This window comes from Aquimarina longa SW024, assembly GCF_001401755.1.
Classification (GTDB): domain Bacteria; phylum Bacteroidota; class Bacteroidia; order Flavobacteriales; family Flavobacteriaceae; genus Aquimarina; species Aquimarina longa.
The window spans coordinates 173015-230685 of sequence record NZ_AVQK01000018.1 but is presented as its reverse complement, the minus strand read 5'-3'; the positions used below and the strand labels follow the sequence as shown (position 1 = coordinate 230685).

At 33.8% G+C, this 57671-nt stretch carries 52 protein-coding genes and 2 tRNA genes (2 of these 54 running past the window's edge); 37 read left to right on the top strand and 17 right to left on the bottom strand.

Features of this window, described 5'->3' with window-relative positions; genetic code table 11:
* Both N456_RS04735 and N456_RS04730 read right to left on the bottom strand, forming a co-directional pair.
* Positions 1–1674 carry part of the coding region annotated (locus N456_RS04735; RefSeq protein ID WP_062054422.1) for a choice-of-anchor L domain-containing protein on the bottom strand (this coding region is incomplete at its 3' end). The annotated region extends 1894 nt beyond the left edge of the window, so 1674 of the 3568 annotated nt are shown.
* A gap of 227 nt (positions 1675–1901) precedes the next feature.
* Positions 1902–1974: transfer RNA gene (locus tag N456_RS04730), tRNA-Phe, on the bottom strand.
* A 97-nt stretch (positions 1975–2071) separates the two neighbouring features.
* Between N456_RS04730 and N456_RS04725 the strand changes: the two genes are divergently transcribed.
* From N456_RS04725 to N456_RS04695, 7 genes are all read left to right on the top strand, one after another.
* Positions 2072–2803: a type III pantothenate kinase gene (locus tag N456_RS04725; protein ID WP_062054420.1), complete on the top strand. Its 732-nt coding sequence runs from the start codon at positions 2072–2074 to the stop codon at positions 2801–2803.
* Entirely contained in the window at positions 2800–4044 is a 1245-nt protein-coding gene (gene bamG / locus N456_RS04720; protein WP_062054418.1) for a BamG family beta-barrel-assembly machinery protein, read from the top strand. Before N456_RS04725 ends, bamG begins: the two co-directional genes overlap by 4 nt.
* A gap of 21 nt (positions 4045–4065) precedes the next feature.
* The gene (locus N456_RS04715; protein ID WP_062054416.1) at positions 4066–5436 is read left to right on the top strand and encodes a tetratricopeptide repeat protein; all 1371 of its coding nucleotides are present in this window, start codon (positions 4066–4068) and stop codon (positions 5434–5436) included.
* Positions 5436–5993, top strand: a complete 558-nt coding sequence (gene lptC, locus N456_RS04710) for an LPS export ABC transporter periplasmic protein LptC (protein ID WP_082422430.1) — start codon at positions 5436–5438, stop codon at positions 5991–5993. The genes N456_RS04715 and lptC overlap by 1 nt, the downstream gene beginning before the upstream one ends.
* A gap of 16 nt (positions 5994–6009) precedes the next feature.
* Entirely contained in the window at positions 6010–6204 is a 195-nt protein-coding gene (locus N456_RS04705) for a hypothetical protein (protein WP_082422429.1), read from the top strand.
* A gap of 3 nt (positions 6205–6207) precedes the next feature.
* Positions 6208–7476: a hemolysin family protein gene (locus tag N456_RS04700; RefSeq protein WP_062054410.1), complete on the top strand. Its 1269-nt coding sequence runs from the start codon at positions 6208–6210 to the stop codon at positions 7474–7476.
* Between the two features lie 230 nt (positions 7477–7706).
* Positions 7707–9833, top strand: coding sequence for a peptidylprolyl isomerase (locus N456_RS04695; protein WP_062054408.1), 2127 nt, complete (start codon positions 7707–7709; stop codon positions 9831–9833).
* A 205-nt stretch (positions 9834–10038) separates the two neighbouring features.
* On the opposite strand, the gene galE is transcribed toward N456_RS04695, so the two are convergent.
* Positions 10039–11055, bottom strand: a complete 1017-nt coding sequence (gene galE / locus N456_RS04690) for a UDP-glucose 4-epimerase GalE (RefSeq protein WP_062054406.1) — start codon at positions 11053–11055, stop codon at positions 10039–10041.
* A gap of 42 nt (positions 11056–11097) precedes the next feature.
* Positions 11098–11553 (bottom strand): GAF domain-containing protein, encoded by a 456-nt coding sequence (locus N456_RS04685; protein WP_062054451.1) that lies wholly within the window; start codon positions 11551–11553, stop codon positions 11098–11100.
* A 243-nt stretch (positions 11554–11796) separates the two neighbouring features.
* Here N456_RS04685 and N456_RS04680 point away from each other — a divergent pair, with 243 nt between their 5' ends.
* Together N456_RS04680 and N456_RS04675 are read left to right on the top strand one after the other, a co-directional pair.
* On the top strand, positions 11797–12342 hold the full coding sequence (locus tag N456_RS04680) for a DUF3347 domain-containing protein (RefSeq protein ID WP_082422428.1): 546 nt from the start codon (positions 11797–11799) through the stop codon (positions 12340–12342).
* Between the two features lie 186 nt (positions 12343–12528).
* Positions 12529–13296, top strand: a complete 768-nt coding sequence (locus tag N456_RS04675) for a M15 family metallopeptidase (protein ID WP_062054402.1) — start codon at positions 12529–12531, stop codon at positions 13294–13296.
* Between the two features lie 99 nt (positions 13297–13395).
* Here N456_RS04675 and aceA read toward each other — a convergent pair whose 3' ends face one another.
* A complete protein-coding gene (gene aceA / locus N456_RS04670) occupies positions 13396–14673 on the bottom strand; it encodes an isocitrate lyase (protein WP_062054400.1) in 1278 nt (425 codons plus the stop codon).
* Between the two features lie 83 nt (positions 14674–14756).
* On the bottom strand, positions 14757–16355 hold the full coding sequence (aceB, locus tag N456_RS04665; RefSeq protein ID WP_062054398.1) for a malate synthase A: 1599 nt from the start codon (positions 16353–16355) through the stop codon (positions 14757–14759).
* 211 nt (positions 16356–16566) lie between these two features.
* Here aceB and N456_RS04660 point away from each other — a divergent pair, with 211 nt between their 5' ends.
* Both N456_RS04660 and N456_RS04655 read left to right on the top strand, forming a co-directional pair.
* Complete coding sequence (locus tag N456_RS04660; protein ID WP_062054449.1) at positions 16567–18057, top strand: helix-turn-helix domain-containing protein; 1491 nt, start codon at positions 16567–16569, stop codon at positions 18055–18057.
* A gap of 277 nt (positions 18058–18334) precedes the next feature.
* Entirely contained in the window at positions 18335–20002 is a 1668-nt protein-coding gene (locus tag N456_RS04655; protein WP_062054396.1) for an autotransporter outer membrane beta-barrel domain-containing protein, read from the top strand.
* A gap of 152 nt (positions 20003–20154) precedes the next feature.
* Here N456_RS04655 and groL read toward each other — a convergent pair whose 3' ends face one another.
* From groL to miaB, 7 genes are all read right to left on the bottom strand, one after another.
* Positions 20155–21795, bottom strand: a complete 1641-nt coding sequence (groL, locus tag N456_RS04650; RefSeq protein ID WP_062054394.1) for a chaperonin GroEL — start codon at positions 21793–21795, stop codon at positions 20155–20157.
* Positions 21796–21917: 122 nt separating this feature from the next.
* The gene (locus N456_RS04645; protein WP_062054392.1) at positions 21918–22193 is read right to left on the bottom strand and encodes a co-chaperone GroES; all 276 of its coding nucleotides are present in this window, start codon (positions 22191–22193) and stop codon (positions 21918–21920) included.
* 152 nt (positions 22194–22345) lie between these two features.
* The gene (gene secG / locus N456_RS04640) at positions 22346–22675 is read right to left on the bottom strand and encodes a preprotein translocase subunit SecG (protein WP_062054390.1); all 330 of its coding nucleotides are present in this window, start codon (positions 22673–22675) and stop codon (positions 22346–22348) included.
* Between the two features lie 10 nt (positions 22676–22685).
* A complete protein-coding gene (locus N456_RS04635) occupies positions 22686–23573 on the bottom strand; it encodes a hypothetical protein (protein ID WP_062054388.1) in 888 nt (295 codons plus the stop codon).
* Positions 23574–23719: 146 nt separating this feature from the next.
* The gene (locus N456_RS04630; protein WP_062054447.1) at positions 23720–24226 is read right to left on the bottom strand and encodes an LptE family protein; all 507 of its coding nucleotides are present in this window, start codon (positions 24224–24226) and stop codon (positions 23720–23722) included.
* Between the two features lie 60 nt (positions 24227–24286).
* Positions 24287–25546, bottom strand: coding sequence for a sigma-54 interaction domain-containing protein (locus tag N456_RS04625; RefSeq protein ID WP_062054386.1), 1260 nt, complete (start codon positions 25544–25546; stop codon positions 24287–24289).
* Positions 25547–25600: 54 nt separating this feature from the next.
* A complete protein-coding gene (gene miaB / locus N456_RS04620) occupies positions 25601–27046 on the bottom strand; it encodes a tRNA (N6-isopentenyl adenosine(37)-C2)-methylthiotransferase MiaB (protein ID WP_062054384.1) in 1446 nt (481 codons plus the stop codon).
* 129 nt (positions 27047–27175) lie between these two features.
* Here miaB and N456_RS04615 point away from each other — a divergent pair, with 129 nt between their 5' ends.
* The 8 genes from N456_RS04615 to N456_RS04580 all read left to right on the top strand — a co-directional run bounded on the left by N456_RS04615 (position 27176) and on the right by N456_RS04580 (position 37559).
* The gene (locus N456_RS04615; RefSeq protein WP_062054445.1) at positions 27176–27958 is read left to right on the top strand and encodes a hypothetical protein; all 783 of its coding nucleotides are present in this window, start codon (positions 27176–27178) and stop codon (positions 27956–27958) included.
* A gap of 106 nt (positions 27959–28064) precedes the next feature.
* Positions 28065–30566 carry a type I DNA topoisomerase gene (gene topA / locus N456_RS04610; protein WP_062054382.1) on the top strand — a complete coding sequence of 834 codons (2502 nt, stop codon included), beginning with the start codon at positions 28065–28067 and terminating at the stop codon, positions 30564–30566.
* 4 nt (positions 30567–30570) lie between these two features.
* Complete coding sequence (locus N456_RS04605; protein WP_062054380.1) at positions 30571–31734, top strand: formimidoylglutamase; 1164 nt, start codon at positions 30571–30573, stop codon at positions 31732–31734.
* A 110-nt stretch (positions 31735–31844) separates the two neighbouring features.
* Positions 31845–33218 (top strand): T9SS ring complex lipoprotein PorK/GldK, encoded by a 1374-nt coding sequence (porK, locus tag N456_RS04600; RefSeq protein WP_062054377.1) that lies wholly within the window; start codon positions 31845–31847, stop codon positions 33216–33218.
* 76 nt (positions 33219–33294) lie between these two features.
* Positions 33295–33930: a type IX secretion system motor protein PorL/GldL gene (porL, locus tag N456_RS04595; protein WP_062054375.1), complete on the top strand. Its 636-nt coding sequence runs from the start codon at positions 33295–33297 to the stop codon at positions 33928–33930.
* A 51-nt stretch (positions 33931–33981) separates the two neighbouring features.
* The gene (gene porM / locus N456_RS04590) at positions 33982–35529 is read left to right on the top strand and encodes a type IX secretion system motor protein PorM/GldM (RefSeq protein ID WP_062054373.1); all 1548 of its coding nucleotides are present in this window, start codon (positions 33982–33984) and stop codon (positions 35527–35529) included.
* 19 nt (positions 35530–35548) lie between these two features.
* The gene (porN, locus tag N456_RS04585) at positions 35549–36439 is read left to right on the top strand and encodes a type IX secretion system ring subunit PorN/GldN (RefSeq protein ID WP_062054372.1); all 891 of its coding nucleotides are present in this window, start codon (positions 35549–35551) and stop codon (positions 36437–36439) included.
* 73 nt (positions 36440–36512) lie between these two features.
* A complete protein-coding gene (locus tag N456_RS04580; RefSeq protein WP_062054371.1) occupies positions 36513–37559 on the top strand; it encodes an NAD(P)/FAD-dependent oxidoreductase in 1047 nt (348 codons plus the stop codon).
* Here N456_RS04580 and N456_RS04575 read toward each other — a convergent pair.
* Entirely contained in the window at positions 37554–37940 is a 387-nt protein-coding gene (locus N456_RS04575) for a DUF983 domain-containing protein (RefSeq protein ID WP_062054369.1), read from the bottom strand. The two genes, N456_RS04580 and N456_RS04575, sit on opposite strands and share 6 nt — an antisense overlap.
* A 57-nt stretch (positions 37941–37997) precedes the next feature.
* Between N456_RS04575 and N456_RS04570 the strand changes: the two genes are divergently transcribed.
* From N456_RS04570 to N456_RS04540, 7 genes are all read left to right on the top strand, one after another.
* Complete coding sequence (locus tag N456_RS04570; protein WP_062054367.1) at positions 37998–39917, top strand: ABC-F family ATP-binding cassette domain-containing protein; 1920 nt, start codon at positions 37998–38000, stop codon at positions 39915–39917.
* Between the two features lie 139 nt (positions 39918–40056).
* Positions 40057–40515, top strand: a complete 459-nt coding sequence (locus N456_RS04565; RefSeq protein ID WP_062054365.1) for a MarR family winged helix-turn-helix transcriptional regulator — start codon at positions 40057–40059, stop codon at positions 40513–40515.
* 147 nt (positions 40516–40662) lie between these two features.
* Complete coding sequence (locus N456_RS04560) at positions 40663–41829, top strand: efflux RND transporter periplasmic adaptor subunit (RefSeq protein WP_062054443.1); 1167 nt, start codon at positions 40663–40665, stop codon at positions 41827–41829.
* Positions 41830–41831: 2 nt separating this feature from the next.
* Complete coding sequence (locus N456_RS04555; RefSeq protein ID WP_062054441.1) at positions 41832–45041, top strand: efflux RND transporter permease subunit; 3210 nt, start codon at positions 41832–41834, stop codon at positions 45039–45041.
* Positions 45031–46404, top strand: a complete 1374-nt coding sequence (locus tag N456_RS04550) for a TolC family protein (RefSeq protein WP_240315482.1) — start codon at positions 45031–45033, stop codon at positions 46402–46404. Before N456_RS04555 ends, N456_RS04550 begins: the two co-directional genes overlap by 11 nt.
* A 61-nt stretch (positions 46405–46465) precedes the next feature.
* On the top strand, positions 46466–46648 hold the full coding sequence (locus tag N456_RS04545; protein WP_062054361.1) for a CPXCG motif-containing cysteine-rich protein: 183 nt from the start codon (positions 46466–46468) through the stop codon (positions 46646–46648).
* Positions 46649–46830: 182 nt separating this feature from the next.
* Positions 46831–46903 (top strand) — tRNA-Met (locus tag N456_RS04540).
* Positions 46904–46991: 88 nt separating this feature from the next.
* Here the strand turns inward: N456_RS04540 and N456_RS04535 are convergent.
* Entirely contained in the window at positions 46992–47438 is a 447-nt protein-coding gene (locus N456_RS04535; protein ID WP_062054359.1) for a hypothetical protein, read from the bottom strand.
* Positions 47439–47477: 39 nt separating this feature from the next.
* Here N456_RS04535 and N456_RS04530 point away from each other — a divergent pair, with 39 nt between their 5' ends.
* From N456_RS04530 to N456_RS04505, 6 genes are all read left to right on the top strand, one after another.
* Positions 47478–48464: a toprim domain-containing protein gene (locus tag N456_RS04530; protein WP_062054357.1), complete on the top strand. Its 987-nt coding sequence runs from the start codon at positions 47478–47480 to the stop codon at positions 48462–48464.
* Between the two features lie 82 nt (positions 48465–48546).
* Positions 48547–48801 (top strand): type II toxin-antitoxin system ParD family antitoxin, encoded by a 255-nt coding sequence (locus N456_RS04525; protein ID WP_062054355.1) that lies wholly within the window; start codon positions 48547–48549, stop codon positions 48799–48801.
* Positions 48794–49084, top strand: a complete 291-nt coding sequence (locus tag N456_RS04520; RefSeq protein ID WP_062054353.1) for a type II toxin-antitoxin system RelE/ParE family toxin — start codon at positions 48794–48796, stop codon at positions 49082–49084. Before N456_RS04525 ends, N456_RS04520 begins: the two co-directional genes overlap by 8 nt.
* A gap of 16 nt (positions 49085–49100) precedes the next feature.
* Complete coding sequence (locus N456_RS04515) at positions 49101–49661, top strand: hypothetical protein (RefSeq protein ID WP_062054351.1); 561 nt, start codon at positions 49101–49103, stop codon at positions 49659–49661.
* A gap of 400 nt (positions 49662–50061) precedes the next feature.
* Positions 50062–50409: a plasmid mobilization protein gene (locus N456_RS04510; protein ID WP_158447824.1), complete on the top strand. Its 348-nt coding sequence runs from the start codon at positions 50062–50064 to the stop codon at positions 50407–50409.
* Complete coding sequence (locus tag N456_RS04505; RefSeq protein ID WP_062054347.1) at positions 50393–52489, top strand: relaxase/mobilization nuclease domain-containing protein; 2097 nt, start codon at positions 50393–50395, stop codon at positions 52487–52489. The genes N456_RS04510 and N456_RS04505 overlap by 17 nt, the downstream gene beginning before the upstream one ends.
* 3 nt (positions 52490–52492) lie before the next feature.
* Here N456_RS04505 and N456_RS04500 read toward each other — a convergent pair whose 3' ends face one another.
* A complete protein-coding gene (locus tag N456_RS04500) occupies positions 52493–53116 on the bottom strand; it encodes a recombinase family protein (RefSeq protein ID WP_062054345.1) in 624 nt (207 codons plus the stop codon).
* A 180-nt stretch (positions 53117–53296) separates the two neighbouring features.
* Between N456_RS04500 and N456_RS04495 the strand changes: the two genes are divergently transcribed.
* Genes N456_RS04495 through N456_RS04485 form a run of 3 tightly spaced genes read left to right on the top strand, consistent with a single transcriptional unit; the run spans position 53297 to position 56338 of the window.
* Positions 53297–53872: an SEL1-like repeat protein gene (locus N456_RS04495; RefSeq protein WP_062054343.1), complete on the top strand. Its 576-nt coding sequence runs from the start codon at positions 53297–53299 to the stop codon at positions 53870–53872.
* A 56-nt stretch (positions 53873–53928) separates the two neighbouring features.
* On the top strand, positions 53929–54177 hold the full coding sequence (locus N456_RS24000; RefSeq protein ID WP_062054341.1) for a hypothetical protein: 249 nt from the start codon (positions 53929–53931) through the stop codon (positions 54175–54177).
* A gap of 19 nt (positions 54178–54196) precedes the next feature.
* Positions 54197–56338 (top strand): type IV secretory system conjugative DNA transfer family protein, encoded by a 2142-nt coding sequence (locus N456_RS04485; RefSeq protein WP_062054339.1) that lies wholly within the window; start codon positions 54197–54199, stop codon positions 56336–56338.
* Between the two features lie 46 nt (positions 56339–56384).
* Here the strand turns inward: N456_RS04485 and N456_RS04480 are convergent, their stop codons facing one another.
* Positions 56385–56636, bottom strand: a complete 252-nt coding sequence (locus N456_RS04480) for a helix-turn-helix domain-containing protein (protein ID WP_062054337.1) — start codon at positions 56634–56636, stop codon at positions 56385–56387.
* A 130-nt stretch (positions 56637–56766) separates the two neighbouring features.
* Here N456_RS04480 and N456_RS04475 point away from each other — a divergent pair, with 130 nt between their 5' ends.
* A complete protein-coding gene (locus N456_RS04475; protein WP_062054335.1) occupies positions 56767–57255 on the top strand; it encodes a hypothetical protein in 489 nt (162 codons plus the stop codon).
* Between the two features lie 162 nt (positions 57256–57417).
* Positions 57418–57671, top strand: partial view of a PAAR domain-containing protein gene (locus N456_RS23620; protein ID WP_082422426.1) — the 5' portion only. 223 nt of this gene lie beyond the right edge of the window; 254 of the gene's 477 nt are visible here — the first part of the coding sequence; its start codon is at positions 57418–57420; its stop codon lies off the right edge, out of view.

Genomic DNA, 57671 nt, shown 5'->3' with positions numbered 1-57671 from the left:
AGGATCTGTTACATCAGGATCACCATCATTATCAGTATCAACTTGTACAGTAATATTTACTGTTGCATCATCACAAACAATAGGAGTAACTCCTGCATTACATACTTGGTAATTTATAGCCACAATATTTCCTTCCTCACCTGGGGCAGGAGTATATTCCATAACTCCTGTAGTTCCATTAAAACTTACTGTTCCTGTAGCAGTTCCTGAATTTAAATTTGTAATTGTTGTATTAGCACTTGGAATAAAATCATCGTTAGTAAGTATATTAATTGTTCCTGTGGTACCTTCTACGATGTCTATTGAGTCATTTAATGCTGTTGGAGTTACGTCATTAGGATCTGTTACATCGGGGTTTCCATCATTGTCATCATCTGGGTCACAACCATTAAGGTTAGCATCATTATCGGTATTGGGACCTACCTCAAGAAAATCTACTGTAGAATTACTATCGGTATCTTCGGGACTTGTGTAGGGAGCTCCAATAACTCTACCATCTGCAGTAGTTGAAGGAGGGTTTCCTGTTCCGTAATATCCATTTCCATCTGTATCAGCTGTTTCTAAGTTGTAAGCTTCATTTGCATCAGGACAATTATCGCCATCAGAATCACTATCTAAATGATTGGCAATCCCATCACCATCGGCATCAAATGCAGCCTCTACAGCATTGTCGGTATCTCCAATACTATTGTCATTATCATTGTTATCTAAATATAAAGGAACATTATCTCCATCGTTATCAGTATCAGGATCTACTCCTCCTGATTCTACAGTGTCCAAAATACCATCATTGTCATCATCTATATCATTTACAGCATCAAATTTACCATCTCCATCGGTATCATAAGCTGCACGAAATACTTTTATAAATACACCAGAATCCCATTGTGAATCTCCAACATCTGCCATTGCCATTTTCATAGTATAGGTTACACCAGAAGTAAGAGGTAAAGTAGCAAAAAGTTTTACACTAATACCATCATATTCTATAAAAACAGAGCCTGCGGAACCATCATTGTTATCGATGTGCAATGTTGATTGAGAAAAATCACAACTAGTTCCATCTGCATTAGAACCCGATGTTCCATTATTAATAGTGTTAACTGATACTACAGCATTATTAGGTAATAATGCTATGTTTTGTGTTGCAGGTAAGTCTCCACCTGATACAAAAAAACCAAAGGCATCATTAAACCTAGAGCAAACATATTCGGGGTATTCATCTGATGCAAATTGATATTCTATCACTACACCATCTCCATCTGTTGTAAACTCAAATTGATAGGCTGCCGTATCAAAATCGGCAGTACTATCTATTAAGTTAAGGTCAGGATCTGGACCTTCATCTACTTGATTAATTGTTGTATTAGTTTCGTTGTTGGATGTAAAAGCTGTTGTAACATTTCCTGTGGTAAGAATAATTCCACTTTCTAATTGTAAGTTGGCACCAGTTACTCCATTTTCAAAAGTTCCGAATTGATCATTTGCACCATATAAGATTTGCTGGTTAGATACAGAAACACCTATTCCTAAAATTTGGTTACGAAGATCATTCGCATCAGCAGAATTGTTTGTGACAGTCGCTTGGCTATAAGAGATTCCGTGATAAAATAAATAAATTACAAAAAAAAGTAACTTATTCCTGTATGACTTTAAAAGTGTTGGGGTTATCATAAGGCGTGGGGGTTATGTAAGACTTAGTGTTTCTCTATATTAAAGTGTAAATATATTTAATTAACATGTATTTAACAGTTATTTTGTATTAAATATACACAATAATCAGATTAAATGCATTTTTTAACGATTAAAAACACATTTATATTAATTAAAATACTTTTTATCTTGTAAGAAACAAAAAAACCGTAATTATTTTCTAATGAAAATATTACGGTTTTTAAAGGTGGTGCCTCCAGGAATCGAACCAGGGACACAAGGATTTTCAGTCCTTTGCTCTACCAACTGAGCTAAGGCACCTTGTTGTAAGCGGATGCAAATATATAAACCTTTTTTGAATACACAAAATAAAAAATAAAAAAAATCATTTTGTATTTTTACAAAATACAAATAAGATATGAACCTTGTTATTGATGTCGGGAATACATATACGAAACTTGGAGTTTTTGAATTCTCAAAAATTATTTATAAGAATAGTATAAAACAATATGAATTTAAAGAGGCAATACAACTAATTAAAGAAGAATATCCTTTGATTACTAATGCTGTAATTTCTTCTGTGTCTAATCTGAATAATGATCAGATAGGATATGTTAAAACTCTTTTTGAAACACTTGTAGTAAATTTTTTAGTTAAAATGCCATTTAAGAATATGTATGAAACACCAACTACGCTTGGAATCGATAGATTAGGGCTAGTTGCAGCTGCTGTAGGTCAATATCCAAATAAAAATGTATTGGTTATAGATGCAGGTACGTGTGTGACATATGATTTTAAAAATCAAAAAGAGGAATATCTTGGAGGGGCAATATCACCAGGGATAAGACTACGATATGAAAGTCTTAATAATTATACAGCAAAATTACCTTTATTAGAAATAGAGGATCCAGAAAATTATATAGGAAAAAGTACAGAGCAAGCAATACATTCAGGAATAATTTTTGGTATTTTATATGAAATTGACGGTGTAATTGACCAATATTGCAACATTTATCCTGATTTAACAGTTATTTTAACCGGAGGAGATGCACATTTTTTGTCTAAAAGATTAAAAAATAGCATATTTGCCACTTCTAATTTTTTGTTGGAAGGATTAAACTACATTTTAGCTTTTAATAATAATAAATGATAAAGAAGATTTTAGTGATTATATTGGCACATGTTGCCATAACATCTTACGCTCAGGAAGGTACTTCTTCTCCATATTCTTTTTATGGAATAGGGATACCTAAGTTCAAGGGAACAGTAGAAAACAGGTCGATGGGGGGATTGAGTGTACTTGGAGATAGTATTCATTTAAATCTTCAGAATCCAGCATCTTATGGAGATTTAAAATTGACAACATATGCAGTAGGAACATCATACCGCAGTTTTAAGATAAGTAATGCCAATAAGTCATCTTCTGGTGATAATGCATCTTTGGATTACTTAGCAATAGGTATTCCTGCAGGAAAATTTGCTTTTGCTTTTGGGATTGCACCTCTTACCTCTGTAGGGTATAAACTTAATGCTATTGAGAGCGATAATAGAGAATCTCAATTTATAGGAAAAGGAGGATTGAATAAAGTTTTTTTAGCTACAGGAGCTAAGATTTATAAGGGTTTAAGTATAGGTTTAGATTTAAATTATAACTTTGGGAGTATTGAGAACAAAGCAATATTAAAAAGACCAAGCCTTCAGTTTGATACAAGAGAAATAACGAATTCAGATTTGTCATCTTTTACAATGTCTTTTGGATTAATGTATAAAACCATGATAACCGAAAAATTAGAATTAGTTGCATCTGCAGTATCTACTCCCTCTTTTAAATTAAAATCAAATGGAACCAGAGAATTTGCTACCATAGTAATTTCTAATAGCGGTCGAGAGAATGTGGTAGGAAGAAAAGAAATTAAAATAGATGATCAAGGAATAAAATTACCATCAGAGTTTAAATTTGGAGGAGGAATTGGTCAACCTAGAAAATGGTTTATGGGAGCAGAGTATGCGCATATGAATGCTGAAAACTTTACTAATGTATTACCAGGGCAGACTGATGCTGTATATAAAAATGCATCGAAGTATAAGGTAGGAGGATATTATATCCCAAGGTATAATTCATTAACAAGCTATTTAAGTAGGGTGGTATACCGTGCTGGATTTCGTTATGAAGAAACAGGATTGACTATAAAAGGAAACTCTATTGACGAGTTTGGCATGTCTTTTGGAGTAGGCTTACCAGTTGGAAGATTATTCTCTAATGTTAATATCGGTTTTGAGTATGGTCAGCGGGGAACGACGGATATGGGATTAGTTAAAGAAGAGTTCTTTAATGTTTCTTTAAGTTTGTCAATGAATGACAAATGGTTTAGACAACTAAAATTTAATTAAATACAAATAATTACTACAGTTATGAATACTAAAGTTTTATTTACGATAGCAACAGGGTTAGTTTTAAGTACTGGAAATTTAAGTGCTCAGGCTACAGATTGTGCTACTACGGCTTCTATAGCCTATGAGCATGCTAAAGTAAAAAATTATGACTCTGCAGAAGAGCCATTATGGAAAGTGAGAAAAGAATGTCCTACATATAGTGTTGCTACATATCAATTTGGACAAAAACTATTAGAAGCAAAGTATAAAAAAGCTCCTGCTGCAGAAAAAACAGCTCTTGCAAAAGAAATAATTGCTTTATGGAAAGAGCGCCTACAATATTTTCCTGCAAAAACTAAAATTGGGGATATGTATTCCCATATAGGTCAGTTGATGTATGATAATAAAATGGGAACTAAAGATAGTCAGTTTGCAGAATTTAATAAAGCATACACAAAAGATAAAGATAACTTTAAGCGACCTAAAAAACTATATACGTATTTTTCTCTTTTTGTAGATCTTCATGGTGAAGGGAAAAAAGAACTTCAAGAAGTTTTTGACTTATATGATGATATCACGGAAAAAATCGAAGATGAAGAAAGTAGGTTAGCAAAAATAATTGCAGGATATACAGAAAAAGAAGAAGCTGGAACGACATTATCATCAAAAGAAAAAAGAAAACTGAAAAATGCAGGAATCAATTTGACTGCTTTTAGTAAAGTAAAAGCTGGAATCAACCAGAAACTAGGAGAATTGGCAGATTGTAAAAATCTTATTCCTTTATATAACGGCCAGTTTGAAGCTAAAAAATCAGATGCTAATTGGTTAAAAAGTGCTGCAGGGAGAATTTCTTCAAAAGATTGTACAGATGATCCATTGTTCTTTAAACTTGTAGAGGCATTACATAAAGTAGAACCTTCTTCAAAGTCAGCTTATTACTTAGGAATCTTAGCTTTAAAAGATAAAAAGACTTCAGTAGCATTAAAGTATTTTAATCAGTCTGCAGAATTAGAAACTAAAGCTAGTGATAAAGCTAAAGTATATTTTAAGATAGGAGAAGTAATGAAGAAACAAGGAAGTTATGGAAAAGCAAGATCATATTATAAAAAGACACTTGCTCAGAAACCTTCTATGGGAGTTTGTTACCTTAGAATAGCAAGCATGATAGCAAGTAGTGCGAATAACTGCGGAGCTGATGTATTTAGTAAAAGAGCTGTATATTGGTTAGCAGAAAATTATGCTCGAAAAGCAGGGAAAGTAGATCCAAGTTTAAGGTCTACTGCAGCTAAAACGGCCGCTAGTTATAAAGGTAGAGCTCCTTCAAAAACAGATATATTTAATAATCCAGGGATAAAATCTGTAAACGTTGGATGTTGGATAGGAGAAACCGTTAGAGTTCCAAAATTATAATGCGGAATAAAAATAAATATATACTAACAAACATTGTCATAGCATTTGCTGTGACAATGTTTTTTTCATGCCAATCAATACAAAAGAATACTAAAAAAGGGCTTGTTGATAAAAGTATGCCTATTGCAGAAGCTTTTAATGTAAATCTAAAATATACAGATTCTGGAAAGCTTACGGCAATCCTCAAGACTTCAAGAATATTAGACTATTCTAATGAATCTTTTGCGTATCATGAGTTTCCAGAAGGTATTGTTTTGGATATTATTGATAAAGAAGGTAAAATAAGTGTAGTTACATCAGATTATGCTATTTCTTACCAAGAAACAGGTTTGATTGATATGAGAGGTAATGTGGATATACAAACAGCAGACAGTACTCATATACAAGCAAAGCAATTGTATTGGGATCATAAAATTAATTGGGTTTTTACAGATCAAGATTATAAAAGTTATTTACCAGATGGTTCAATTAATGAAGCAGATGGTTTTGATGCTAATCAAGATTTGACTATCTTCAATTCAAGAATTAATGACGGAGTAATGTTTATAAAAGAATAATCCACGATAGTATGTTATGATGAAAGTATTTAGATTTTTTGAATATGCCTATTTAGCTATAATGTGTTTTTTTATATATCAGGCATACATAGAGTGGAATCAAGAAGGAGGGAAGAGTATCCTCTATCTTTTTTTTGCGGGAGCTGCAATTTTTATGTTTTTCTTTAAAAGAAATTTCCGAAAACGTTTTGATGCCAATAAGAAAGACTAATTAATGGAATTGCATATCACTGTTATTGTATTTTCTCTAATTCTTTCGGCTTTTTTTTCTGGAATGGAAATAGCCTATGTCTCTTCTAATAAAATTCATATAGAGATAGAAAAAAAACAAGGAGGCTTTATCTCTAACATTCTTGCTCGTTTAACAAAAAAACCTTCTAAGTTTATCGCTACAATGTTAGTTGGTAATAATATATCCCTAGTAGTGTATGGGTTTTATATGGGAGAAGTATTGATGAGGATTATCGAAGGGTATTTTCCTGAAATGGTAGGTAGTGTTAATTTGTTATTGCAAACAATTATTTCTACTTTAATCATCTTAATTACTGCAGAATTTTTACCTAAAGTCTTTTTTCAAATATATTCGAATACACTGCTTAAAGCATTTTCATTTCCTGCTTATGTTTTTTATCTTTTTTTCTCCCCTATATCCTCATTTGTAATTTGGGTTTCAGATTTTGTATTAAAAACATTTTTAAAAACTGATGGAGATAAAGTTCAGTTAGCTTTTAGTAAAACAGAATTGGGAGATTATATAAATGAACAAATGGAAACCGTAGAAGAAGATGATGAAATTGATAGTGAAATTCAGATTTTTCAGAATGCTTTAGATTTTTCGGATGTAAAGTCACGAGAAGTGATGATTCCAAGGACAGAAATAGTAGCTATAGAGAAATTACAATCTATAGAAGAGGTAAGTAAGTTGTTTATAGATACCGGGTTGTCAAAAATAATTGTATATAATATTACGATAGATGATATTATAGGGTATGTGCATTCTTTTGAATTGTTTAAAAAGCCAGAATCCTTAAGAGCAATACTTATTCCTGTAGTTTTTGTTCCAGAAACTATGTTTGTTAAAGATGTTCTTAATCTTTTAATGAAGAAGCATAAAAGTATGGCAGTAGTAATTGATGAATATGGAGGAACTAGTGGAATCATTACAGTAGAAGATATCGTAGAGGAGCTTTTTGGCGAAATCGAAGATGAGCACGACTCTATAGCACTTATAGAAGAGCAATTATCAGAAGATAACTATCGGTTTTCTGCCCGAATAGAGGTTGATTATATAAACGAAGTATATAAATTAAACCTTCCTGAAGACGAAAATTATGAAACCCTAGGTGGTATGATTGTTAATCATACAGAAGAAATTCCACAACAAGAAGATGAAGTGAAAATAGGAGTTTTTAAGATTAAAATTATAGAAACTTCTAATACTAAAATTGAAATCATTGAACTACAGGTAGTTCCTGAAGATTGAGGAAAAAAGAGTCATTGAGATAATTATTTATAGATGTAAATATGTTTTATTACGGTTTGTAAGTAAGAAAACAACGGGCATTACATAATTTTATAGTTGTAGTAGTAATACAATTCTTCATTAAACATAGAAAGCATAAGAACGTCATAAGACTTTCAGGTTTTTTAATTGGTATTATTACAATAAAATGGTACTTTCGCGGACTGTATTTGAACAAATTATAACATACCATGGCAGTTTTAAATAAAATCAGACAACGTTCAGTGTTTTTAATTGTAATTATAGCACTAGCACTTTTTTCTTTTGTATTAGCAGATTTGATCCGTAATGGAGGAGCTATTTCTCAGAAAGCTGAAAATACGATAGCATCAATAAACGGAAAAGAAATTGATAGAACCGATTTTGCTAAAAAAGTAGAATTAGCATCAAGAAGTTTTGGAGGAGGAGCATCTAGTATCCAAGCGGTGAACTATGTATGGAATCAAGAAGTGAGAGAAAAAGTTTTTGAAGAGCAGTTGGATAAATTGGGTGTTATAGTAGGAGAAGATCAGGTAAACCAACTATTAGAAGAATCATTAGCGAGTAACCCAACTTTTCTAAACGAAGCAGGAGTTTTTGATAAAGCCAAAATGCAAGAGTATGTAGCCAATGTAAAAGCAACCTCTCCACAAGCGTACCAACAATGGTTAGATTTTGAAGCATCTGTAAGTAAAGGAGCAAGAGAAAAGGCTTATCTTAATATGATAAAAGCAGGTGTAGGATCTACATTAAAAGAAGGTGAGTTAGTTTATAAAATGGAAAATGATAATGTAGATATTAAATATGTGCAACTCCCTTTTTCTGCAATTGAAGATACAGAAGTTACAATAACAGATGCAGAAATTAAAGCATATATTAATTCCCATTCTGACCAATATAAAGCAGAACCTTCTAGAAGTATACGTTATGTGATATTTAATGAAGTTCCTAGTGAGGAAGATGAAAATCAAGTAAAAACAGAAGTTGCATCATTATTAAATGATAAAGTAGAATTTAATAAAGCAACAGAAAAAACAGATTCTGTTTTAGGGTTTAGAAGTATTGATGTAAAAGATGCAGAAGATTTTGTAAAGCAAAATTCTGCGATAAAATTCGATGCTAACTTTAAATTTAAAAAAGACTTACCAGCTGCTGTGGCGGATACACTTTATAATCTTGAAATAGGAGGAGTGTACGGTCCTTATAAAGATGGAGATCATATTAAAATATCAAAAGTAGTTTCGCAAAAGCAGATGCCTGATTCAGTAAAAGTAAGTCATATATTGGTTTCTTGGGAAGGACTTGGTACGGCAGGTGATATAAAACGTACTAAAGAAGCAGCAAAAGAATTAGCTGATAGTATCGTTAATGTGACCAAAAGAGATAAGACTAAATTTTCTGCTCTTGCGGCAAAGTTCTCTGCAGATAACTCTAACAAAGATAAAGGAGGAGATTTAGGATATTTTTCACCAGGTAGAATGGTTCCTGCATTTAATGATTATTGCTTTAATAATAAAACAGGAGATCAAGGAGTTGTAGAAACACAATTTGGATATCATGTTATTAGTATAGAAGATCAAAAGAATGAGCAAAAAGCAATAAAAGTTGCTACAGTAGCTCATAAAATTGAACCAAGTGAAAAGACAATCAATACTATTTTTACTGAAACAACTAAATTTCAAATTGCAGCAAAAGATAAAGATTTTGAAGAGGTTTCTAAAGAGAATAAATTAACAGTACGACCAGTAAATAAAATTAAGGAATTAGATGAAAATATTCCTGGATTAGGAGCAAAAAGAACAATCGTACAATGGGCTTTTAAGGAAGAGTCTAAAATAGGAGAGATAAAGCGTTTTGATATTCCGGAAGGATATGCAGTGGTTCAGATAACTGCAAAATCAGATCAAGGATTGATGAAAGTTGAAGATGCTAGTGCTACTGTAAAACCAATACTAATTAAAGAAAAGAAAGCAGAGAAATTAAAAAGTAAAATCTCTGGAACGACATTAGATGCAATCGCTCAGAGCCAAAACCAAACTGTAAAAGTTTCTTCGGCTTTAAATATGAAAACACCAACTATAAGTGGAGCAGGGACAGAGCCAAAAGTTGTGGGAACTGCATTTGCTCTAGAAGAAGGAGAAATATCTAGTCCTATTATTGGTAATAATGGAGTATATGTTATAGAGGTAACAAAGAAAACCCCTGCTAGCGGTTTAGATACGTATATGAGTTATGCATCACAGGCTTCTAAGACTCAGGCAGGAGCAGTTGATACGAAAGTCTTTGAAGCGTTAAAAGAAGCTGCTGAAATTGAAGATAAAAGATCTAAATTTTACTAAAAACAGATAATTAACAATTATAATATAGTAAAAAATCCTGAAGAACTTCTTCAGGATTTTTTTATGACTAATTATTTACCTTAAAATTGAGGATTAATACTGAACCAATTCTTAACTATATATGAAAAAAGGGTCCAACTCTAAAAAAGTCAAACCCTCGGTATTTTAAGTTGCACACTTAATGAAACGGCGGTATCCTTATTTTTTAGTTTCTAACTTTCTGTTCCCATTTCCAAGCAGAACTAAGTGAATTATCTAAGCTACTTTGTGCTTTCCATCCTAGATCATTATTAGCTTTAGAAGTGTCTGCATAAGCTGCAGTAATATCACCTTCTCTTCGATCTACTATTTTGTAATTTAACTTTTTGCCAGATACTTTTTCAAAGGATTGTATAACTTCTAATACAGTACTCCCTGTTCCTGTTCCGACATTAAATACTTCGTAGTTAGAGGTGTTTTTACTTTCTAGTAATCGTTGTAATGCAACTACATGAGCCTTAGCAAGGTCTACTACATGTATGTAATCTCTTATGCAAGTTCCATCAGAGGTAGGGTAGTCATCACCAAATACTGATAATTGCTCTCTTAATCCAATTGCTGTTTGCGTAATGAATGGTATTAAGTTCTGAGGTACTCCAATAGGTAGTTCTCCAATTTCTGCTGTAGGGTGGGCTCCGATAGGATTAAAATATCGTAGCGCAATAGCTTTTAGAGAAGGAGTTACTCTACAAGTATCTCTTATGATTTCTTCTCCAATCTGTTTTGTATTTCCATAAGGAGATTCTGCTTCTTTAACAGGTGCATCCTCAGTAATAGGTAATTCATCTGCTTGTCCATAAACGGTACAAGAAGAACTGAAAATAAAATGAGAGGAAGCTTTGTTGGTTAATTCTTGAAGAAGATATACTAGTGTAGATAGATTATTTTCATAATATAGCAAAGGGTTTTCTACACTCTCCCCAACAGCTTTTGAAGCAGCAAAATGAATTACCCCTTCGATATCATTATGACGAGAAAAGAATTCTTTAACCTTTTCTTTTTCTCTAAGATCAAATTTTTCAAAAATAGGAGATTTTCCTGTTACTGATATAATTCCTTTAATAACTTCTGGAGAAGAATTAGAGCAATTATCGATAATAACGACATCGTATCCTTTATTTTGTAATTCTACGACAGTATGAGACCCTATGAACCCCAATCCTCCCGTGACTAAGATTTTCATATGCAAAATGATTTAGTATTTGTGCTAACGAAGGAACAATAATTAAAGGATTTTAGCAACTTCTTGATTTACAAATTCTAGAAATCTTTCATCTTTTTCTGTAAAAGGGTCTGGAGTCTCAGAATCAATATCAATCTGGCCTATGTTTTCTCCATCTTTAAATAATGGAATCACTATTTCTGATTTAACAGTAAGGCTACAAGCAATATAATTATCTTGTGCTTGCACGTCAGGAACCACAAAATTTTGGTTAGAAACAGCGACTTGACCACAGATTCCTTTTCCAAAAGGAATAATAACATGATCTGTTTCTTCCCCGACATAGGTACTAAGCTTTAATTCTTCTTTATCACCATTTTTAAAATAAAAACCAACCCAGTTATAATAGTCAATAGAATCATTGAGTAATTTACAGATCAGATGTAGTCTGTCTGTAACAGATTGGTCATTGTTATTAAGTATTTGATACACTTTTGGTTTTAACTCTTCGAATAACATTTTTTGCATTTTTTACAAAAATATCTAAAATATTTAGAAAAAATGGACAATCATTATTGAATACCTCTATCATATGATAAGCTTAAGAGTTCGTTATCTGTTTCTGGTGTTTTTGTCAAATATGAAGTACTTTTGTTTTTTTTTAGCTATATTTTAGAATGCATTAGGACTAAAATTTTGATCAAAAATGTGAAGCTTATTTTAGGTTTAATATAATTTAATAGAAATAAAAATTAGAAATTGATGAAGCTATTCTTTAAGGCAATGATACTAATATTAGTGGTAATTACTTCTTGTAAAACGGATAAAAAACCAGAACCATATTCTGAGGAAGAACTCAATAATGAAGCTATAGATTTAGATACTACTGATTCTAGGTCAGAGGTTAAATTTTCTGACATAAAAGATCAAGAGGTATATGATTTATATCTTTCTATAAAAAAAGCTTTAGTGAATTCTAAAAGTAAAGAAGTACAAGTAGTAGCAAAAAAAATAGAAATTGTTTTAGGAGATACGGAAGAGGATAAACAGCTAAAAGCAACAAGTAAACTGATCTCAATAACAAAAGATATTAAAAAACAACGAGATTTTTTTGTTTCATTAACAAATGAGGTTGAAAAAAGAATCAATAAATCTAACATCATATCAGGAGAGATATATAAACAATTTTGCCCTATGGCTTTTGGTGGAGAGGGTGGCTATTGGTTATCTGATTCTAAGGAGATTAGAAACCCTTATTTTGGGAATAAAATGCTTGTTTGTGGTCGTGTAGAAAAAATAGTAAAATAATTTAATATCCTGTTTTTTAGACGATTAAACAGGTGAGTGTTTCAATAATTAAAATGTAAGAAAAAACCTATTATAAAATATTAATTATATTTAAAAAAATCAAGTGGATGATTAGCTTAATTTTGAGGGAGATTTGGCTATAAAGTACCTTGAGTAATTTTTTAATTGGAATAAAACGGAAACAATATGATTGCAGGAAAATTAACTTTGATAATTTTTTCGATGCTGTTTTTTTCCTGTACTGAAGAAAAGATAGCTTTTGAACCTACAGCTAAGACTAGGGTTCTTATAGAAAGATCTAAAGCATTGCAGTTACGGGATAAAGAAGTAGAACAAAGTTTACTTAGAAAAAAGGATTCTATAGAAATGCTTCAAGGCACTTCGGATATAATTAAAGGAAGTGTAAATGAGGAAGATTTTGTAAATATAGAGGATATATCCAGTGATTTTATTTTGGATATGAAGTATGCCACTTCTGATAATTTTTTAAAAGAAAAGGTATATTCCTGTGCAAAATGCTATGTTAGAAAAAAAGTGGCAGAAGCACTTGTAAAAGCAAATAATGATTTGCTTAATCAAGGATATAGGATAAAACTATTTGATTGTTATCGCCCATATAGTGTGCAAAAAAAAATGTGGAAGATTTTTCCTAATCCAGGCTATGTGGCAGATCCTAAAGGTGGATCTATACATAATAGAGGGGCAGCGGTTGATATTACACTAGTAAGATCAGCAGGTGGACATGTTGATATGGGAACAGACTTTGACTATTTTGGGAAAGAAGCACATCATTCCTATAATAAATTCTCAAAAACGGTACTTGGTAATCGTAAGTTATTACGAGAAACGATGGAAAAACATGGTTTCAAAATTATAAGAACAGAATGGTGGCATTATAATTTTAAAAGTAAGACACGATTTAAAATATCAGATTTTAGATGGGAGTGTGAGTGATATTTTTTCTAGTGGAATGATCAAAATAAAAACGACATTCACCTTGATGAATGTCGTTTGAAACATAATTATAAAGAATCGGAAAAATTATGCTTTTTTCTAAAATTGTTCTACCTCTGTACTGCCTTTCATAGCAACAGTAGAAGATCTTCCTGATGTAACGGTGTTTTGTACTGCATCAAAATAAGAAGTTCCTACAAACCCTTGATGCTTTACGGCTCTAAAACCATATTTTTGTAGTGCAAACTCTCTTTCTTGTAATTCAGAATATCCCGCCATTCCTCTTTCTTTATATGCTTTAGATAATTCAAACATACTAGTATTTAATGCATGGAATCCTGCTAATGTTATAAACTGAAATTTATATCCCATAGCTGCTAGTTCCTCTCTAAAGGTTTCCATTTCTTTAACAGAAAGTTTTGTTGCCCAGTTAAAAGAAGGTGAGCAATTATATGCAAGCATTTGATCTGGATATTGAGCATGTATAGCTTCAGCAAATCTACGTGCTTGTTCTAGATCAGGGTTACTAGTTTCCATCCAGATTAGGTCTGCATACGGAGCATATGATAAGCCTCTGTCGATACCTTGTTCGATCCCATTATTTACATGAAAAAATCCTTCGGCGGTACGTACTCCTGTTATAAATTTTCTATCTCGTTCATCTACATCACTAGTAATTAGATTAGCAGCGTCAGCATCGGTACGAGCTATAATTATTGATGGGACTCTCATTACATCTGCTGCAAGGCGAGCAGCTACTAGTTTATTAATAGCTTCTTGGGTTGGTACTAATACTTTTCCACCTAAATGACCACATTTTTTAGCAGAGCTTAGTTGATCTTCAAAGTGAACTCCACTGGCACCAGCTTCAATCATCGCTTTCATTAATTCAAACGCATTTAAATTCCCTCCAAAACCTGCTTCTGCGTCGGCAACAATTGGCACTAAATATTCCTTTTTGTTTTCTTCTTCATTAACAGTTTGGATTTGATCAGAACGCAATAATGCGTTATTGATTCTTTTTACTACTTGTGGAACACTATTTACAGGATATAGAGACTGATCCGGATACATTTGTCCAGCAAGATTAGCATCGGCAGCAACTTGCCATCCACTTAGATAAATAGCTTCTAGCCCAGCTTCTACCTCTTGTATAGCCTGATTGCCTGTTAGTGCACCTAGTCCTGCTACAAACCCTTGTGTTTTTAGTTTTATCCATAATCTTTCTGAACCTAATTTTGCAATACTATGTTCAATAGTATAAGATCCTTGTAATTTTATTACTTCTTCTGCGCTATAAGGTCTTTTAATATTTTTCCATCTTGGATTTGTAGTCCAATCGATAATCAACTCTTCTATTCTTTGTTCTGTATTCATGACTTAATTATTTACATATTATTAGTATTTGATTTAAGATTCAGGAAATAGATTTTTGTGTATTCTATGATATTGAATCTTTTTTATAAGTATTGATATGCCTTATTCGTAAGGAATTCTTCAAATTTTTCTGTGGTTACTAATTTGTGAAAAATTTCAATGGCATTTTGATAGTTTGTTCCTTCGAATAAGGTGTCGCCTACTTGTTTTTTAATTACTAGTAGTTCATCTTTAAAAAGAGTTTCAAATAAGGTAACATCAAATATTCGCTTATCTTCTAATACAACCTCACTTTTTAGCCATTGCCATATCTGGGTTCTGCTAATTTCTGCTGTAGCAGCATCTTCCATAAGATGATATAAGGCTACAGCACCATTCCCTCCTAGCCAAGAAGCGATATAATGGATACCTACATTAATGTTTTTTTGTATCCCTTTTTCAGTTATGATTCCTTTTGGAATTACTAATAAATCACTTTCGGTGATTTTTATATCATTTCGTTTTACATCTATCTGATTAGGACTAGGCATATAAGTGTTAAATACTTGCATTGCTAATTCTACCATTCCTGGATGAGCTACCCATGTGCCATCATGGCCATTTTTTACCTCACGTTCTTTATCTGCTTTTACTTTGGTAAAAGCTATTGTATTGCTTTTTTTATCATTTTTAATAGGTATCTGTGCGGCCATACCCCCAATAGCTAAGATGTTTCTTTTATGACATCTTTGAATTACCAACTTGCTATATGCATCCATGAATGGGCTTGCCATGGTAACCTGAGAACGATTGGGAACTATAAAATTTTTATGATTTCTTAATTTTTTAATATAGCTAAAGATGTAATCCCATCTTCCGCAATTCAATCCTACAATGTGATCTTTTAATGCATAAATGATTTCATCTAGTTGAAAACTCGCTGTAATAGTTTCTATTAATACGGTAACTTTTGTGGTGCCTTGCTCGATTCCTAGATATTCTTCAGAAAAATCAATTACATCATTCCACCAAATAGCTTCAGTAAAATGCTCTAATTTTGGGATGTAATAGTATGGTCCTGTGCCATTTTTTTTAAGCTGCTGATGATTATGAAAAAGATATAACCCAAAATCAAATACAGAAGCAGATATTTCTTGATTATGTATTAAGAGATGTTTTTCATTAAGGTGTAAGCCTCTAGGTCTTATAATTAGAACTGCAATTTCTTCTTTGAGCTGATATGTTTTGTCTTTTTTTGAATCATAGAATGAAATAGTTCTATTGATAGCATCTTTAAGGTTTTGCTGACCTTGTAGACAGTTTGTCCAAGTTGGAGCATTGCTATCTTCAAAGTCAGCCATAAATGTTTTGGCTCCAGAGTTTAGGGCATTGATAACCATTTTTCTGTCTACAGGACCAGTGATCTCTACTCGACGATCTTGTAAATCCGTTGGAATTGAGTTGGCTGTCCATTCACTGTTACGAATCTCTTTAGTGTTTTCTGGAAAAGAAGGGTGTGTCCCTAAATCATACAACTGTTGTTGATGTTCACGATTTTTTAAAAGGACCAATCGTCTTTCATTAAAACGATTTTGTAACGCTTCTAAAAAGATTAGTGCCTCATCAGTTAAAATTTCTGAATGATAATTTTTAACCTCTTTAGTGAAGCTAATTTTCTGACTAAGATTTGTTTGAATTTCCATCTGTTTAAAAGTTTAAATGACTGGTTAATCCATTGATGTGATGCGCCTGCCAATGATGATTTTTCTTAAATGCCCATTATGAGCTTCCATAACTATTATCGTTTGAGATAACAATAGTATAAAAAAGTTTTTTATAAAACAAGCGAACGTTCGCTAAATGCGAACATTTATTTTTTTCATTGTTTACGCAAAAAATGGTATTTTTGATCTTATGGCAATAGCAGAAGAATATATAAGACTTATTTTTGGACTAAAAATCAAGCAGATACGGACAGAAAAAGATTTGTCTCTTTTTGGTTTGTCTAAGTTGTGTGGACTTTCTAAATCATATCTAAATGAAATAGAGAAAGGAAAAAAATACCCTAAAACAGACAAGATTATTAAACTGGCAGCTGCATTAGAGGTGTCTTATGATCATCTAGTCTCTCTAAAACTGGATAAAAACCTAGCTCCAATAGGTGAGATTTTACAGTCAGGAATATTAGATGAGATACCATTAGAATTATTTGGAATACAACAAAGCGATTTAATTGATATCATTGCTAATGCGCCTTCTAAGGTTAATGCGTTTATTAGTACTATTATCGAAATCGCACAGCATTATAATATGAGCCGCGAAGGTTTTTATCTTGCTTCTTTGCGATCTTATCAAGAAGCACATAATAACTTTTTTAAAGATCTTGAAGATAAAGTCATAAAATTTGCTAATTCTTATCAATTGGATTTTACAGGAAAAATTACTTCTGTAGAGTTAGAAGAAATTCTGAAAGAGGAATATGGCTATATCATTAATGAAGCTGGTATTCCAAAACAAGAAGAGTTGGATAATTTGAGATCTGTTTTTGTACCATCTACTAAAACATTATTATTATCTGATCGAGTAGATGAAGCTCAGAAAACTTTTATTTATGCTAAAGAATTAGGATATCAATACTTAGAAATTGTAGAGAGGCCTTACACCTTTTCATGGATCAAATATGATAATTTTGAAGAAGTATTGCATAATTTTTACGCATCGTATTTTGCAGGAGCATTAATTATTCCTAGAAATCATTTAAAAGAACACCTTAAAGAGTTGTTTTCTATGAAACGGTTTTCTGAGAAAGCTTTTCATAAAATAATGGGATTGTATAATGCTTCTCCAGAGTCTTTTTATCAACGACTAACTAATATATTACCTAAAGATTTTGGAATGCAAAATGTGTTTTTTCTTAGGTTTACCCATAAGTTAGGAGCAGAGAAGTTTAACTTGGTTAAAGAGTTACATATTACGCATCAGCAACAACCTCATGCTAATGAGGTTAATGAGCATTATTGTAGGCGATGGATGGCTATAAAAATTTTACAACGTGTAGCTAACGAAGAGTTGAATTATGCATTTAATATCCAGATCTCTGATTATGCAGATACAGATCAACAATATTTGGTGTTTACCTCAGCGACAAAGGACCCTTTTAAGAAGGAGTATTATCGTAGTATCGGTATTGGATTTTTGAAATCTTCTACTCTAGAAAAAAAGATTAGTTTTGTAAATGATACAAAAATATTAAAAGAAAAAGTAGGGGTTACCTGCGAGTCTTGCTCATTAGATGATTGTAAGTCGAGAATGGCTCCCCCTAAGCGTTTATTAGTTAAAGAGAAGCATGAAAAGACAGCTATATTAGTCGAAAATATCATGAAAAAATATTCTAGAGTACCATGAGTATTAAAGGGGCATATAATATTGCTATTAAACCGTCATTCGTTTTTTTTGAATGGATTACATTTTTTTTTACTTTTTATAGACATTTTTATTAATAATTGTCTGGTTTAAATAGGGACAGAAATAGGAATTTATATCGCTAGTGATAATATACATTTATGGTCACATTTTTTAGTCTCCTCTCTTCAAGTTATGATTTACTAATCGTATTATAGGTTGTGCCAGCTAAATTGTAGTTTTTGAATATGATTATAAAGAATTTCAACCAAGTTAAGTTATGGCAAAACGAAGATTTTTAATAAAAAGAGGTAAAGGAACTATTGGTATAGGAGCAAGACAAATAGTTAAAAATGAGATAATCCCAATTTATGAAAATCACTCTGAGTCGCTTTTAAATATTCAGAGTAATTATTATAATTTGGAGCAGAAGACAAGTGCAATTCGCCAATTTACTACATATAGTACGTTTATATATACAGATCAATTACCTGATGATTTTTCTGGAGCTAATCTATATTTTAACCCTAATACTTATTTAGTTTCAAAAAATACAAAAGGAGAATATTTTTTTGGAATTGATAGAAGTAAAAGAAATTCTAGATTAGACCCTAAAGGAATTTTTGGTCAGATTATGGATAATGATGAGTTTCAGAATTCAAAAGGGAATTTTTACTGTGACAAAAATGAAAACCCAACTTTTGAACAAGGCTCTATAATTTTTTATAAAATCACGGCTAATCTTTCTCTATCTAACTTTAAAAGTTATTTCTTTTCTGTTACTAGAGAAGGTATTATTGTCTCAGATATAGGGACTATTGCTTTGACAATAGATGATTTAAAAGATGCACAATCTGATGATTCTAATATTCTGTTAGGAACTAAAGAGGTTCCGGATTCAACAGGAGAAACCAGAGGAGCTAGAAACGTTGTAGTAGGTAAAGAAACTATACTAGATGGTGTGGGTAATGATAATGTTATTATAGGTCAGGCTGCGCTTTCTGGATTGGGAACAAATGGAAATAATAATTCAAATAATAATGTTGTAATTGGTGCTAAGGCAGCTACAAGTAGAGTTCTCGGAGAGAATAATGTTTATGTAGGAGGAAATACGGTTTCAGGTAATGGAAGTGGGAGTAATAATATTGTATTAGGAGCGAATCTAGATATAGGAGGGCATAGTGTAAACAATGTATTAAATATTGGAAATACGATAATAGGGAATCTGATTTCAAAACTAGTAACCTTTGTGAAAATAAAGTTAACAGGTCTTGCTAATGGAAGTTTTAATGACAGTGTATTGATGATTAATTCAAGTAATGAAGTTGAAAAGTTAGCTTTACAAAATTTTGTAAATATTAAAGTTTATAGTTATAATATTAACCCACAATTAAATTTATCAGCTTTAATAACACAAGAGACATCATATGATGGAGGAAATGGGATAATTGGTGCTTTTAATAATGCTGGAGCAAGTAGATTAACAGTAGCAGGAAAGTATATCACTTTTTTTCATGCAACGACAGGGTCACAGAATCCAACATCTGTACGATATGAATATAGAATGAAAATTAATAATGGCTTTTTTTCTACTTCTGCGAGTGGAGCAAATCCAGTAGATTCAGTTCTAATAATAGCTCGTGAAGATTTGACTATTGATGGTATAATTGACGAGTCTACATTTATAGAAACACAATTATTTCCATCGGGAGAAGTATTTAGTTTTACAAAAATTGAGAATATTTTTGGAGTAGAGACAAAGACTACTACGGGATTTTTTTTAAGAGATATAGCTAATACAGGAATACTTAATGCAGTAGATGCTAATATTTCTGTAATGGTAAAGATCATAAAAACATATGCAGATGCAACAAACACAAATGGAGATAATAATAATGTTTCTTTACGTAGAGATAATATAACTACATTTATTGAAAGAGTAAGATAACTTAAAGTTTTTTTATAGAAATATTAATAATAACAAAAACCATCTCGAGTTAATGAGATGGTTTTTGTTATTTTCAGGTGATATAAATAATTTAATTGCATATGATTTTGATCCATAAACCAACTAAATAAAAAGCCTGCGGTGGCTCACCGCTACATCATTCCTGGCATACCTCCGCCCATTGGTGGCATTCCACCTCCAGAAGCAGGATTATCTTCTTTGATGTCTATTAATGCACATTCTGTAGTAAGAATCATACCAGATACAGAAGCAGCATTTTCTAGAGCAATACGAGTTACTTTTTTAGGATCGATGATACCAGCTTTAAGCATATCAACATATGTTTCAGATTTAGCATCATATCCAAAATCGTCTTTTCCTTCAAGAACTTTAGAAATTACTACAGACCCTTCGCCTCCAGCATTTTCTACAATAGTTCTAAGCGGAGATTCAATAGCACGGTTTACGATTTGTACTCCTGTAGCCTCGTCTGTGTTTTCAGTTTTTACATTATCTAATACAGATTTAGCTCTAACCAATGCAACACCTCCACCAGCAACGATACCTTCTTCTACTGCAGCACGAGTTGCATGAAGTGCATCATCTACACGATCTTTCTTTTCTTTCATTTCTACTTCAGAAGCAGCACCTACGTATAATACAGCAACACCTCCAGCGAGTTTAGCTAAACGTTCTTGTAGTTTTTCTTTATCATAATCAGAAGTAGTTGTCTCAATCTGAGCTTTGATCTGATTTACCCTATTTTTGATTAAATCTTCTCCTCCAGCGCCATTAACTACAGTAGTATTGTCTTTATCGATAGCTACTTTTTCTGCGGTACCTAAATGTTCTATTGTAGTGTTTTCTAAAGTGAATCCACGCTCTTCAGAAATTACTGTACCACCAGTTAAGATTGCGATATCTTCTAACATAGCTTTACGTCTGTCACCAAAACCAGGAGCTTTTACAGCTGCGATTTTAAGTGCTCCACGTAATTTATTTACTACTAATGTCGCTAGTGCTTCACCATCTACATCTTCAGCGATGATTAAAAGCGGTTTTCCAGTTTGAGCAACAGGTTCTAAAACAGGAAGTAAATCTTTCATAGCAGAAATCTTTTTGTCATATAATAAGATATATGGACTTTCTAGATCTGCTGTCATTTTTTCACTATTGGTTACAAAGTATGGAGAAAGGTATCCTCTATCAAATTGCATACCTTCTACGATATCTACCGTAGTGTCTGTACCTTTTGCCTCTTCTACAGTGATAACACCTTCTTTACCAACTTTTTCAAACGCTTGAGCGATAAGGTCACCGATAGTTTCGTCATTATTAGCAGAAATAGCTGCTACTTGTTTAATCTTATCAGAAGAATCACCAACTTCTTTTGTTTGTTTGGCAAGATCTTCAGTAATTGCTATTACAGCTTTATCAATACCACGTTTAAGATCCATTGGATTAGCGCCAGCAGCTACATTTTTAAGGCCTTCTTTTACGATGGCTTGTGCTAATACAGTTGCGGTAGTAGTACCATCCCCTGCAAGGTCATTAGTTTTAGAAGCCACTTCTTTTACCATTTGAGCTCCCATATTTTCAAGAGCATCTTCAAGTTCTACTTCTTTTGCTACAGAAACACCATCTTTGGTAACTGTAGGAGCTCCAAAAGATTTACTAATGATTACATTACGACCTTTAGGACCTAAAGTTACTTTTACAGCATTGGCTAATGCATCTACACCACGCTTGATACCATCACGTGCTTCTATGTCAAATTTTATATCTTTTGCCATAATTATTTTTTAAAAAATTAAACTTCGAATTATACTATTCTAATTCCAAAATATTTTAGTGAAACTAATTAAATACTATAATCTTAGGATTTGTTTTTTGTGATTATTGAATTGAGATTTTCTTATACGATAGCAAGGATATCATCCTCACGCATGATTATATAATCATTTCCATCTAATTTTAATTCGGTACCTGCATATTTACCGTAAAGTACAGTGTCACCAACTTTAACTGTCATATCGTGATCTTTTTTACCGCTACCTACAGCAGCTACTTTACCTTTTTGTTGTTTTTCCTGAGCTGAGTCAGGAATAAATAATCCTGATGCTGTTTGCGTCTCTGCAGGAAGTGGCTCTACAACCACACGGTCTGAAAGAGGTTTAATGTTTACTCCCATTATGAATTGTTTTTTTTGTTAAAATTAAAATGAAATCTTTGAAGACTACTATTTCAGAAATTATGCCAGTGGGATGATACTGACAAATTGAAACAAAAAATGCCGACTATATGACAAGTCGACATTTTTGTAATTATTTAAAAAAAGAGAGATTACTCTTTGTCATCATTTTTTGATGGAGTAGGAGTTACCGGAGCTTCAATTTGAATATCTTCGGTATTTACTTTTGATTCTTGGATAGAACTACCTCCCATTATATCGATATTAGATAATAATATTAGAACCAATAATAATGTAGCTAAGATCCATGTACTTTTATCTAAAAAGTCAGTGGTCTTTTTTACACCACCTAATTGTTGTGTTCCACCTCCTCCAAAAGAAGAAGATAATCCACCTCCTTTAGGGTTTTGTACCATGATTACTATTACTAGTAAGAAAGATACGATAACGATTAGTATTAAAAAGATTGAGAACGTTGTCATTAGTATATTTTTATTTATTTTCTTGTAATTTCTTTATTGCTCGAATTTGGTCTGCAAAGAAACCACTTTTTTTGGGATTTTTCAAAATTAATATATTGTATGCTTGTATCGCTTTTTTGTAATTTTTTTGAGCAAGATATACCCGAGCTAAAGTTTCGGTCATTAATTCATCTTCAGTAATGGGGTTTTCTTTAGCAATATTACGTGTAGGAGCATTTTTTGCAGCAGGCTGTATTTTGGGATTATTAGCTATAAATTCATCAATTAAATTGAATTTATCTTTTTTATCTAATAATTTATTTAAATTTCCCTCATTATTTTCTGTTCTCTCTTGATCAATATTTCTGTCTACCGGAGTTAAGGAGGTTAGTTTCATCCATTCTGTAAAAGAATGGGTTTCTTTTTTATTAAAATCCAGAGGTCTATCAATTTTTAATATCTCTTCAGGAGTTTTAGTTTTTTTGATTTCAGACTGTTTTAGAGTATTATCCTCTTTTTTTGTAGAGAATAAATAAGGGTCAAGAACATCTTCTGCCTCTGTTATTTTCATCCTTACAGCATCATCCATGTCCATTCTTGGAAGTGCTCTAATCTCTTCTGGATCAATAACTTTTATGTCAGACGTATGTTTCTTTTCTTCTTTAGAATTTACATTTTTTTTAAAAAGATCAGAAGTAATAAAGTCAAATAAAACACTACGATCCGTGGTGTATGCTGCCGTAGTTTTTAATTCTTGATTGTATCTAAAACTTTCTTGATCTTTTAAAGATTTTAATAACAATGCGCGTACTGATTGAAAATAAGGAAATGTTAGAATGATTTTTTCCAAAGCAGTTGCTTGCTCTTTATTTAGTATAGCAGGATTCTGAAGTAGATATGAAAGCTCTTTAGTATTCAAATTTTGTTAATTATTATAGTATATTATCGAGAACTGATTTCAAAAATACATAAAACTCTGAATTTTAGAATTTTTCATATTGATTTCTATAGAAGCTTTTTATGTGATTAAAAACGATGTACAGCCCTTACATTAGAATAGCAAAATTACCACCTAGCAAGTGTTGCATTAAACATATCTTGCGTAATTCTTTCGAAAATAATATCAAGTGCTTGATCTCTTATGGTGTTTTCTGATTGAGAAGCAGGATAGTCAAAGAAAAATGAAAATTGTTGATCTAGATCTTGTTCAGGGTCTTTTGAGTCATAAAATCGCATTTTTATAGCAATAGTTAATCTGTTTTGTGCAGCTTTTAGATCTGATGTTGCTGTGTTAGGAGAAACATAGTCTTGTACGATTTCTCCTTCATATATGATATCTCCTCCAGATGTTGTTAAACTAAGATTTGTTTGATTAAGGATTAAATCCTGTAACTGATTAGTAAATAATTGATCAGCTCCTGGAAAGACTCTAGGAGACTGATTTTGAAAAAAATTAACCTGAAATGTTTTTGTGTCAGGAGAAATATTTGTTCCTGTAAATGAATATGCACCACATCCTTGCAACAGGACTAATGTAATTAATCCTGCTATACTATATTTTAATTTTTTCATTAGTTTTTTGGTATGCTTACTTTTAAAATTCATGATTCTGCATTCTGAATTTATAATTACTTAGAGGTCGTATTGTTTGATTTTTCTATATAATGTACGTTCACTAATTCCTAACTCTTCTGCAGCAGCTTTACGCTTGCCTCTATGGCGTTCTAAAGATTTTTTAATTAATTCTAGTTCTTTATCATGTAAAGATAAAGTTTCCTCTTCTTCAATTTCTTCTGCAAAATGATACTTGTCATCCTCTTTTATAGGAGTTTGAGGAGCAGGTATTTGTAATACTTCAGTTGTAGTAGGTTTTGGTTTTTCAAAATGTATTTTTTCTTCCTCTTCTTCTCTATATATTTTTTGAATCAGTCCTTCATTATCTTTTTGCACTTGTTGATTATTGCCATTTTGCATTAACTCCATAGTTAATTTTTTGAGATCATTAAGGTCGCTTTTCATATCAAAAAGTACTTTATATAAGATCTCTCTTTCATTGCTAAAATCACTTTCTTTTTTATCTGCAGAAATTACTGCTGGCAAATTGCTACCCATATTAGGTAAATATCCATGTAATGTAGCTCCTGATATAGTTCTGTTTTGTTCAAGGACTGAAATTTGCTCCGCAATGTTGCGTAATTGTCTGATATTACCACTCCAATGATATTTTTCTAATAATAAAACGGCATCATCACTTAATCGGATTGTTGGCATCTTATACTTCATAGCAAAGTCAGAAGCAAATTTTCTAAATAATAGATGGATATCTTCTTTGCGATTTCTCAACGGTGGAAGAAGAATTTCTATAGTACTAAGACGGTAATATAGATCTTCTCTAAATTTCCCTTTCTTAATAGCTTCAAACATATTCACATTAGTAGCTGCCACAATGCGAACATCTGTTTTTTGTACTTTTGAAGATCCTACTTTTATGAATTCACCGTTTTCTAGTACTCTTAACAGGCGTACTTGGGTGGTAAGAGGTAATTCTCCTACTTCATCAAGAAAAATAGTTCCTCCATTAGCAACTTCAAAATATCCATTTCGAGTTTGTGTAGCTCCTGTAAAAGCTCCTTTTTCGTGTCCAAAAAGCTCACTATCTATAGTTCCTTCAGGGATTGCACCACAGTTCACAGCAATATACTTACCATGTTTGCGATGAGATAAGGAATGTATTATTTTAGGAATACTTTCTTTACCTACACCACTTTCCCCAGTCACTAAAACTGAGATATCAGTAGGAGCAACCTGAATAGCTTTCTCTACCGAGCGGTTTAGTTTGGGTTCATTTCCTATGATTCCGAATCGTTGCTTTATGGCTTGAACTGATTCCATTTATGTAAACGTATTAGTTTTTTTGTTCTTTATATAGTATAGCAAAAGACATAGTTAATTATTGTCAGAATATCCAATAGCGTGACCAAGTAAAGTAGCGCTAGTACATTCATCAATACGAACCATTATAAAGTCTCCAATCTTGTAATCTTCTTTAGGAAATATTGCTACAATATTTTTTGTAGTTCTTCCACTCCAATGTGCATCTGATTTCTTAGATTCTTTTTCTATTAGTACCTCAAAAGTTTTTCCGATATAGGTTTGATGTCTGTATGCACTATGTCTACGTTGTGATTTTATAACCTCGGCTAATCTTCTTTTTTTTGTTTCTTCTGGTACATCATCTTCCAGTTTGCGTTCAGCTAATGTGCCAGGTCTTTCGGAATACGCATACATGTACCCATGTTCATATTTTATATGTTCTAATAGTGATAGTGTATCTTGGTGGTCTTTTTCTGTTTCAGTAGGAAAACCAATAATCATATCCTGAGTTATAGCGCAATCAGGGATCAGTTTTTTAATATTATCGACTAAATCAATATATTCTTGCCTAGTATGTAAGCGATTCATTTCAGAAAGAATACGGTCACTTCCACTTTGGATAGGGAGATGAATATGCTTGCATATATTTTTATGTTTAGCCATAATCTTGATGACATCTAACGTCATATCTTGAGGGTTTGATGTAGAAAACCGAATGCGTAGTTTTGGATATCTTTCGGCTGTCATATCTAAAAGTTTTGAAAAATTTACTGCAGTAGCTTTTTCAAAATCAGTAGCTTTTTCAAAATCTTTTTTCAGTCCACCACCATACCATAAATAACTATCTACATTTTGACCTAATAGTGTAATCTCTTTATATTTATTAGCAACTAAGTTGTCTATTTCTTCAAGAATACTTTGGGGATCACGACTACGTTCTCTTCCTCTGGTAAAAGGTACTACGCAGAACGTACACATATTATCACACCCTCTAGTTATAGAAACGAAAGCAGATACCCCATTACTTTGTAAGCGAACAGGGGAGATATCTCCATAGGTCTCTTCTTTAGAAAGGACTACATTCACAGCATTACGTCCTGCATCAACTTCTTCAATCAGATTAGGAAGATCTTTATAAGCATCTGGTCCTACAACAAGATCAACTATCTTTTCTTCTTCCAAAAACTTACTTTTTAAACGCTCTGCCATACAGCCTAAAACTCCAACTTTCATTTTTGGATTGATTCTCTTTACAGCATTGTATTTTTCTAATCTTTTTCTAACGGTTTGCTCTGCTTTTTCTCTTATAGAACAAGTGTTAACCAAAACCAAATCTGCATCTTCTAGGTTTTGCGTAGTATTAAAACCTTCTTTAGCCAAGATAGAAGCGACAATTTCACTATCACTAAAATTCATTTGGCAGCCGTAACTTTCTATAAAAAGCTTACGTTGGTTTTCTTTGTTGTGACCAAGGACAAGGGATTGTCCCTGTTTACTTTCGTCAATAATCTTCTCCATATAAAAAATAATTCCTTAGCAATTGGGCGTTAAATAGTGTACAAAGATACTTTTTAATACGACTTATGACAAAGTGTCATGGGTTTATTTTTAAAAAAATCTATATTTGACTTTTTTAATTTGATATATATGACAACAAATAAACTCTTTGAGAGAATAGAGAACAGTAAAGCTATAGATTTTGGAGATATTTTTAGTAAAAGTATAGAACTTTTTAAAAAAGTATGGCTTCAAGGATTTGTACACTTGCTTATTACATTTTTAATTATGATTCCTTTGTTTATTGTGATGTATATCCCAATTTTTGCACTTGCTGGAATCTCTGGGTATGAAAATACTTATGGTGATTATGGGACTGTTAGTGATGGATTATCAGTTGGATTGATGGTTTTGTTTGGGGTGTTAGTTTTGGTGATTATAATGCTTGCTTCAGGACTTCAATTTGGTATTACAGCTCACTTTTATAGGGTATGTAAACAAGTTGATCTAGGTTTGCCAGAAACATCCTCATATTTTATGTTTCTTAAAAAAGCATATCTAAGTAAAGTATTTGTATTAGCAATAGCAACATTTGGGATTATGATTTTGGCAATGATGCTATGCTATCTTCCTATTTTATATGTAATGGTTCCATTGCAATTATTGGGAGTTATATTCGCCTTTAATCCAGATGTTAGTTCTTCTGATTTAATAAAAGCTAGTTTTAAATTAGGAAATAAGATATGGGGGGTTACATTAGGTTTAATATTGGTGGCTTCGATATTATCTCAGTTAGTAGGAATGATGATGTGTTTTATTGGGATATTTTTTACAGCTTCTTTTATTTATATGCCTATCTACTTTATATATAAAGAGGCATTAGGATTTGAGGAAGATGAACCAGAAGGTAAAGATGTATTATTTGTAAAGTAAAAACGTAAAACCTACTAATCAGTAGGTTTTTTTTAAACTAATTTTTTGATAAAGAATCTTGATATCAAAAAATTGATATACTTTTGTTGACACAATTTAAAGGATTATGGCTAAGAATTTAGTGATTGTAGAGTCACCTGCTAAGGCAAAAACGATAGAGAAATTTCTAGGTAAAGAATATACGGTTGCATCCAGTTTTGGGCATATTGCGGATTTGCCTTCTAAAGAATTGGGGGTTGATGTAGATGGAGATTTTAAACCTAAATATATTGTTTCTAAGGATAAAAAAGATGTGGTTAAGAAGCTAAAAGATCTTTCTAAGAAAGCGGAGATGGTATGGCTAGCTAGTGATGAGGATCGAGAAGGAGAGGCTATTGCGTGGCATCTTGCAGAAACTCTTCAGTTAGATAAAGAAAAGACAAGACGTATAGTTTTTCATGAGATTACAAAAAATGCTATTCTTAAGGCTATAGATAACCCTCGTAGTATTGACTATAATCTGGTAAATGCACAACAAGCAAGACGTGTTTTAGATCGTTTAGTAGGATATGAGTTGTCTCCTGTTTTATGGCGAAAAGTAAAAGGTGGCTTGTCTGCAGGACGAGTACAGTCAGTTTCGGTGCGTTTAATTGTAGAACGTGAACGTGATATATTAGGTTTTAAACCAGAAGCTTCATATCGGGTAGATGCAGAGTTTTCTAATCAAAAAGGAAAGTCTTTTAAAGCGAAACTTCCTAAGAATTTTAAAACAAGAGAAGAAGCGGAATTGTTTTTGAAAAAAAATATTGGAGCATCATTTAAAGTAGCGGATCTTTCTACAAAACCAGCTAAGAAGTCTCCGGCACCACCATTTACAACATCTACTCTACAGCAAGAGGCTGCAAGAAAATTGTATTTCTCTGTTAGTAAGACAATGACTATGGCTCAGCGGTTGTATGAAGCAGGGTTGATTACATATATGAGAACGGATAGTGTTAATCTATCTGTAGAAGCTCAAAATGGAGCAAAAACAGAAATTGATTCAGCTTATGGTGATGAGTATAGTAATCCTAGACAGTATAAAGGGAAGTCTAAAGGAGCACAAGAAGCTCACGAAGCGATACGACCTACGGATTTTTCTAGACATACTGTAAACGTTGATTATGATCAGCAACGGCTATACGAATTAATATGGAAAAGAGCTATAGCTTCCCAAATGAGTGATGCCAGATTAGAAAGAACTAATGTAAAGATTAATGCAAACACTCATAAAGAACAATTTACAGCGAATGGAGAGGTTATAAAATTTGAAGGCTTTCTAAAAGTATATTTAGAAGGAAATGATGATGAAGATGAGGAGCAAAAAGGGATTTTGCCAGCGATGAAAGTGCAAGAAAGTTTGTTGAATAAGTATATTTCGGCAACAGAAAGATTTACAAGACCGCCGGGAAGATATACAGAGGCATCATTGGTAAAAAAACTAGAAGAGTTAGGTATAGGACGACCATCAACATATGCGCCTACAATATCTACGATTCAAAACAGGAATTATGTAGAAAAAGGTGCTAAAGAAGGAGAAGAACGTAATTATATACAGATGACACTTTCTGGAGATACTGTCAATGAAAAAAAATTGTTAGAAAAAATCGGAAGTGATAAAGGTAAATTAATTCCTACTGATGTTGGAATGGTGGTTAATGATTTTTTAGTAAATCATTTTGCTGCAATTCTTGATTATAATTTTACAGCAAAAGTAGAACAGGATTTTGATGAGATAGCGGATGGTCAAGAAGATTGGACTGAAGTAATGAAAGAGTTTTATCAAGAGTTTCATCCAAGAGTAGAAGATGTTTCTCAGAATGCAGAGCGAGAAGTCGGTGAGCGTATTTTAGGAGAAGATCCCGATACAGGTAAGGTTGTTAGTGTACGATTAGGTAAATTTGGGCCAATGGTTCAGATAGGGACTGCTGATGATGAAGATAAACCTAGATTTGCGAGTTTGGCACCTAGCCAAACATTAAGTAGTATTACTTATGAAGAAGCAATGGATTTATTTCAATTGCCAAAAGAATTAGGGACGTATAAAGATGAAATCATAGTTGTTAATAACGGTCGTTTTGGTCCTTATGTTCGTTTTGGAGAAAAATTTGTTTCATTAGAAAAAGGAGAAGACCCATTAAGTACTTCCTTGGATAGAGCTATTGAGTTAATAGATGCAAAAGAAAAGGCTGATGCTCCAATATATGAATATGAAAATCTTCCTGTTCAAAAAGGTAAAGGTCGATTCGGACCCTTTATAAAATGGAATGGAATGTTTATTAATGTGAATAAGAAATATGATTTCGATAATTTATCAGACCAAGATATTATAACTCTTATTGAAGATAAGAAACAAAAAGAAATTGATAAAGTTATTCATAATTGGGAAGAAGAAGGTATTAGAGTAGAAAAAGCCAGATGGGGACGTAGTAATATTATAAAAGGTAAAGTTAAAATCGAATTACCTAAAACTGTTGATGCTTCAAAACTAACCTTAGATGAAGTTAAAGGGATTATTGAAAAGAATGCTCCTAAGAAAAAAGCTCCGGCAAAAAAGAAGGCTGTAAAAAAGACTACTAAAAAGAAATAATCATATGTCTTTCGAATTTCTTGTACCTGTTAGTGAATTGATTGTGTCACAAATCGAGTTGCTTTCTGATCATGCATTAGGAAAACAAATTAAAGTTCATACGCTTGATAATGGAGTTCCAGACCTTCAAAAAGTAGATATTGCTATTCTTGGTATTCGAGAAAATAGAAAAGGAGTTGATGTTTTAAAAGAAACGCTAAGTTTTGATTCGATACGTAAAGAACTTTATGAGCTCTATCCAGGGAACTGGAGTGCTACTATAGTAGATCTTGGGGATATTACCCCAGGTAATGAAATCAGTGACACCTATTATTTAGTCCAAGAAGTACTGTCTGTATTGTTACAAAAAAATATAATTCCCATACTTCTAGGAGGTAGCCAAGACTTAGTATATGCACAGTATCGGTCGTTTGATATTTTAGAACGAATGGTGAACCTAGTTAATGTTGACAGTAAGTTCGATATAGGAGATTCTTCATTATCTATGACTAATACATCGTTCGTAAGTAAAATCATAATAGAACAACCTTATAATTTGTTTAATTATAGTAACATAGGATATCAGACTTATTTTAATGCTCAAGAAGAAATTGATTTAATAGAAAAGTTGTATTTTGACGCATATCGTTTAGGAGAAGTTATATCAGATGTCACCATTGTAGAGCCTGTTATGCGAGATGCGGATATCGTTTCTATTGATTTAGGAGTCATGAACTCTGCTAGCTTAGGTGGTTGTACGAATTCTCCTAATGGATTCGATGGTCGTGAAATCTGTGCAATTTCGAGATATGCAGGGATTAGTGACAAAGTTAAGAGTTTTGGGGTTTATGAATTTATGAATTTTAAAAACGAAGAAACTACAGCATTGTTAATTGCCCAGATTATATGGTATTTTGTAGAAGGGTTTAATTATAGATCTAATGAATTGGACATCAGGAATAAGAAAAGTACATTGCATTATAGTGTACCAATAGAGAGTGAGGTTTTGTCTTTCTATAAGAGTGTTATAACCGGAAGGTGGTGGATAGAAATACCTTTTATTTCTTCTGGGAATAATAAATTAAAAAGACATACGTTATTACCTTGCACATATAGTGATTATGAGCGTGCTTGTAATCAAGAAATACCTGAAAGATGGTATAAGGCAAAACAAAAAAACGAAATTTAACATTTTTAAGAGGTAGATTTAAGGTTTTTTTTGGAAAAAAATTGTTTTTCTGGAAATAAATAAATAGGTTTACGTCCTTAAATCTAGAAGATCTTAACCTAAAACACGTTATGAAGAAATTTGTATCAATCTTTGCTATTTTAGCAATGCTCTACAGTTGCGGTGGTGGAAACCGAGGAGAACTGGTAGGAGCACAAGGGAAAAAATGGCACCCGCAAAAACCATATGGTATGGCTCTCATCCCCGGAGGATCATTCATTATGGGGAAGTCGGATGATGACAAAGCTGCAATAGCAAATGCCCCTACAAGAATGGTTACTGTTCGTTCATTCTATATGGATGAAACAGAAATTACTAATAGTGAGTACCGACAGTTTGTAAGTTGGGTTCGTGATTCTGTAGTTAAAATGAGGTTAGCTATAATGGCAGATGAACTAGGCAAAAAACCTGGTGATGATGGTATTGGAGAATATGCGTTTTTGGATGCTGATACCGAGAATATGTCTGTTTATGAAAAGTATATGTATGACAACTATAGTGGTACAGGAGAAACAGGCTACGAAGGTCGAAAACTCAATAAAGATATCGATATTGAGTGGAATATAGAGGATTATCCTGATGAGTTTTATGCAGAAGTAATGGACACAATGTATATACCATTAGAAGAATCTTATAATGGTAGACGTACATTAGATGTAAGTAAGTTTGAATTTAGATTTACTTGGATGGATATACAGGCTGCAGCTCGAGCAAAAAAAGGAGGAAGAAAAGACTTTGTTAAAGAAGAAGTAATAGAAGTATATCCTGATACTACAGTGTGGATTAAAGATTTTAACTATTCTTATAACGAACCTATGCATAATGATTACTTCTGGCATAGTGCATACGATGATTATCCAGTAGTTGGTGTCTCTTGGGAGCAAGCTAAAGCTTTTTGCCGTTGGAGAACCATAGAAAAAAATACTTTCCAAAAGAAGAAAGGTAAAGAATTTGTGAATTATTTCAGATTGCCTACAGAGGCAGAATGGGAATATGCAGCAAGAGGAGGTCTAGAATCAGCTACGTATCCATGGGGAGGTCCATATGCGTTAAATGATAGAGGTTGTTTCTTAGCAAACTTTAAACCTCTTAGAGGAAACTATGCAGCAGATAACTTTTTATATACTGTAGAAGCTAAAACATTTGATCCAAATGATTATAACCTATATAATATGGCGGGTAATGTTTCAGAGTGGGTACAGTCATCCTATGATCCCGCAGCTTACGAATATGTATCATCAATGAACCCAAATGTTAATGATGATGAGAATAAGCGTAAAGTTGTTCGTGGAGGATCCTGGAAAGATGTTGCTTATTTCCTACAGGTAAGCACCAGAGATTATGAATACGCTGATTCTGCGAGAAGTTATATTGGATTTAGAACCGTTCAGGACTATATGGGTACTGACGTGACTGGAGAAGATAATGCTAAGAATCAAGAATAAGTCCCAAAATTTTCTATCAACTTAATTACTAACCCTTTTTTAAAATTTAGATTTAAAAAAAACAAACAAATTTATTATGGCAAATTCAAAAGCAAGCAAGAAGTTAATGAATATGGTATACGGTCTGGGAGCAGCCGTTGTAATATTAGGAGCATTATTTAAAATTATGCACTGGCCATTTGGTAACGAGATGCTTATTGTAGGTCTGGTTACAGAAGCATTAGTATTTACTGTTTCTGCATTCGAACCTGTAGATAACGATTTAGATTGGTCTCTTGTATATCCTGAATTAGCAGGAGGAGGCAAAAGAGAAAAGAAAGAAAAAGAAAAAGAAGCAACTCCTGAAGGTTTATTATCTAAAAAATTAGATGATATGCTAAAAGAGGCTAGACTAGATTCTAACCTTATGAGTAGTCTTGGAGAAAGTATTCGTAATTTTGAAGGAGCTGCAAAAGGTATTGCTCCTACAGTAGATTCTATCCAAGGACAGCAAAAGTACAGCCAAGAAATTACTCAAGCTGCAGCTCAGATGGAATCTCTAAATAGCTTATATAAAGTTCAATTAGAATCTTCTGCTCGTCAGGCTGAAGCTAATGAGAAAATTGCTCAAAACGCACAAGCCCTTGAAAAACAAATGGCAAGTTTGTCTAGTAACCTTTCTTCTCTTAATGGAGTGTATGGTGGTATGTTAACTGCAATGAATAGAAGTTAACATTTTTTAATTTAAAATATTTATAAATAACTACCAAAATCTAATAAGAATATGGCAGGAGGAAAATTATCCCCAAGGCAGAAGATGATTAACCTGATGTACTTGGTTTTCATCGCGATGATGGCATTAAATATGTCTAAAGAAGTATTGACTGCATTTGGTCTGATGACCGAAAAGCTTACTGAATCTAATGAATTAGCAGCAAAACGTAATAGCGGTTTTATGGCTGGTCTTGCTGAGAAAGTTTCAGAACAACCAGAAAAATACACACCATTAAAAGAAAAAGCAGATCAGATAAGTGCACTTTCTAATGAATTTAATACATACTTAGATCAGATAAAAGCAGAGTTGATAGAAGGTAGAGATGATCCTACAGACTACGAAACTATGGATAGACCTGATATGTTAGATCAAAAGTTTTTTAAAGGAGGTAAAACAACAGCTGCAGCTGATGAGTTCCTTGCTAATATATCAAAGTATAGAGACGGTGTTTCTGCTGCTATTAAAGAGGTAAAAGAAGTTGATGCTTCAATTGCTGATGACGTAGTAAAAACATTCTCTACAGAAGATGTAAAAGATAGATCTGGAGTTACTAAAAAATGGTTAAACTATAGTTTTGAAGGATATCCGTTAGTTGCTTCTTTAACAAAGCTTACTCAGATGCAAGCAGATGTTAAAACAACAGAAAGTAAAGTGCTTTCTGCATTATTAGCAGGACAACAAGCTTCGGAACTTTCATTTAGTAATTACGAAGCAATTGTAGTTGCTGATAAAACAGCTTTCTTTAGTGGAGAGAGTTTTAAAGGTAGAATTGTTCTTGGTCGTTTTGATGCTACACTTAAGCCAACTAAGGTTATGGTTAATGGTAAAGAACAAACCAAAGTAAACAATGGTCAGATTATGTTAGATTTCCCAGCAGGGAATGTAGGAGAAAGAGATATAGAAGGTATTCTAGAATTTAAAGAAGGTGACTCTATAGTTCCTATTCCAATAAAAAGTTCTTATACAGTAATTCCTAGACCGAATTCTGCCGTAATATCTGCGGATAAAATGAATGTAGTATATCGTGGAGTAAACAACCCAATGACAATTTCTATCCCAGGAGTTCCAGCTGTTAATGCTTCTGCTCCAGGATTAAAGAAAGTAGGTGGAGCTGGTAAATACATGATGAATGTTACTACAGTAAAAGCGCGTGAAGTAAAGATTAAAGTTAGTGGTAAACTAGCAAATGGTACTACAGTGAGCGATAGTAAAAAATTCAGAATTAGAGATATACCAAGACCAGTTGGAACGGTAAGAGGAGAAGATGGAGCAATAAAAATGGCTAGAAATGCGTTAGGAATTTCATCCGTTGGTGCAATTTTACCAGATTTTGAATTTGATATTAAATTAAAAGTTACAAGCTTTAAATTTAAAGTAGAAGGACAGCCAACTGCAACTGTTTCTGGAGGTAGACTTAATTCTAAAGCTAAATCAGCTTTGAAAAGAGCTAAAAGAGGTTCTGCAGTTCAAATTTTTGATATTAAAGCACAGTTAGCTACAAATTCAGGATATAAATTGAAAAAAATATCTCCAGTTATCATTGAGTTAACGAATTAAAAAATAAACTTAAGTAGTTATGAATTTGAGAAATTTTATAGTAACCGTTTTTGGTGTGTTGATTTCTTCTTTTTCTTTTGGACAAGCAAATGTTTTAAATGCTAATAATCCAGATGAAATAGGGAAAAAAACACAAGAACAGATTTTATATGATAATGATCGCCCATTAGAATATGGGTATGTTGATAAACGTGATGTGTTATGGGCTAAGACTACTTGGGAAACTATTGATCTAGATGAACGAATAAATTTTCCATTATATTATCCTGTAGATACATTTAATATTGGTGCGAATCGTCGTTCTTTATATGATGTATTAGTAACTAATATCAAGAATGGTAAGATAAAAACTATCTACTCAGATTCATATTTTACTGAGACTCGTACATTTGAAGATCTTAAATCTACCATGTCTAAAATTGATACAACAGATTTAGGATATGAGCAGTTTAATGCAGGAGAAGAAGTAGATCCTCAATATATCAATAGACAAGATATTGCATCTCATCATATTGAAGAGTATAAAATTAGAGGATATTGGTATTTTGATAAAAGATTGGGAGAGTTAAGGTATCGATTGTTAGGTATAGCACCTGTCGCTCCTGATGTTAACTTTATTGATGATGATGAGCCGGATAAAGTAGCTTTATTTTGGGTATGGTATCCAGATGCAAGAGAAATTTTGCACAATGCTAAGGCATTTAATAGGAAGAATACCTCTATGCCATTTACCTATGATCATATTTTAAATGCCAGACGTTTTAATTCTGTAATCTATAAAGAAGATAATATTCAGGGTGACCGCGAAATTAAAGATTATATCGTGGATAATGCCTTAATGCAACTTCTCGAAAGTGAAAGAATTAAAGAGAGTATTCGTAACTTCGAAATGGATATGTGGAGTTATTAGTAACTATTACACTATTTAGTAAATAATACAAGAAACGCCTAACTATAGTTAGGCGTTTCCTTATTTTTGATCTATGTTAGATTATATTATTGTAGGGTTCGGATTATCAGGATTGTCATTTGTAGAGCAATTAGAGGATAATAATAAGTCGTATATAGTGTATGAGGATTTCTCTCAAAAGTCATCTAGAGTAGCTGGAGGACTCTATAATCCAGTAATTTTAAAACGCTTTACATTAGCTTGGCAAGCCTTTGAACAACTAAAAGTAGCAATTCCTTTTTATCAAAATATCCAAAAAAAACTTCAGCAACCGTTAATTTCAGATCTTCCGGTTATGAGACGATTTAACTCTGTAGAGGAGCAGAATAGCTGGTTTGAAGCCTGTGATAAACCAATATTGGGCCAATTATTATCACCAGAATTGATTCATAATACTACTGAAGGTTTAGATATTCCATTTCATTATGGAGAGGTAAAGTGTACAGGGAAAATAGATATTTATACAATGCTATCTTCATATATAGAATATCTTAAAAAAAAAGATGCTGTAATCAATGAATCTTTTGAGTATAGTAAGATGCTTGTAAAGGATAAGTTTGTTGAATATAAAGGGATTAAGAGTAAGCGTGTGTTGTTTGCTGAGGGATACGGGATGATTAATAACCCGTTTTTTAATCACCTACCAATATATGGTAATAAGGGAGAGTATATTATTATTAAATGTGAGGCACTAAAATTACAGAAAGCTATAAAATCTTCTGTATTTATTATTCCATTAGGAGATGATTTGTATAAAGTTGGAGCTACCTATGCTAATGATGATAAAACTCCAGAAGTCACTACTGCAGCAAGAGAAGAATTACAGAGAAAACTGAATCAATTTTTGACTATACCCTATAAGGTTGTAGATCAGGTTGCAGGAATACGTCCTACAGTTAGAGATCGTAGACCTTTAATAGGTACACATACAGATTATCAAAACATTCATGTTTTAAATGGCTTAGGAAGCAGAGGGATATTAATAGGACCTACTATAGCCAAAAGGCTTTATAATCATATAGAAAAAGGAGCTTCTTTGAATCAGGAGGTAGATATTAAACGTTTTGATGCTAACCTATGATGAATGTTCTTCTTTTTTATAAGACATAAAAAAATTGATCCAGATATTTCTAGATATTCTCATAATAACTGGTAAGAAGGCGATCATTGTTCCGGCAATAATAAAAAAGGAAACAATTAAGTTTAATTTAAGAATAAGGTTACTGATTACAAACGCTGCAACAGCAAAAGCAATTCCTACAGGGTAACTAACATACATAGCACCATAGAAAAAAGAAGGCTCTATTTTATATTTCGTTCCGCAATGACTACAACGTTCTTCCATTTTTAATGTTTGACTTAGTTTATAAGGATTAGATTCCTTATACATACTCTCTTTTTGACATACAGGGCAACTCCCTGTTATGATGCTATAAACTTTTGTTCCTTGTAAGATATTCATGGGCGTTTTTATTGTAACACAAAATTAATCATCTTTGCACAAAAAAATCAAAAGCTGATGTTAAACATACATAACTTATCGATTTCTTTTGGAGGAGAATATCTTTTTGAAGAAATAAGTTTCAGATTAAGTGCAGGAGATCGAGTAGGGTTGATTGGTAAGAATGGGGCAGGAAAGTCTACTATGCTTAAAATTTTATCTAAAGAGCAAGAACCAGATTCTGGACAAATTGCTATGGATAAAGAAGTAAGAATTGGTTTTCTAAAACAGGATATAGATTTTGTATTAGGTCGTACAGTTTTAGATGAAGCTTATGAAGCCTTTATAGAAATAAAAAAAATAGAACGAGATATTGATAAGATCAATATTCAATTAGCAGAACGTACAGATTATGAGAGTGAGAGCTATAATCAGCTTATTACTGATTTAAGCGACCTAACACATCATTATGAGGTTTTGGGAGGGTATAATTACCAAGGAGAGACAGAACGCGTATTACAAGGACTTGGATTTGCTAGAGAAGATTTTAATAAATTAACAGATACTTTTTCTGGAGGATGGCGCATGAGGATAGAATTAGCAAAGCTATTATTGCAGAACAATGATATTTTATTGTTAGATGAGCCAACCAATCACTTAGATATAGAGTCGATTATTTGGTTAGAGAGTTTTTTAAAAGGATATACAGGAGTTGTTGTGATTGTTTCTCATGATAAAATGTTTTTGGATAATGTTACTAATAGAACGATAGAGATATCTTTAGGGCGTATATATGATTATAATAAGCCATATTCAAAATATTTAGTATTGCGTAAAGAAATGCGAGAACAACAACTTGCAACCCAGAAAAACCAATCTAAGCAGATAGAGCAGACAGAAAAACTTATTGAAAAGTTTAGAGCAAAAGCATCAAAAGCATCGATGGCGCAATCTCTTATCAAAAAATTAGATAAAATAGAACGTATTGAGGTAGATGAAGATGATAATGCAGTAATGAATGTTAGTTTTCCTATAAGCAAACAGCCAGGTAAAGTAGTAATTGAAGCAGATTCAATAGGAAAAACATATGGAGAAAAGCAAATTCTAAAAGATATTGATTTATTAGTAGAACGTGGAGCTAAAATAGCTTTTGTAGGACAGAATGGACAGGGTAAATCAACATTTGCAAAGATTATTATTGATGAGATTACTCATGATGGAGAGCTTAAACTTGGTCACAATGTAGAGATTGGATATTTTGCTCAAAATCAATCAGAATATCTAGATGGAGAGATAACAGTGCATGAAACAATGATCAATGCTGCTAATGAAAAAAACCGAAGCAAAGTTAGAGATATGTTAGGTTCATTTTTGTTTAGAGGAGATGAAGTAGATAAAAAAGTGAAAGTACTCTCAGGAGGAGAACGTAATCGGTTAGCACTTTGTAAACTTCTTCTAGAGCCGTTTAATATATTGGTGATGGATGAACCAACAAACCACTTGGATATTAAATCTAAAAATGTGCTTAAAGAAGCTTTAAAAAGTTTTGAAGGGACATTAATCTTGGTATCACATGATAGAGATTTTCTTCAGGGATTAACCAATACAGTTTATGAGTTTAAGAATAAGCAAATCAAAGAATATCTTGGAGATATAGATTTCTATTTAGAAGAACGAAGAATTAATGATCTAAGAGATATTGAAAAGAAAGATAAGCATGAAAAAACAATTTCTAATGCTAAAGAAACAGCTAAACAATCTTATCAAGATCAAAAGAAACTAAAATCTCTAAATAATAAGTTAAGTAATGTAGAATCAAAAATCAATAAACTCGAAAGAGAGATTAAAGAAATTGATATAGAGTTAGCTGTAAACTATGATGAAACCATTGCAAAACCTAACTTTTTTGATGGATATCAAAAAAAGAAAGATTTTTTAGCTTCTTTGATGGAAGATTGGGAAGTGCTACAAGAAGAAATAGAATTGTTAAGCCAATAAAGTTTAGTTGTAAACTAAGTTTTGTTATCATAAAGTTAACTGAACTGAGTTATGTTATTTTTACAATATTTTTTTAGTTGGTTGCAGTTACAACTAGATTATTATAAATATTTTTGCACTTAATTAAAAAATAGTATTTATGAATGATACAAAGGCAATAGATTTAAATGCTCATGCATTATCTTGGGTAGGTAAAATTCATTATGATTTTGGATTTTTGGTTCAGAAAGCATTTAGAGATAATGGAATAGATTTATCTAAAGAACAATGGAGTGTATTAAAACGTTTGCATGTAAATGATGGACAACCACAAAATGATTTAGCTTTTATTACACATCGGGATAAAACATCGATGACAAGACTAGTTAATACTATGGAAAGCAAGGATTTAGTTGTTCGTAAGAATGATGAAAATGATAGAAGAGTGAATCGTATTTTCCTTACAATCTATGGCAAACAAGTTATCGAAAAAGTACAGCCTATAATGTATGATCTTATTCCTGCAGTTCAAGAGAGTTTGAGTGAAGAAGAAATAGAAATTCTAATTACTGCAATGAAAAAAGTAAAAACTAAGATAGCAGAGATAGCAGAGAGATAATAGTTTAGAAATAGTATATATAAGGAAAGGTGTTCAAATATGAATGCCTTTTCTTATATACAAAACCTTAGATTCTAACTTTTATGAGTTCTTTAACGGCATTGCAATGCTGTGGATGATAGTTTTGTAGGTGATCTACAATATACTATGAGGAAAATTATACTTTCAATTCTTGGAGTGCTCTTAATTATTGCTTCTATTTTTGGTGCCAGAAAAATAATAGATACTAAAAAAAGAGCTAAACCCAGAATAGCAAAAATTGTAAAAACAGTTTTTGTTGATACAGTCAAAAACAAAACTATTCCTATTCGAATTACAGCAAACGGTAATCTTACAGCAAAAAGAAGATTAGAGGTATATGCAGAAGTTCAAGGGATTTTTAAAGAAGGAGCTAAACTTTTTAGAACAGGTCAAAAATATAAGCGAGGACATGCATTGATAAGAATAGATGCATCAGAATATTATGCCAGTGTACAATCAGCCAAAAGCAATTTATATAATCTGGTTACTTCTATTATGCCAGATTTACGATTAGATTACCCAGAGATTTATGAGAAGTGGCAAGAGTATCTCAATACCTTTGATATGCGCAAAGCAACTCCAAAACTTCCCGAGATTACTTCAGAAAAAGAAAAATACTTTATAACAGGAAGAAATATATATACGACCTATTATAATGTCAAAAATCTAGAGCAGCGATTAGCAAAATATACAATTTCAGCCCCTTTTGATGGGGTACTTACCGAAGCTTTAGTAACCGAAGGAACTTTAATTCGTCAAGGACAAAAACTAGGAGAATATATTGATACAAGTACCTATGAAATGCAAGTGGCTATAGGTAAAGAGTATGGCGATTTACTTAGAGAAGGGGAGTCTGTCGAGCTCTCTACGCTTAATAAAACAAAAACATTTACAGGTACTGTATCCAGAATTAATGGTAGTGTTGATCAGGCAACCCAGACTATTACTACTTTTATAGAAGTAGTAGCACCTACACTAAAAGAAGGGATGTATCTAGAAGCAAATCTTGATGCCAAGAAAGAAGAAAATGCTATCGAAATAGATAGAAACCTGCTTCAGGAAAGAAATAAAATATTTGTCGTAAAAGATAGTGTTCTAGATGTGATTGATGTAAAACCAATATATTTTTCTGATAAAAAAGTAGTACTTAAAGGGGTTCCTGATGAAACTGTAATTTTATCAAAAAATGTTCTTGGAGCGTATGCTGGGATGTTGATTAGGGTATATCAAGATAAGAAGCAGCATAGTAATGTAACGAGTGATACTGTGGATAGTACAACTAAAAAACAATAATGATGCGTAAAATTATTGCTTTTTTTATTAGGTATCACGTTGCGGTAAATGTTATTGTACTTGCATTTTTTGCATTTGGAATTGTAGGAGCACTCTCTCTAAAATCTTCATTTTTCCCCTTAATTGATTCTAAAAACGTTACTATAGATATTACCTACCCAGGAGCTTCCCCTCTAGAGGTAGAAGAAGGAATTGTTCTTAAGATAGAAGATAATCTTAAGGGGTTGGATGGAGTAGAACGCGTAACTTCTACATCTAGAGAAAATAGAGGAACAATAAATATTGAAATAGAAAAAGGAAAGAATATCGATTTTATGCTATTAGAGGTAAAAAATGCAGTAGATCGAGTACCTTCATTTCCTACAGGGATGGAGCCTTTAATAGTTGCAAAACAAGAAGCTATCCGTCCAACTATTAATTTTTCTATAAGCGGAAATGATATACCTCTTAAAACACTTAAAGAGATTGCACGTCAAATAGAAAATGACCTTCGCGGAATAAATGGAATTTCTCAGATAACTATAAGTGGTTATCCTGCAGAAGAAATTGAGATAGCGATAAATGAAAAAAACTTATTAGCTTATAATTTGAGTTTTAATGAAGTTGCACAAGCAGTGAGTCGAGCTAATATTTTGACTACTGGAGGGACTATTAAAACTGATGCTGAAGAATACCTTATTAGAGCAAATAATCGCTCATATTATGGTAATGAACTATCTAATTTAATTGTACGTGCCAATGCTACAGGGAATGTTATACGACTTATAGATGTAGCAGAGATACGAGATCGTTTTTCAGAAACACCTAATACCACTTATTTTAATGGTGATTTAGCGGTGAATGTACAGATAACAAGCACAAATACAGAAGATCTTATTTCATCAGCAGAAAAAACAAAAGAGTATATAGAAGAATTTAATCAGAAACATACTAATGTACAGCTTAATGTTATTAGTGACCGATCTATTACATTAGTGCAACGTACCAATCTTTTAACAGAAAATGCGATTATTGGAATGCTATTAGTGCTTGCTTTTTTATCCTTATTCCTTAATACACGGTTAGCATTTTGGGTTGCCTTTGGGCTTCCAGTAGCTTTTTTGGGGATGTTTATTTTTGCAGGTTCATTTGATGTAACGATAAATGTATTATCGCTTTTTGGGATGATTATTGTTATTGGAATTCTAGTGGACGATGGTATTGTAATAGCAGAAAACATCTATCAGCATTACGAAAAAGGAAAAACTCCAATTCAGGCAGCTATAGATGGTACTATGGAAGTAATTCCACCCATTATTTCTGCTATTATTACAACAATACTTGCTTTTGGTATTTTCTTATTTTTGGATGGTCGTATAGGAGAATTTTTTGGAGAAGTCTCTGTAGTTGTAATTCTTACATTGACAGTTTCTTTGATAGAAGCTTTGATTATTCTACCAGCACATTTAGCACATTCTAAGGCATTACAACCACAAGATTCAAAACCTAAAACAGGTATTGGGCAACTATTTGCAAAATTGAGATATATTAATACTTTTGGAGACGCTGTTATGAGTTGGTTACGAGATAAAGTGTACAGCCCTTCTTTGCGTTTTGCATTACAAAATAAATTCTTCACGTTTTCAATTTTTATCGTTCTTCTTGTTCTAACCATAGGTAGTGTAGGAGGAGGGATAGTCCGGACTTCATTTTTTCCTCAGATTGCAAGTGACCGATTGTCAATCAATCTAGCGATGCCTAACGGAACTAATGAAAAGGTAACAGATAGTATTATTTCTTTGATAGCAGAAAAAGCTTGGGAAGTTAATGAAGAATTAACAGAAAAATATTTGAAAGGACCTGAATATGAAGGGAAGAAATTATTCAAAAATGTGATTACTAATATAGGACCTGGATCATCTTCTGCTTCATTGGTTGTTAATTTATTACCAGGAGAAGAACGCCCAGATGCAGTAGCATCAGCTATGGTTAGCGATCTTATCAGTAAAAAAATGGGTGAAGTTACAGGTGTAGAAAGTTTAGTATATGGAAGCGGAGGTAACTTTGGAGGAAGACCAGTTTCGGTTTCATTATTAGGAAATAATATTGAAGAGCTTAAGGCAGCAAAAATTGAGTTAAAAAATACACTAGTGAATAACCCATTGCTTAAAGATGTTACTGATAATGATCCTGCAGGGATCAAAGAAATTCGGATTGAGCTAAAAGAAAATGCATATCTATTAGGGATGAATTTACGAGATATTATGGCACAGGTTCGTGCAGGGTTTTTCGGAGTTCAGGCGCAACGTTTCCAACGTGGGCAAGATGAAATTAGAGTTTGGGTTCGATATAATCGTGATAATCGTTCTTCGATATCTAATCTAGATAATATGCGTGTTACCACGATTAGTGGTGAGCGAGTGCCACTTAGTGAAATCGCAACCTATAGCATAGAAAGAGGTGATGTCGCTGTCAATCACTTAGAAGGGCGTCGTGAAATACAGATTTCTGCGGATTTAAAAGATGTAGAAACGACTAGTGCAACAGATATATTGCAAGAAATTCGTACAGTGACTATGCCAGAGATTATTTCTAAATATCCAACAGTTACACCTTCTTATGAAGGGCAAAATCGAGAAGCAGGGAAACTTCTAGGATCTTTAAAACCTGTGGGACTTACTGTACTTGCATTGATTTATATAACTATTGCATTTACGTTTAGAAGCTATAGCCAACCATTACTACTTCTATTGCTTATACCTTTAAGTATACCAGCAGTAGCTTTAGGACATTGGGCGCATAATTTTCCAATCAATATATTATCTATGTTAGGTATTATTGCTCTTATAGGAATTATGGTTAATGATGGTCTGGTACTTATCGGAAAGTTTAATAGTAATCTTAGAGAAGGATTGAGTTTTGACGAATCAATTTATGAAGCAGGCCGTTCTCGCTTTAGAGCAATATTCTTAACTTCATTGACTACCATTGCAGGATTAGCACCTTTATTGTTAGAAAAAAGTAGACAAGCACAGTTTTTAAAACCGATGGCTATTTCGATAGCGTATGGTATTGGTTTTGCAACGGTATTAACTTTATTGATGTTACCACTATTTTTATCATTTAGTAATACTGTGAAAGTAAGGGGTAAATGGTTGATTACAGGAAGTAAAATTACCAAAGAAGAAGTAGAACGAGCTATTAAAGAACAAAAAGAAGAAGATGAAGAGTAGTGTCATGAGTCACAAGCATAATTATATAAAAAAAGTTTGTTTTCTATTTTGGGTTTTAGGACATCATGTAATTGCTCAGCAATTAACCAAACAAGATGCTATTCAGCTTGCTTTAGAGAATAATTTTGGGATACAAATTGCTACTAATAGAACCAAAATAGCTACTAATAACAAAGGGATTCTTAATTCAGGCTATTTACCGATATTATCAGGTAATATAGGGGCTAACTATCAAACAGCTACTACGAGTACCTCTTTTTCTGGAGCTATTAATCAAAATACTGGACAAGAACGAGCAGATATCGAGATCAAGGATGCAGAAACACAGCGTTATAATGTAGGATTAAACCTTAACTATACAATATTTGATGGTTTAGGGAGGTATTATAATTATAAAAAGCTAAAAGAACAATATAATCTTACAGAACTACAAGCAAGAGAGACTATAGAAAATACGATACTACAATTATTTTCAATATACTATGAAGTAGCTAGATTATCAGAAAATATAGAAATTCTTAAAGAGACACTTCAGATTTCAAAAGAAAGAGTAGTAAGATCCAAATATCAGTTTGAATATGGTCAAAACACAAAACTTAATGCACTTAATGCAGAAGTTGATGTAGCAAATGATAGTATTAGGATTTTAAATACCAGACAGCAATTGGAAAATACCAAAAGAGACCTTAATGTGGTTTTGGATAAGGATTTAGGTTTTGAATTTCAGGTGGATACTATTATTAAGTTTATTGCAAAAGAGGAATTAGATACCTATATATCTCAATCAACAGAGAATAATGTGACGTTATTACAGAATAGGAGTAATATACAGATTAGTGATTATGATATTAAAGTGAGTAGATCAGGATATCTACCTACAGTTGGATTAGTCGGATCTTATGGATGGAATCAAAACCGTAATCCACCATCGATATTTTTTCCAGGAAACGTATCAGATGTATACACCTTAGCTGCGGGAGTAAATCTTACTTGGAATCTTTTTGATGGAGGAAGAACTATTACGAAAATGAAAAATGCTAAAATAGCATTAGAAAATCAAGAAGTATTAAAAAAACAAGTAACTAAAGGGGTTGCAAGAGATATTGCTAATGCATTAGGGAATTATAAGAACAGGTTAAATGTGTATAAAATTCAACAGCAAAATGTAATTACAAGTCAGAACAATTTCGAGCGTTCACAAGAACGTTTTAAACTAGGACAAGTTACATCGATAGAATTTAGACAAGCACAGATTAATTTAATTTTAGCACAGACTAATAAGAATGCAGCAAAGTATGATGCAAAAATTGCAGAACTCCAATTATTACAGTTAACAGGACAATTATTGAACGTAGATTTCTGATTTTATTGATGTATTATTATACGATTCTGAAAATGAGTTTAGTTAATTAAAAAACACAAAAATGGTTGAACACTTTTTTCAATGCCCACATTGTTGGGAAGAAATTTCTATGCTATTAGATCCGTCTATAGCATATCAAGTTTATGTAGAAGATTGTGAGGTTTGTTGTAATCCTATAGAGTTATATCCAAGATTTGATAATAATGAACTGGTATCTTTTGAAGTATTGAATCTTGATCAATGATTTTAGAGACTTTACTATTAGGTAGTTATGTTTTTTTTGTTTTTTTTAATATAAATAGTATTGTTTAATCCAAAAATGGTTGTATATTCGCACTCCAATTGCAGAACGATATATGAAGAAATGCAATTATAAGTTCATAAAGTTTAAAAAATTAGTTAACAACTAATTTACATAATATACATCGCGGGATAGAGCAGTAGGCAGCTCGTCGGGCTCATAACCCGAAGGTCACAGGTTCGAGTCCTGTTCCCGCTACTAGCAATGACAAGGGTTTCAAGAGATTGAAGCCCTTTTTTTATGACTACTGTACAACATATGTACAACAATTCTAATAAATCAAAACTTAATCTTTATTTAGGTATTCTTTTTCTTTCAATAATATATTTATTTTTTTAAGAATTTCTCTTTGCTTTTTTTGAGTGTCATTATCATCAAGTAGTCCTGTTAAGGGAGTAAATATAGGTACGATAGCTAATACAGTAGTGATTATAAATTGGATATTTTGAGGAATAGGTTTATCAAATACCCCTTTAAGTATGCTGTCTTTATTTTGTTCAGCTAAAAAACCAAACAGAATAGGAAGTGAAAAATATAATATTATGAATAGTACTAAGGAAAAAAAGAGATATTTAAAAGCTGTTTTCCATTTTGCGCTAGCTTCTTTTTCTAAAATAATTGAACATTCATTTTTCTTTTCTAATAATCCTGATCTGTTTAATTGTTCTAAATGATTGTTACTATTAATATTAATATCTCTACCTACTTTTATATTTCTATTTTTATCAAACATTTACTATATTTTATTTAAGCTGATTATTTACGTAAATTTATGGATATTCTGATGAACTGCAACCAAGCTAATCAAATACCACTTGATACAATTATACGCGTAATGGGTTGTGCAGCCCTTGCCAAGCATTCAGGCGGACAAGAGCAATGGTATGAAAATCCATTACGCACAGAACGCACCCCCAGTTTTTCGGTAAACCATAAAAAGAACCTATGGCAAGATTTAGGCACAGGGCAGGGCGGTAAGGTCATTGACCTAGTGATGCAATATAGCAGCACAAACGTGTCAGGCGCGTTGCAATGGCTTAATGAGAACCTTAACAGCACCAATCTACCACAAAACAAAACAATCCAATTAGCAGGGCAGTATGAAGAAAAGAAGCCCCGTTTTGAAATCGCTAAGATAAAGCAAGTACTAAACCCCAATTTAATCGCTTACGGTAAAGAACGCGGCATACACTCGTCAATTATAGATAAACACCTAAAAGAAGCGCATTATACCGACACGGAAACAGGTAAATCCTTTTACGGGCTAGGGATTCAAAACCAATCGGGCGGGTATGCCATTCGCAACAAGTATATGAAAACCGCTATTGCCCCCAATGATTTTACCTATATCGAAGGTACAGGAATGCGGGGCAATGTCGTAAATGTATTTGAGGGCTTTTTTGATTATTTGAGCCATCTAATGATTACAGGGCAGCAAGAACCAGAAAACAAAACCATTATTTTAAATTCTACCGCAATGGCAAAACGCGCCGCCGACTTTTTGCGTGATAAAATCACGGTAGATCACGTAGTTTTGTTTTTAGATAATGAAAAAGAGGGAAGTAAAGCCGCCGAAGCGGTAGAACGTGCCACCGATCATTTTAAGGCGTCGCCTTATACAATCTATGCTGCAAACGACACCTACTATGGCTATGAAGATTTAAATGCTTGTTATAAAGCCACAGGGCAGCAATGCCAAATAGAAATGCGTCCAATTAAATACCACGATCACGATTTAGATACAGGGTTGCAAATGTAACCTTAATCCTTTGTAAAATCCGTTAATTATGCTATATTTACATCAATAGTATGACTATTGCAGCAATAAAAAGGTTTTATATATGGCAACGATACGAAAAACGATTACGGTAACAGACAAGCAAGACGAGTGGATTAAATCCCAAATCAATAACGGCGACTTTACAAACGAAAGTGAATATATCCGCGCCCTTATCAGACGGGAGCAAGGGAATAATGAAAAGTTTCTAAAGCTAAAATCCGAAATTCAAAAGGGGCTTGATAGTGGTATCAGCGATAGGACTTTAGACGATATATGGGCAGCAGCCGAGCAGAAGCATAAGGCAAAAAATGGCTAAATATCGTTTTACACCACTAGCAGAGAATGACCTATTTAACATTGCAGATTACACCATTGAGCAATGGGGCATCAAGCAAGCCCGTACCTATCGCGATAAACTCAATAGCTGTTTTACCTTATTGGCAGATAGACCCACGATAGGGCGTGACGCTTCGGAATATGGGGAAGAATTACGCCGCTATGCCTATCAATCCCATACGATTTTTTACGTACCTACCGATACTGGCATTTTGATTGTGCGCGTATTGGGGCAACAGATGGACTATGAACAACATTTATAATTTTAAACCCTAAAGTATGACCGAAGCAGAAAGCACCCGATTAACCAAATTGCTTACTGATATGGTGGCGCAATGGGCTAAAGATTACCCCAACCCTATTATAAAAAATCATTCCTACCTTAATGAAGATTCAAGCCAGTTTTACACGAGTGAAGCCGAATTACAGGTTTTTAAGATCAGCCCTAAAGAATTACACAGGTTACACGCGGCGCATTACACTTATTTAGGTTTTATTGAGGTTGCAGACAGTAGCGCATACGATAAAGAACTATATAATTTACTGATCAAAGCACGCGACATATGCCCACCCCTGAATTATTACGGTCAACAAATCCCATTTACAACAGGGAATGACGACCCGCAAACATTTATTTGGTATTGTAAAACCTTCTTTAATTTGTCGCAGCGTTCTAGTACCGCATTTTGGCAAAAACAGCATTTCAATACTTCTCATTTGATTACCTACGACGACGAGCAACACCATACTATCATAGATGTTTTACCACCGTTGAGACAAGACAAGCACCAACCGCCGCAACGACCAATATTTAGTGATTGGAACAAAGACCCTTTTTAATCTTTTTCTTTTTTAGCTAGCACTTTGCAGGGCGTTATTTTATGTAAATAGCCATCCTATTGTTGGGATTATTTGAGCTGCGCTCAATCCCGTTACTTCGTCAGCGTTTGGGGCGCACTGCGTAACGGATATAAAACTACGTTTTATTGGTTTCTTAGTTAGGTCAGATTATCCTTAAAAGGATAGTTGTGGAAAGAAAGTAACCTAGAATTGCATAGGGTTTTGAAAATCAGTATCTTTGGGTGTGCAGCGGAGTAGCAAGATGAAGAAATGTACGTACAAAAACTATCGTTTTCGCCCGCGCAATTCTTAATCTTGGCAAGGAGAGCCGCTACGCTTTTCCCCGTTGCATCCCCTATCGTCTGAGTATCGCCCCTAAATGTTAATAAAAAGTTTCGATATGAAAAAGACCGCCAAAAAACCAAAGATCAAATTTGATTCCCGCTTGCCTGATACCCGTTGCACTTCGGCAGAATTGGCAACGATCAAAGCAAAAGCGGCACAAGCAGGCTTGACCCCTTCGGCATATATGCGGCGAATGGGTGTACATGGAAAAATCGCCATTAAAGAAAGTAAGACCGATACCCAACTGATACGGCATATTGCTGCTATCGGTAACAATTTGAACCAATACCAAAAGCGTGTGAATCTTGGCGGGCTTACGCCTTACGAACACGATTTATTAATTGGGTGTTTAGAAAAGATAGATACCGTTTTAACTGGCTTGCTCAATGATACCACGGATTAATGACAGAGGTTACAGCTTTAAAGGGGTGACGGCGTATTTGATGCACGATAAGCAAGCCGATACCGCCGAGCGCGTGGCGTGGACGGAAACGGGTAATCTGTGGACTGCCAACGTGCATAAAGCCGCTAAACAAATGGCGTGGACGGATATACACGCAGAGCAGCTAAAGCGGGATGCGGGGATAGCCACTACAGGGCGCAAAACCGAAACAGGGGCAGTGTACCATTATTCGTTAGCGTGGGCGCACGATGAGACTCCAGACGAAGCCCACCAAAAAGAAATGGCATTAGAAACGGTTAAGGAATTGGGTTTATCGGAGCATCAATATTACTTTGTGGCGCACAATGATACCAAACACGATCACGTTCATATTGTTGTTAATTTGACCCACCCCCAAACAGGCAAACGCGCCGAACTGCCACTAGATAAAAACAAGGTTCAGGCATGGGCGTTGGAATACGAACAGGAGCGCAAAATCTATTGTGAACAGCGTGTAGAAAATGCCCGCAAGAGGGAGCGGGGAGAGCGCAGCAATTACCAGAAAGAAAAACAGGATTACAGCACCCAAGTAACCCGCGCATATTATGCCGCCGATAACGGAAAAGCATTTAAAAATGCGCTTGAATTGGAAGGCTTACAACTTGCTAATGGTGATCGTAATACGCTTGTGATCGTCGATGAAAAAGGCAAAATAAACCGCCTTATGCGACAATTGCAGATTGACGAGCGCGGCGGCGCAAAAACTAAAGCAGTACTAGCCAAATGCAACGACCTAGACCGTGAAAGTTTGCCCAAAGCCAACGACTTATCGGCACAGATCAAAGAGCAAAATAAGCCCTATGATCGTGAAGCCGAAGCCATTAAACAAGAACATCGATTAGAGGAAGCCGCGCACCAATTCGCCATAGAACAGGAGCAGAAAGAAAAAGAACTAGCACGTCAACAATGGGCAGTTGAGAAAGCCGCCGAGCGTAAAGCAGCACAACAGAAATGGGGTGAAGAACGAGCAGCAGAACGTAAAGCGCGTAAGGAACGGCTTAACGAAATCCTAAAAAGCATTAAAGAGAACAAAGGCAATAAAGGCGGCAGACGGTTACACCTTATTGACGAACTGGCAGAGTTACGCGCCAAAGAAGCACAGGAAGAAAAAGAAGCCTTAGCCCAAAATGAAAAAGCGCGGAAGTGGCAAGGCTATTTTGATGAGCGTATCAGTAAGGCGCGGGATTTACACGACATTGACGGCAGCAAACAACGCCTAGAAGAAGCACGCAAACAATACGAGCCATACAAAGATGTTGGTTCACGGCTTTTCAAGCGTGAACAGTTTGAACAGACATACAACAATTTGCAAAACCGCGAAAAACAGTTAGCGGAGCAAATGCGCCGTTTTAAACTGGATATTGAAGCGATACACAAAAATAGGCAATGGGCGATTGATGAAGAACTGGAAAAACAGGGCTTCGGGGATGCAGGGGAATTGCAGGGCAAGACCGACCAAGACCGCCATACCACCGAAGCGGAGCAGCAGAAAGCGGAGAAAGAAAACGACACCTTGCGCGAAGCATTCAGCAATGAACAGAGTGCGGCGAGTTTGGAGCATAGCGTACAGGGCAAGACCCCCACACAGAAAGGCAAGGTTTCACAAGTGAAACGCCTAGCGACCAAACACAAGGAGAAAAAAGCAGCAGAACAGGAACACACCCAAGAAAAACAGCAGCAGAAAGAGAAGCAAAAAGACCAGAATAAGCAGCACGAAAATTACCAATTATTAAAAGCCGCCGCAAAGCGCAATCTAAAGGAACAGCAAGAGGACAAGGCACAAAAACAATCATTGGATAATGCGCACGACCTTTCTATACAAAAGAATTTCAATACGAAAAGCCCAAGCATTGAAGATGAACAGGCGCGTATTGCTGCGGAGTTTGAACAAGTGGCAAAAGAAAATGCAGCGCAACACCGCGAACAAGAGTTAGAAGAAATGCCCAAGTTTGACAGTGAGGAACAACGCCGTATCTGGTTAGCTTTTAAGGAACTGGAAAAAGATAAGGACTTGGAGCAGGACAACGGAATGGATATTTAGAGATTATCCAATGTCAGGACTATTGGTATTATCTTCTTTTGCATCAAATAAGCCCATTTCCTTTTGACGTTTCAATAGGTAATGGATGGAAGAAGGATTAAATTGTTTTCCTCGGTACGATTTCAATCCTAAATCATTAAAATGCTGCGCTATTTTAGCTTCGGAGGTAATCCCTTCTTTTTGAGCATCCACAACGTGGGGAAATATCTCTACTGCAAATTTATCGGATGCATTTTTTCTATTCTTTTTTGCATCAAATTTTCCTAGTTTTTCTTCAAGTTCTTGGTTTCTTAACAAGGTTTTTTTGTAATCATCCAATAGGCTTATAAGTGGTGCTTGTAGTAATTCAAGAGGGTCTTTACCTTCTAATTCTGCCTTAGCTTTTATATGCTCTAATAGCCTTCGTGTTTGTTTTTGAACTTCGGAATCAATACTTTCCGATTGCTCTACAAACTGAAAAGGGCTTTGCTCCCCTTCGGGGTTTTCTACAAAAAAATCGCTGTCATTCGGTGGCACAATATTAAACCTTTCATCATCACTACTAGTATCTGCAATTATTGCCCCTTGTTGTATTAATGCTAATACATAGGGCGCAAAATGTTTTCTTAGTATGGCTTCAATTTCCATTTGTCAAATTTTTGCGACAATATACATAATATACTCATATGTCAATATTTGAGTAACTAAAATTTAACTCGAAATGTTAAATTTTATGTTAATAAAACACTCATAAATTAATTATTGAGTGATTTATATTTAATTTTACTCATAATTCATATAGCGAGTATTAATTTAAAATGTTTTATTATGGGAGCATTCTATACCAAAGCGTTAGACGCTTACGAAAAACAGGATTATAGCCAATATTTCAAAACGCTGAAACAAGGAGCTAGTAAAAAGGATTGGGATTGTGTGGGGCTAATGGGGGTTAGCTGTATCGAACAGGTTGGCGGATTCAAAAAGGATAATGAACTCGGATTATTTATGTTAGAATCCGCCGTAAATGCGTATCATATTCCTTCAATACACGTATTGGGGATTTATTATTATAAGGGGTTGCACGAAGTACCTCGCGATAGAAAAAAAGGACTGTCCTTGATACGCAGAAGTGCGCTTATGGGATATTCTCCTGCCCAATATGAACTAAACGGGGTGTATTGCGCTAGTCTGAAATTTAAGCGTGCAGGTGCGTGGGCTATTGTGGCGATGCAATTCGGCAATGAAAAAGCCAAACAATTCTGTGAGGGTGCAGCACCTTTTAAGCAAAGTACCGTTGATCTGGCAAATACAATAATCAAATGTATTAAAGATTGTGTTTCGCAAGAACTCACCACCCAAGAAGCCCTTAAAATCATTACCTATTACGAAAATCACGAATTCTAAAAATAGACAGCCCCGCCCATTGGTGGGGTTATTTTTTCACTTAAAAATAAAAAAATATGGGATTATTTTCTAAAGAAAGTAGCAGCGAAAGGCAAATTGAACATTACAGCGAATTGCTAGACCACACACGGGAGCAGTACGAAGCCTTAGAGGACGTGCAGGGCAGCCCCGAAGCCGAAGCACAGCGTAATCAATTATTTGAGCAGATCAAGCAAATTGAAATTACGATTGATGAAATCAAACAACAGGATGAACAAGCACAAGAGAATGACCATACAGACGGTATGGACTTGTTCGAGGATTAACAATTTAAAACTATGCGATATGAAAGCAACACACAAAGCCGCAGCCTTGCGAAAAACAGGGATTACCGCTCGTATCAATTACGGGGTGGCAATCATTTTGATCTTTATTTATGGGTTATTTATAAGCCGTACCCTATGGAACAAGTTACCCAAATTGGAAGTGAACCGCTATACCTTCACAGGTAGGCGTTACGGCATATGGGATGCATTGCTACACAATAATGGGGAACTCTTATTTTTAATCATACTAATGAGTATAAGCATTATTCTTTTATCGTGGCTTTTGTTTGCCAGTAAATTAGCCGTAATACGGTTACGCCTTTTCAAGAATGTAAAATATTTTATTCCTGTATTCAGCGTGTTGTACCTGTATTGTTTTTTCGGGGTGTTTTGGAAAAACTTACCCGAAACACAAGCCCTTGCCTTTTGTATTGCTGCCTTTGTAATCGTTGCCCTGCATTTTACGGGGGTGTATTTTGCGATCAATAAGCCAGAGAAACACCTTAACACCACCATTTATAATATTAATGCGGTCAATGTTTTTATGCTTTTTGTGGTGGTGCAATATTTACACCCAAGCGCGTATTTTTGGTACATCTTCTGGATGCTTTTTGTGCCTGTCATTATCCTGTATTTCAAGAACAGTATTTTGATTGTTGTTGAATATGTGAAGGAATCAGAACTATATCGGCGGTTGTTCATTAGATCGGTACATGGCGAATCGAGCCGTTGGGCAAGTTATTACACCTTTTTTAAAAATGACATTGGTACGTGGTTTATCAAAAATCGTAACCGTATATGGTTTTCTGCGGAAAGCACTTTATTTTTAGGTAAGACGTTTTTTGAAAACGATTTCCAATTAACGGGCAGGAATATTGGCTTTAAAACCGAATGGCATATGATTACCGTTGCAGGAACGCGGGGCGGTAAATCCGTTGACGTGATCTATACGAATGTATTGAACTATGCAGGAGGAGTAATTGCGCTAGACGTAAAAGGTGAGATTACACAAGTGGTATGGAAACGCCGTAGCCAGCAACGCCCATTTTACGTGCTAGACCCTTTTAATGTGGTTATTGAAAAAAAAGGTTCAGGCGTTGCATTAAAAAATTCGCATTGGAATATTTTGGATGAAATAGACGTGAACCATCCCGAAGCACGGGAACATATCATTACCCTTGCCGAAGCCTGCATAGAAAAGTCAGAAAACGAAGCAGGGAACGCCGCGCATTTTCGTGAGACTGCCCAAATCGTATTAAGGGGTGTTATTGCTTATGTGCTATCAGATCCTTTTTTAGAAGATGAACAACGTCATTTAGGAACGGTATTTAATTTTATAAAATATGGTGCAGCGACAGCTTCGCAATTTTGCCCAATAGCTTTAAATGATTTTATCAAATTTAAACTTACAACCAATCATGCTGTAGGTGGCGCAGCGAAGGAAGCCGCCAGTATTCTAACTACCGTTGGGGAAAAGGAAAAAGGCGCAATCCTATCAACATTAACACGCGGTATTGACTGGATGAACTCGCCATCTATACAAAAAATTATCTGTCATAAAAGCGATTTCAGTTTGGCAGATGCAAAAGCAAAAGAAGCGAGTATATTTCTAATATTGCCCGAAGAACATTTACAAAAATTCAATAGACTAACCTCTGCTTTTTATACAATGGGATTGAATAAATGCAGTAATCACGTTACGTCACAGCCTAAAGGCTCTAAGCGCCGTGTGTTGTTCTTAATGGAAGAATTTAGCAAGCTAGGTTACTTTGCGCCGGTGGCTCAAAAGATCACGATTGCAGCAGGAAGTTATATAAAGTTTTGGTTTATCCTGCAATCCATCGACCAGATACGAAAAGTATATAAAAATGAAGGGGATTTTTGGAGCAGTTGCGATCTACAGGTTTTTGCATTGGATAAAAAAGACCACGATTCCGCTAAATATATTTCCGATGTTTTAGGGAACTACACGGTAAAGAATAAAAAAAACGGTTCAGAACAAACCTATAAACTAATGGAAGCATCGGAAGTCTCGGAATTTTTGGACGTAGGCACAAAGAATCAAATCATTATTCCTAGAGAGGGCTACCCGCTAAAACTTAGGCGAGTACCATTCTTTAAATTGTTCAAACGCAGCCAGTATGGTAAGAACACCCGATAATTAATACTTAAATTGTTGTACTAAATCCCCGTCATTATGGCGGGGATTATTTTATGTCTTGTTTAGCTTGTTTTTCTTTTAGCTCACAAAAGAAATCTTCGATTGATAACTTATGAATATCGAGAACCCGCAAAAGTGTATCTATAGTGAAGTTATGCCCTGCTTCCAATCGCCAGTAGGTTTTGCGTGGTAAGTCGTGATCGTTGGCAAAAGTTTCATAACTGGAATATTCGGCACGAAGCCGTAAGGCTCTAACTTGCCGTCCTATTCTCTTTTTAGTAACCGTATTATCTTTCATTGGTGATTGTAAAATTCACTAATTCAATGGTCATAAATTACGTAATAAAGGATTCTTTTTTGAATCTTATATGACCCATATTAAATTTTAATCGTAAATTGCAGCAACAAAAAACACATACGAATATGTAATGAAAAATTTAGTTATGGAGTACTTATTTTACATTCAAGGTGTTCACGCTGTACGCGTGGAACTTGACAGTGACGGCGAATGGGATGAGGTAGAACGCTACGACCTAGAGAAACGGGATTTTGTTTCTGATTGGCGTATGGTAAAGCGCATTAATGATGATATGGATTGTCAGAAAGTAAGCCCAATTCGTTTTTGGGAATATATCGCGCTTCTTAATGTAAACATCAAGCCAAAGTATGAAAAGTACAAGTTTAAGCGCAAGGAATATGAGTATTTCATACAAGGGATTTATGCTATTCGTGTAAAATTAGATGATAAAGAAAAGCCCGTGTTTTGTGAGCGTTACGATCATTACGAAAAAGGGTTTATTAAGTATGAAACAGTGCCTAATCAATTGTATGAACCTTTATTATGCACCAAAGTAAGTGTTACCCATTTTTGGAAGTTTATAGCAAAATGTAAGTACAATAAATTTAGTTTGAATTGACTTTTTTTGTTCCGATGAATACCCCGTTGCCTATGCCCAAATCACCAAATGCCTACTTATGCGGCTATGGCAAAAATGATGAACAAAAAAATATAAAAATTAATGCGCTGTAATTCATAATCTTATTAAATTGCAGTGCCAAAACTTTTAAAACCAAAAAGAATGTCAAAACTTGTTGCAACTGTAGGAGATCAGCACAATTGCCCAATGTATAGTGGTACTACAGCGCATGTAGGTGGTACAATTATTTCAGGCTCTCCCAATGTTTTTGTAAATGATAGACCCGTAGCACGTATGGGCGATAAATGTATATGTGCCGATGGTTCAATATCAATTATCATTCAGGGAGAAACAGGAGTTTTGGTAAATGGTAAACCCATAGCCTATGTAGGCTGCATGACATCACATGGCGGGGT

Excerpts from the sequence above, each read along its gene's own strand:
- porM (WP_062054373.1), top strand. The coding sequence starts at position 33,982 with ATGGCAGGAGGAAAATTATCCCCAAGGCAGAAGATGATTAACCTGATG.
- N456_RS04530 (WP_062054357.1), top strand. The coding sequence starts at position 47,478 with ATGGATATTCTGATGAACTGCAACCAAGCTAATCAAATACCACTTGAT.
- porL (WP_062054375.1), top strand. The coding sequence starts at position 33,295 with ATGGCAAATTCAAAAGCAAGCAAGAAGTTAATGAATATGGTATACGGT.
- N456_RS04575 (WP_062054369.1), bottom strand. The coding sequence starts at position 37,940 with ATGAATATCTTACAAGGAACAAAAGTTTATAGCATCATAACAGGGAGT.
- aceB (WP_062054398.1), bottom strand. The coding sequence starts at position 16,355 with ATGGAAATTCAAACAAATCTTAGTCAGAAAATTAGCTTCACTAAAGAG.
- N456_RS04485 (WP_062054339.1), top strand. The coding sequence starts at position 54,197 with ATGAAAGCAACACACAAAGCCGCAGCCTTGCGAAAAACAGGGATTACC.
- N456_RS04680 (WP_082422428.1), top strand. The coding sequence starts at position 11,797 with ATGAAGCTATTCTTTAAGGCAATGATACTAATATTAGTGGTAATTACT.
- porN (WP_062054372.1), top strand. The coding sequence starts at position 35,549 with ATGAATTTGAGAAATTTTATAGTAACCGTTTTTGGTGTGTTGATTTCT.
- topA (WP_062054382.1), top strand. The coding sequence starts at position 28,065 with ATGGCTAAGAATTTAGTGATTGTAGAGTCACCTGCTAAGGCAAAAACG.
- N456_RS04725 (WP_062054420.1), top strand. The coding sequence starts at position 2,072 with ATGAACCTTGTTATTGATGTCGGGAATACATATACGAAACTTGGAGTT.
- N456_RS04700 (WP_062054410.1), top strand. The coding sequence starts at position 6,208 with ATGGAATTGCATATCACTGTTATTGTATTTTCTCTAATTCTTTCGGCT.
- N456_RS04685 (WP_062054451.1), bottom strand. The coding sequence starts at position 11,553 with ATGTTATTCGAAGAGTTAAAACCAAAAGTGTATCAAATACTTAATAAC.
- N456_RS04475 (WP_062054335.1), top strand. The coding sequence starts at position 56,767 with ATGAAAAATTTAGTTATGGAGTACTTATTTTACATTCAAGGTGTTCAC.
- N456_RS04520 (WP_062054353.1), top strand. The coding sequence starts at position 48,794 with ATGGCTAAATATCGTTTTACACCACTAGCAGAGAATGACCTATTTAAC.
- secG (WP_062054390.1), bottom strand. The coding sequence starts at position 22,675 with ATGACAACGTTCTCAATCTTTTTAATACTAATCGTTATCGTATCTTTC.
- N456_RS04675 (WP_062054402.1), top strand. The coding sequence starts at position 12,529 with ATGATTGCAGGAAAATTAACTTTGATAATTTTTTCGATGCTGTTTTTT.
- N456_RS04510 (WP_158447824.1), top strand. The coding sequence starts at position 50,062 with ATGAAAAAGACCGCCAAAAAACCAAAGATCAAATTTGATTCCCGCTTG.
- N456_RS04715 (WP_062054416.1), top strand. The coding sequence starts at position 4,066 with ATGAATACTAAAGTTTTATTTACGATAGCAACAGGGTTAGTTTTAAGT.
- N456_RS04605 (WP_062054380.1), top strand. The coding sequence starts at position 30,571 with ATGTCTTTCGAATTTCTTGTACCTGTTAGTGAATTGATTGTGTCACAA.
- N456_RS04555 (WP_062054441.1), top strand. The coding sequence starts at position 41,832 with ATGCGTAAAATTATTGCTTTTTTTATTAGGTATCACGTTGCGGTAAAT.
- miaB (WP_062054384.1), bottom strand. The coding sequence starts at position 27,046 with ATGGAGAAGATTATTGACGAAAGTAAACAGGGACAATCCCTTGTCCTT.
- N456_RS04505 (WP_062054347.1), top strand. The coding sequence starts at position 50,393 with ATGATACCACGGATTAATGACAGAGGTTACAGCTTTAAAGGGGTGACG.
- N456_RS04550 (WP_240315482.1), top strand. The coding sequence starts at position 45,031 with ATGAAGAGTAGTGTCATGAGTCACAAGCATAATTATATAAAAAAAGTT.
- N456_RS04615 (WP_062054445.1), top strand. The coding sequence starts at position 27,176 with ATGACAACAAATAAACTCTTTGAGAGAATAGAGAACAGTAAAGCTATA.
- N456_RS04655 (WP_062054396.1), top strand. The coding sequence starts at position 18,335 with ATGGCAAAACGAAGATTTTTAATAAAAAGAGGTAAAGGAACTATTGGT.
- N456_RS04565 (WP_062054365.1), top strand. The coding sequence starts at position 40,057 with ATGAATGATACAAAGGCAATAGATTTAAATGCTCATGCATTATCTTGG.
- N456_RS04695 (WP_062054408.1), top strand. The coding sequence starts at position 7,707 with ATGGCAGTTTTAAATAAAATCAGACAACGTTCAGTGTTTTTAATTGTA.
- N456_RS04480 (WP_062054337.1), bottom strand. The coding sequence starts at position 56,636 with ATGAAAGATAATACGGTTACTAAAAAGAGAATAGGACGGCAAGTTAGA.
- N456_RS04515 (WP_062054351.1), top strand. The coding sequence starts at position 49,101 with ATGACCGAAGCAGAAAGCACCCGATTAACCAAATTGCTTACTGATATG.
- N456_RS04570 (WP_062054367.1), top strand. The coding sequence starts at position 37,998 with ATGTTAAACATACATAACTTATCGATTTCTTTTGGAGGAGAATATCTT.
- aceA (WP_062054400.1), bottom strand. The coding sequence starts at position 14,673 with ATGAATACAGAACAAAGAATAGAAGAGTTGATTATCGATTGGACTACA.
- N456_RS04535 (WP_062054359.1), bottom strand. The coding sequence starts at position 47,438 with ATGTTTGATAAAAATAGAAATATAAAAGTAGGTAGAGATATTAATATT.
- N456_RS04705 (WP_082422429.1), top strand. The coding sequence starts at position 6,010 with ATGATGAAAGTATTTAGATTTTTTGAATATGCCTATTTAGCTATAATG.
- N456_RS04660 (WP_062054449.1), top strand. The coding sequence starts at position 16,567 with ATGGCAATAGCAGAAGAATATATAAGACTTATTTTTGGACTAAAAATC.
- N456_RS04580 (WP_062054371.1), top strand. The coding sequence starts at position 36,513 with ATGTTAGATTATATTATTGTAGGGTTCGGATTATCAGGATTGTCATTT.
- lptC (WP_082422430.1), top strand. The coding sequence starts at position 5,436 with ATGCGGAATAAAAATAAATATATACTAACAAACATTGTCATAGCATTT.
- N456_RS04495 (WP_062054343.1), top strand. The coding sequence starts at position 53,297 with ATGGGAGCATTCTATACCAAAGCGTTAGACGCTTACGAAAAACAGGAT.
- groL (WP_062054394.1), bottom strand. The coding sequence starts at position 21,795 with ATGGCAAAAGATATAAAATTTGACATAGAAGCACGTGATGGTATCAAG.
- N456_RS04630 (WP_062054447.1), bottom strand. The coding sequence starts at position 24,226 with ATGAAAAAATTAAAATATAGTATAGCAGGATTAATTACATTAGTCCTG.
- N456_RS04625 (WP_062054386.1), bottom strand. The coding sequence starts at position 25,546 with ATGGAATCAGTTCAAGCCATAAAGCAACGATTCGGAATCATAGGAAAT.
- N456_RS04545 (WP_062054361.1), top strand. The coding sequence starts at position 46,466 with ATGGTTGAACACTTTTTTCAATGCCCACATTGTTGGGAAGAAATTTCT.
- N456_RS04500 (WP_062054345.1), bottom strand. The coding sequence starts at position 53,116 with ATGGAAATTGAAGCCATACTAAGAAAACATTTTGCGCCCTATGTATTA.
- galE (WP_062054406.1), bottom strand. The coding sequence starts at position 11,055 with ATGAAAATCTTAGTCACGGGAGGATTGGGGTTCATAGGGTCTCATACT.
- N456_RS24000 (WP_062054341.1), top strand. The coding sequence starts at position 53,929 with ATGGGATTATTTTCTAAAGAAAGTAGCAGCGAAAGGCAAATTGAACAT.
- N456_RS04525 (WP_062054355.1), top strand. The coding sequence starts at position 48,547 with ATGGCAACGATACGAAAAACGATTACGGTAACAGACAAGCAAGACGAG.
- N456_RS04645 (WP_062054392.1), bottom strand. The coding sequence starts at position 22,193 with ATGGGAGTAAACATTAAACCTCTTTCAGACCGTGTGGTTGTAGAGCCA.
- bamG (WP_062054418.1), top strand. The coding sequence starts at position 2,800 with ATGATAAAGAAGATTTTAGTGATTATATTGGCACATGTTGCCATAACA.
- porK (WP_062054377.1), top strand. The coding sequence starts at position 31,845 with ATGAAGAAATTTGTATCAATCTTTGCTATTTTAGCAATGCTCTACAGT.
- N456_RS04560 (WP_062054443.1), top strand. The coding sequence starts at position 40,663 with ATGAGGAAAATTATACTTTCAATTCTTGGAGTGCTCTTAATTATTGCT.